Raw genomic sequence first — 57,671 nt, 5'->3', positions numbered from 1 at the left:
TACATGACATCAGACATTCAAACTGCTGCACGGGCGCTGTGGGATTACCATTGCCTCTCGGATGAACCTATCGCCGCCGATGTGATTATCGGGCTCGGCAGCTACGACACCCGCGTCGCAAAGCACGCTGCCGAACTTTATCTGCAAGGCCTTGCCAACTGGCTCATGTTCACAGGCCATAGCGGCAACTGGACCAAAGGGCTTTACAAGGCATCAGAGGCCGAAGCCTTCGCGGAAATCGCCATCGCTGAAGGTGTACCTGAGAGCGCGATCATTATTGAGCCGAAAGCCACCAATATCGGCGAGAACATACTTTTCGCACGCGAAATCATGGTTGCAGGAACAATCAGCCCGATCTTTGTGACCAAACCGCAAACCCAGCGCCGGGTGCGGGCAACCGTTGACAGGCAATGGCCGGAAGCACGCGCATTCGTCACCGCACCTGCGACATCTTTTAGAGATCAGCCAACAGCGGGGCATGATTTTGAGAAGCTGGTGCGCGAGATGGTTGGTGATCTGCGACGCATTCTCGAATATCCGGCACTTGGCTTTCAGGTTGCGCAAGCCGTTCCCCTTGAGGTTATGGAAGCCTATGACTACCTAATATCACGGGGCTATGATGACGCGGCCCCGCGCGTTGAAGCCGGAACAGCTTGAGTCGGCTCACAATATGTGCGACGGAAACCCCATGGTTTTTGATATAAAAATATGTGGCCTTAAAACGCCGGAAGCAGTCGCTGCTGCGCTTGATGGCGGTGCGACGCATATTGGCTTTATCTTTTTTCCCAAAAGCCCGCGGCACTTAACGCCTGCCGATGCCGGACGTCTGCGTGAAGCAGCGAAAGGCCGCGCCAAAGTGGTTGCCGTCACCGTTGATGCCGATGATGAAACGCTTGATGAAATCGTGCGTGAATTGCAGCCGGATATACTGCAACTCCATGGCCATGAAACGCCGGAACGCGTGGCTGATGTAAAAAAGCGCTATGGCCTGCCGGTGATAAAAGCCTTTGCCATTCGCGAGGCCGACGATCTTGCGGTAATCGCGCCGTATCAGGGCATCGCGGATCGCTTTCTTTTTGACGCCAAGCCGCCGAAAGGTTCTGACCTTCCGGGCGGCAATGGTGTATCCTTTGACTGGGCATTGCTCGACGCGCTTGACGACAGCGTCGATTACATGCTTTCCGGTGGACTAAATGCGGGCAACATTGCCGAGGCGCTGCACAAAACGCGTGCGCCGGGTATTGATGTATCGTCCGGTGTAGAGCGCGCGCCCGGTGAAAAGGACGTGCGTCTTATCAATGATTTTTTTCAGGCTGTGTCTGATGCCAGACAATAGCCTGCACATGACGGAGTGGCAGCATTGAACAAGCCGGTTGAACCCAATTCCTACAAGACAGGCCCGGATGAAGAAGGCATGTTCGGCATTTTTGGCGGACGCTTTGTCGCCGAAACACTGATGCCACTGATCCTCGAATTGCAGGAAGCCTATGAGACGGCAAAGACCGATCCTGAATTTCAGGCCGAGCTTTCCAATCTCTCGACCTATTATGCCGGTCGCCCTTCCAAGCTCTATTATGCTGAAGGACTGACCAAGCATTTGGGCGGCGCGAAGATTTACTTCAAGCGCGAAGATCTGAACCATACCGGCAGCCACAAGATCAACAATTGCCTTGGCCAGATTCTGCTTGCAAAGCGCATGGGCAAAACCCGCATCATCGCTGAAACCGGCGCTGGTCAGCACGGTGTTGCATCGGCGACCGTTGCAGCGCGTTTTGGCCTGCCTTGCGTTGTTTATATGGGTGCCACTGACGTTGAGCGTCAGAAGCCAAATGTGTTCCGCATGAAGCTTCTGGGTGCTGAAGTAATCCCTGTTACCGCTGGCAATGGCACGCTCAAAGACGCGATGAACGAAGCATTGCGCGATTGGGTCACCAATGTTGATGACACCTATTACCTGATCGGTACCGCTGCGGGTCCCGCTCCTTATCCGGAACTGGTGCGCGATTTCCAGTCGGTCATCGGCGTGGAAGCGCGCAAGCAGATTCTCGAACAGGAAGGCCGTTTGCCCGACGTGATCGTCGCTGCTGTCGGTGGTGGATCGAACGCAATCGGTCTCTTCCATCCGTTCTTAGATGATTCATCGGTTAAGATCGTTGGCGTTGAAGCGGGCGGGCGTGGCCTCGATGGCGTTGAGCATTGCGCATCGATGAGCGCAGGCAGCCCCGGCGTTCTGCATGGCAACCGCACCTATCTTTTGCAGAACGAAGACGGCCAGATTCTTGAAGGCCATTCGGTTTCCGCAGGCCTTGATTATCCGGGCGTTGGTCCTGAGCATTCATGGCTCAAGGATTCAGGTCGCGTTGAATATGTGCCAATCCTCGACGACGAAGCGCTGGAAGCTTTCCAGCTTTGCACCCGCGTTGAAGGCATTATTCCAGCACTTGAATCCGCTCACGCGATTGCGCAAGCTGTGAAAATGGCCCCAACCATGGGCAAGGATCAGGTGATGATCGTCAATCTCTCCGGTCGCGGCGATAAGGATGTTCACACGGTCGGGCAGCTGCTCGGCATGGATATGTGAGGACGACATGAGCAATACTGTTGTCGACGCCAATGCTTACAGACCGCGCGCCGCATGGTTCGACGGACTGACGGAGTGTGGGTCGGCAACAATCAAGCTCAGCATCATTGAAGCCGATCCCTCCAATCCACTGGCTGAATCAGCTCTCGGCATTACACGCAGGCAGATCGCATCTGCTGCAGACAAGCTAGAGCATACGCCGCATCTGGGTGCTGGCTTTGCCATTCTGCATCAGGGCGAAGAAAGCCTGTGGCTGCTTCTGCACTGGTGGCTGGAAGGCGGCATCGCAACGCAGATTCTCTGGCAGTCTGAGCTTGGCGACGAGATCGAATTTGAACCAGCGCAGCCTTTATTGATGGCCTGCGTCTGGGAGCTTGGAATCATTGACTTTGAACGGCGCGCCTGGATGGAAACGGCCATGTCTGGCCAATCCACCGCCGAATATCTTACGCGCATTTTGCCACGGGGCACGGTATGACCACACGCATCGACACCAAATTTGCATCGCTCAAGTCCGAAGGACGTCCGGCGCTGGTTACCTATTTCATGGGCGGCGACCCCGATTATGAAACATCGCTCAACGTCATGAAGGCGCTGCCAAAAGCAGGCTCCGATGTGATCGAGCTTGGTATGCCTTTTTCTGATCCGATGGCCGATGGCCCTGCTATTCAGGCCGCTGGTCTGCGCGCGCTCAATGCCGGACAGACTCTGAAAAAGACCTTGCAACTGGCTGCTGACTTCCGCAAGGAAGACGACACCACGCCAATCGTCCTGATGGGCTATTACAATCCGATTTATATTTATGGCGTCGAGCGCTTCCTTGCCGATGCAAAAACATCCGGCATTGATGGCTTTATCATTGTCGATCTGCCATCTGAGATGGACAAGGAACTCTGCATTCCGGCAACGGCTGCGGGTCTCAATTTCATCCGCCTGACGACACCAACCACCGATGATAAGCGCCTGCCCAAAGTGCTGCATAATTCGTCGGGCTTTGTCTATTATGTCTCGATGAACGGCATTACCGGCTCGGCGATTGCCGATACAAGCCGCGTTGCCGATGCTGTGCGCCACATCAAGAAGAGCACCGATCTGCCAATTTGTGTGGGCTTTGGTGTGAAGACCCCGGAACAGGCCGCAGCCATTGCGGAAGCTGCTGACGGTGTGGTTGTGGGTACTGCAATCGTCAATGCAGTGGCGCTCGAGCTCGATGAAAATGGCAAGGTAAAGGGCGATCCGGCAGCCGCTGTGACGAAACTTGTCAGTGCATTGGCAGCAAGTGTTCGCGCAACACGCCTTGAAGCTGCCCAATAAATCGTCCATTTAGGCAGCAAGAGAGCATGTCGCGGAAAAGTGGAAAGCCAATTTCCGATAACGACATGCGTAAAATAACGAGTTTTTTGAAGAACAAGAAACGGAAGCAAACGTCATGAACTGGATCACCAACTACGTTCGTCCAAAGATCAATTCGATGCTCGGACGTCGCGAGATGCCGGAAAATCTTTGGATCAAGGATCCATCGACCGGCGAAATGGTGTTCCATAAAGACCTTGAAAGCAATCAGTTCGTGATTCCGGGTTCCGGCCATCACATGCGCATCAAGGGCAAGGACCGTCTGCGTTTCTTCTTCGACAATGGCGAATACACAACGCTGGAAAGCCCGAAAGTTCCGGTCGATCCGCTGAAATTCCGCGACGAAAAGAAATATATCGACCGTCTGAAAGACTATCGTGCGCGCACCGGCATGGAAGACGCGATCACCAATGGTCTTGGCACAATTGAAGGTCTGCCGATTGTCGCAACCGTTCAGGATTTCGGTTTCATGGGCGGCTCGCTCGGCATGGGTGCTGGCGAAGCCATCATTCAGGGCTTCATGAAAGCCATTGAATTGAAGCGTCCGCTGGTTCTGTTTGCAGCATCAGGCGGTGCACGTATGCAGGAAGGCATTCTGTCGCTCATGCAGCTTCCGCGCACCACTGTTGCGGTCGAAATGCTCAAAGAAGCAGGTCTGCCTTACATCGTCGTTCTCACTAACCCGACCACCGGCGGCGTCACGGCTTCCTATGCAATGCTCGGCGATATTCACATTGCAGAACCGGGGGCACTGATCGGCTTTGCTGGTCCTCGCGTGATCGAACAGACCATTCGCGAAAAGCTGCCAGAAGGCTTCCAGAGCGCTGAATATCTGATGGAACATGGCATGGTGGATATGGTTTGCTCGCGCCTTGAGCTGAAATCAACCATCGCGAGCTTGCTCAAAATCATGACCCGGCAGCCAGCCAACAGTGATGTGCCGGTAAAGGCACCTGCGCCAAAGAAGCCAGAAGCTGACAGCAAGGCGGCTTAATCGTGACAGGAAAAGCGGATGCCGTCATCGAACGGCTGATGCAATTGCATCCCAAAGGGTTTGATCTTTCACTGGACCGCATTCGCGGTCTGCTGGAAAAGCTTGGCAATCCGCACCTGAACCTGCCGCCCGTCATCCACATTGCCGGAACCAACGGCAAGGGATCGGCAACTGCCTTCTGCCGCGCGCTTCTGGAGGCGAGCGGCTTTGGCGTTCACGTCCATACCTCGCCGCATCTCGTCAACTGGCATGAGCGCTATCGGCTCGCTTCCAAAAATGGCAGTAAATTCGTTTCCGACGATGTTCTGGCCGAAGCCATTGAGCGCGTTGAAGCCGCCAATGACGGTCAGTACATCACGGTTTTCGAGATACTCACCGCCGTTGCCTTTGTGCTATTTGCCGAGCATCCCGCCGATGTGGTGATCATGGAAGTTGGCCTTGGCGGACGCTTTGATGCGACCAATGTGATTACTGATCCAGCCGTATCGCTGATCATGCCGATTTCTATCGATCATCAGGCATTTCTGGGCGACCGCGTTGAACTGATTGCCGCGGAAAAAGCTGGCATTATCAAAAAAGACTGCCCTGTCGTCATTGGCTTTCAGCTGTTTGACGCAGCGCGTGAAGTGCTGATCTCGACTGCTGACCGGCTCGATTGCCCACTTTCGATCTATGGTCAGGATTTCCTCGCATTCGAGGAACATGGCCGTATGGTTTTCCAGAACGAGGACGCGCTGATTGATCTGCCGCTGCCCCGTCTGCCTGGCCGTCACCAACTTGCCAATGCTGCTGCTGCCATTGAAGCCGTGCAAATGGCTGGTTTCACCATTACCGACAAGGCCGCTGAAAAAGCCATGATGGTTGTGGACTGGCCTGCGCGTATGCAGCGCCTGACCCATGGCGCACTTGTTGATCTGGCACCCACGGCATCAGAAATCTGGCTTGATGGCGGACATAATCCCGGCGCAGGCATGGTAATCGCGGAAGCCTTTGGCGATCTTGAAGAGCGCTCCACACGGCCTTTGTTCCTGATAACCGGCATGATCAACACCAAAGACCCTGTCGGTTATTTTGAGGCCTTTGCGGGCATGGCACGCCATGTCTTTACCGTGCCGATCCCGTCAAGCGATGCAGGCATCCCGAATAATGAGCTGGCAATCAGCGCACAGAAGGCCGGGCTTTCGGCAGAACCGGTACATTCGGTTGAAAACGCGCTCAAGATTCTACGCGATACATGGGCGCCTGATGAAGCCCCGCCGCGCATTCTGATTGGTGGCTCACTTTATCTGGCAGGTGAAGTGCTGCGCGACAATGGAACACCACCAAATTAACAAAAAACCCGGCTTATAGGCCGGGTTTTTCATATTTAGCAAACTTCGCTGATTAAGCAGCAGAAGCCTTGATCCAGTCAGCAAGGCGGCTCTTTGGAGCTGCACCAACCATGTTGGCTGCAAGTTCTCCGTCCTTGAACATCAGCAATGTTGGGATCGAGCGAACGCCAAACTGTGCTGCGAGTTCTGGATTTTCGTCGATATTGACCTTGGCGATCTTCACCTGACCAGCCATTTCAGCGGCGATTTCGTCAAGAGCAGGAGCGATCATCTTGCAAGGACCGCACCATTCAGCCCAGAAATCCACGACGACTGGCTCGCTCGACTGAAGAACGTCCGACTGAAAATTGCTGTTATCGACCTTTACGGTTGCCATAGGGCTATCCTCATATCTGTTTGAGAGCGAAAGACTCATCAAGAAATCGCTCCTTTGACCATATCATGTGGCGTGTTGACTGCCATCCGTCAAGTTCTGGTTAGTAACCTTTCCTTGAGAGTCACTTAGAGCCTGCAATGCTTCATTGAGTACATTCTCCGGCAATGGTAGCAAATACGGGCCTTCGGTGAAAAGCAAAGCGGCCTCGACGACCCGTCCCGGATAAAGGGGCGCAAGCAATTCGCGGTAGAGCGCCAGTTGTGCGCGATAGGCAAAAGGCACGGCTTCAATGGTCTTTGGTGGAGGGCGATTGGTTTTATAATCAACGATCAGCACGCGGTTTTCATCGACGCTGATGCGGTCGATCTGGCCCGATACGGCATGATCTTTTCCGCCGAGATTGATCGTGCCCATGACCGCCACTTCACCACGCGATCCGCTGGCGAAGACCGGCGCAAACTTTGGATCGGCCAGAATTGTTGCAACACTCGCCCAGGCTTTCGCGCGTTCAGCTTCCGGCCAGTCGGCAGCAATGCGTGCCAGATAGTCCTGTGCAAGATTCTCGCGCTCATTCGCGGCCACTTCTGGCAGATATTGCAGCAGCATATGGATCGCAGTACCGCGCCTTAACGCGAAAGCCGACGTCTCGCCACCCAATCCCAGAACCGGTGACAGCGTATCGAGCGGTGGCTCCTCATCCGCTTCGATCAGTGCCGATGCACCAGACGGCGCAAGCGGACGTGGCAGACCCGGCTCTGGCTTTATGGGCTTCAGATAGTCGAGCGGCAACGGCGGCAGCTCTGCCACCTTTTCCACTTCCGGCTCTGCAATCTCTGTAAGACTGCGCGGCGTGTTGCGATAGCGTCGGGCGGCAACACCCGATACCGGATGCACGAAAGTTTCGGCTTTTGTGGTCAAAGCATCTTCAACCAGCCTGTGCCATGTCTCGCCGCTTTCACGCGAACCGCGATAGCCACAGACAATCAGCTTATCTTCCGCACGCGTCATGCCTACATAAAGCAGGCGGCGATATTCTTCTTCGGCACGGGCCTTCAAGCCTTCAATCTGCGATGCCAGAAAGCCGGTCTGATAACCCGCATTGGGCTGCCAGAGATAGCCTTTCACCTGTGGCCCGTCACTGCTGAGATCAAACGGGATCAGCTTGGGCGCGCGTGTTCCGCTCCAGACGGCATTGCCCGGATCAACCAGAAACACCACAGCGCCCTCAAGCCCCTTGGCGGCATGAACCGTCATGATACGCACTTCGTTTCGGCCCTGATCCAGTTCGCGCTTGATCTGCGGCGAGGCTGCATCAAGCGTTTCCAGAAAAGCCTGCATACCCGGCAGACCAGCGCGTTCAGCCGAAAGCGCGTAGTTCTGGAATTCATCGATAATATCGCCCGCTTCCGGTCCAAGCCGCGCCAGAAGCTTACGCCTTGCACCATCGGCACTCAAGATTCGCGCATAGAACTCGAAGATCGGCATGGTGTCGGCCATATTGCGCCAACGGCTCAGCGTCTTATGCACGCCGATCAGCGTCGGTTCTTCAAGGGATGCATGATAAAGGCGCTCAAACAACGTTTCGCCACTCTTGCGCGGATGGGCCAGCGCAAACAGCCTGTCATCATCCCAGCCAAACAGCGGGCTTTTGAGAAGCGAAGCCAATGACAAATCATCTGACGGCTGCAACACGAAACGTCCCAATGCCATCAGATCCTGAATAGCGATATGGCTTGTCAGCTTGAGACGATCAGCACCAGCCACCGGCACGGAGAGGTTTTTAAGTGCACGCGAAAGTGCTGGCATGAACTGATCACGCTTACGCACCAGCACCATAATGTCTTTTGGCGCGAGTTTGCGGTTCTGCCCCGGAATGGTCTCGCCGCGATCAAGCCAGTAGCGAATGGTTGCTGCAATCTGCTCGGCAAGCTTTATGGCGGGTGCCTGCAAATGATCGACCGGAACGCGCCAGTCGTCGGGCTCCTCCACCACGTCCGGCGTCAGCATATCCCAAATTTCCACCTCGCCCGGCTCGTTGTCGCGGATGGCGGAGTGAACGGTGGCCCCTGACAAGCCGCGATTGGCTTCGGGGCGTGCAAAAACCTCGTCCACGGCCTGCAAAACGTCGGGTGCCGAACGGAACGAAAAGTTGAGGCTGACGCGCTCGAATTTAAGCTCGGCATCTTGCGCTCTGATGCTGACCGCCCTGCCCTGTGCTGCAAAATCTTCCGGGATAGCGCCCTGAAACGAGTAGATCGACTGTTTTTCATCGCCGACGGCAAACAGCGTGCGCTGCACATTACGCTGACCGAGGCCGGAGAAAAACTCCTCCGACAGCATACGGATAACCTGCCACTGATCGGGACTGGTATCCTGTGCTTCATCGACGAGAATATGATCAATGCCGCGATCAAGCTTATACTGTACCCATTGCCCCGCCCCATCACGCGCCAGAAGTGCAACCGTGCGGGTAATCAGGTCTTCAAAGTCGAGCAGACCGCGCTTGCGCTTCAAGTCATGATAGCGCTGCAGAAGATTATCAATGAGTGTGAGTGCCGCGAGATTGAGCCGGATCAGCCGCAATTCCTTGATCTTGTCGAGACCAAGTTCCACCCGGGAAGCGGCAGCATTAAAATCTTCTTCGAAATCCGGCAGCAGCTTTTTGACCGCGCTCGATCTGACATAGGAACCAGATTTGGCTTCGCCGGTGGCTTTCAGGAAGGAAGCGCGCAGAACGGCTTCCTTGTCGAAGCTGCTTTTGACCTTGTCATATTGCTTGAGCTGCAACGCAAAATCATGCGCGCGTGCCGCACCCTTTTGGATCGACAAAATGAGATCGAGTGCATCGTCGGAAAATTCCGGCACCGGCCACATATCATCCAGCAAATCGGATTCGCGCGTGTCTGGCCGGAAACGGAAATGCCTGTGCAAAGTCTCGCTGCGCTCATCCGCATTACCAAGCGCCGAAATATATTGCTGCAAGCCATTGCGGCGACCAACAGCCTCATCAAGCAGTGCCTGCAAACCCATCTCGCCTGCTGCCTGCATGACATCGGCAAAGGCGTTTGCCAGTTCCGGATCACCGCCGCCATGTGCGGTCTCAAGCAGTGTGCGTCGCGCTTCGCCGACAAGAGCCACCTGCATGAGATCATCCATCATCTCAAAATGGCCTGCAATATTCGCCTCAAGAGGGAACTGATGCAGGATCGCTTCGCAAAATGCGTGGATGGTCTGGATTTTCAACCCGCCCGGTGTTTCAAGCGCGCGCGCAAAAAGCCTGCGTGCAACGGCAAGTCGTGTCGCTCCCGGGCGCCTGCCTTCAAGCTTGATAAGCCTGTCAGCCAGATCCTCATCTGGCAACATTGCCCATTCGGACAATCGCGCAAAGACGCGGTTCTGCATGACGGCTGCTGCCGCCTTGGTATAGGTGAGACAGAGGATTTTTGACGGGTCAGTGCCTTCGAGCAGCAGCCGGATAACGCGCTCGGTCAAAACGTGAGTCTTACCCGAACCGGCATTCGCCGACACCCAGACAGAGGCCAGTGGATTGGCGGCACTGGCCTGTGCCTCGATTGTTTCCTTTGGAATAATCCGTTGCTTTTTCATTCGCCGCCCTCCCCGCCAGCATCACCACCAGCGGACCATTCCAGCACGCGTGCAAGATGATCATAATCGCCAGTCAAATCTGTCTCACGAAAAGGAAGCGCGCGGGAAAGATAACCCTTAGCCGGATTCTGATATTCAGCAAGCAGCTGCGCCAATCTTTGCCAAGCCTCTTCGCCAAGGGCGGGTGCGGTCTTTTCTGATGGTGGCCGACCGATCTTCAAAATCGATTCCGGCTTCACCTCTCCGCCTGCCCGCAAGCGCACATAGGTCAGATCAGACGCGCGAACAGAACCCAGTTCGCGAAACGCACCGCGCACAAGAAGAGCGGCTTCCAGCGCCAGCTGGGGTGACAAGAGGACATGCGCCTGTCGTGGAGATGGCGTGGAGCCGGTCTTATAGTCGATCACTTCCGCAGTTCCGTCGCGCATCAGATCAATACGATCGGCACGGCCCGACAAAGTGATGCCAAGACTTTCAACCTCGCGCTTATCCGACGAAATTTCGGCAAAGCGGGTTTGAACATTGTAAGCGCGTTCCCGCTCCCATTCGAGGAATTGCGGAATAAGAGCGGTAAAACGCGGCCACCAGACTGCTTCGATCTCAATGGGCAGATCCATTTCGCCAAAGAAATGCCGGCCAAATTCTTCAAGTTGCGCGCTCGCATCCGGCGCCAGCGGATCGATGCCCTCTTCGGTAAAATGTCCAAGAATGTCGTGAAAAAGCGTCCCACGTTCTGCGGCTGCCGGATCGCGGATCAGCGGCTCCAGCGGGCGCAGCTTCAGAATTTTTTTGGCAAAGATCGCATAAGGATCGCGACGAAGGGTTTCGATTTCCGTGACTGAAAAATGCTTGGGTCGCGCGCTTACAGGCGGTGCCGGTTCCGGGCGTTTAACGAACGGCACATCGGGTGCCTGATCGATTTCACGCGCCCAATGGATGAAACGTTGCCCACGCAAGCGCATATCCTTGGTCACATCTGAACCCAGCACCGTTTCAAGCCGCTGCAACCAGCGCGACGGAATCGTCGGCGCATTATCAGAACGCTGCGAACGCGAAAGCACGACATGATCCATGCCAAGCGCCATCTGAAAATCATGTGCTGCAAGGCCAGTACGGCGCTCAGGTGGATCAAGCGCGATCATCGCCTTCATAGGGCGCGACATGAACGGGTCGTTGCGCGTCTTGGCGGGCCATGTTCCTTCGTTGAGACCACCAATCACCAACGTATCCATGGTCTGCAAACGCGCTTCCAGCGCACCCCAGATGAAAACGCGCGGATGGCCGCCCGGATGCGGCTTGACGGTTTCGCCCGACATCAGAGCTTCAAGAATTGCGGGCCATTCAATAGCCTCAAAATCCAGTCCCGCTTCACTCGCCACAAGCTGACGCAGAAATGAAGCCAGCTTCTCGCCATGCTCGCCGGAATAATAGCGCGTGACGCTTTCGCTCTCATCGCGTGCCAGATTTTCGAGCGCTTCCACAGTTGCCCGTGTAATCTCGCCAATATCCGTTCGCCGGTTAATGGTGGCAAAAGGTGCCAGCGGCGCAACCGCTTCCGACAGGCTCACGCAAAGCGAGCGCGCCGCTTCGATCATGTCAGGCGTAACAGTCGCGTGCCATGCCGGTTGCCATGACTGGCTGGCGCTTTCTTCCATGCGGCGATCGAAAAAGCCGGGAAGATCGATGATCGATGCCCTGCCCGTACCGCCACGGAACGCCACCAGTTCAAGCGTTTCCGCAGCCAGTCGCCGCTCGATACGCTTGCCGCCAAGCCGTAGCATCGGGTGCTTAACCAGCGCTAATAGAGCCACCGGATCGCCGGGGTTGAACACGGTTTCGACCATGAGGCGCATCAGCGTCGCGGTTTCGATATCGCGCAAATGGCGGCCGCCGGAATCATCGGCGTCGATGCCAAAGCGGGCGAGTTCGCCCACCACGCGGCGCGCAAGATTACGGTCTGCGGTCACAAGTGCTGCGGTCTTTTTCTCATCAGCGATTGCATCGCGAAGCGCCAGAGCCACTGCCAGCGCTTCCTCGCGCTCATTGGCGGTTTCAATCAGATCGATCTTGTTGGCGTGTTGAAGCAATATTTCAGGGCGCATATCAGGCTCATCATTGAGCAGGCTCCATGCGTCAGTCGTCTCTGCCGGGCGCAATGCTTGGCTAACGACGCGTTCAAGCACGCGCTTCTTAACCGGCATATTTTCGATATGCTCGACTTCATCGCGGGAAACGCCGATGGCCCTAAGCAACTTGTGGAGACCATATTGCGGATGGCCGAAGGTGGACGGATTATCATCCGAAGCCCCCAGCAGGTTCCACGCGCCTTCATCAAGATCACGATCCAGTCCGGGCAGAACCACAGCACCTTGCGGCAGTCGGGCGATGACTGAAACAAGCTCGGCAGTCGCGGGGATTGAGCCTGTGGAACCAGCCGCAATCACAGGACCTTGCGGCGGATGATCGCGCAGTCGCCGCACCTCACCCCAGATCAATTCGTTGCGGTGCGCTGCGGGATTGGAGAGCTTGCGTTCTTCCAGAATTTCCGGCCAGAGTTTCGTGACAATATCGAGAAAGCCGAGCGTGACCTGCCACCAGTCGGCAAGATCATCGGGCGCAATGCTGGCAAGCTCACTCCATTTGGCATTGTCGGTTTCGACCTGATCCATCAGGCCAGCCAGATCACGCGCAAGCCAAATCGCGTCAGAGGTCGTTGCGGGAACTGAAACATCATCGACGCCAAACAGCGCCCGCACATGCGCAGGCAGCGATTCACGCCATGGACGAATGAGCCGCGCCAGCAGCAACAGCCGTTCAGCCTTGCCAATTGGCGGATTAAGATCGAATACGCCGCTTGTGGCTGCGTTGAAAAAAGCTGCGTCCTCGTCCACATCGCCCAGCGGGCGAATGGTCGGAAGGATTGCAGATTTAGCCGGATTCATATCGACCAGAATGGAACGAAGCGCACGCGCTGCACGACGCGTCGGCACATAGATGGTCGCGTTCGCTAATGCCAGTGGATCAGATGCGTTACCCGGAAAGCCTTCAATCAGGCGGCCTTCCAGAAGCGCCTTGGCAAAGGCCGGTAGAAAAGCTGTGCCGGATGGAATGGAAAAAAGCTTCGGCCTCGTAATGGTCATTCCGCCATGCTCTCCTTACGCAATTGCGGAAAGCACAGCCTCCGCCTCGCCAATTGCTTCCGGTGTTCCGACCGTAAGCCAATGCCCGGTCATGGGCATACCATAAAGACGTCCGGCTGCAATGGCTTCATCAAAATAGCGATTGAGCGATGAAACACCCGGCTCGGCTTTGGCAAAAATACGCGGATGAATGACTGCTGCACCGGCATAGATGACCGGGTCGCCCGCGACATCACGCAGACGGCGCAAGCGGCCCTCTTCATCCGCGACGAAATCGCCCTTGCCTTCAAAACCCGTTGCCTGATCGAGCCGGGCCGTCATGAGAAGAATATCCATGCGGGCATCGTCCCAGACATGCGCCAGCGCCGAAATATTCGGCTGCGCTTCATCACCAACCCAGAATGTATCGGCATTGAGTACGTAGAACGGCTTGTTCTGAAGCTGGGGCAGCACGTTGACGATACCGCCAGCGGAATCAAGCAGAAGAGCGCGCTCGTCGGAGATCGTGATTTTCGGCGCTGTACGATTACCGAGATAATCGATCAGTTGGTCGGCTAAATAATGAACATTGACGATTGTATTCTCAACGCCTGCACCCGCCAGCGCATCCAAACCCCAATCGATCAGCGGCTTGCCGGAAACCTTAACCAGTGGCTTGGGCATGGTTTCGGTGATCGGGCGCATACGCTTGCCAAGACCTGCTGCAAGCATGATCGCTGTATCAGGACGTGTCATTGTTTCTCCAGCAATGCGAGATCATCAAACCAGCGGGCGACCGGCGCCATGACCGGATGCTTTAATACGCGGCTGAGATAGTCGTGAATACGCGGCAGATGCGCGAGATAATGCGGCTTTCCATCACGTTCATCAAGCCGCACGAAAAGACCCAGCAGCTTGGCGTTGCGCTGCGCACCCATGGCGGCATAGGCCATGCGGAAAGCCGCTTCATCAAACACATGGCCAAGCTTGCGGCGTTCATCGCAATAGGCATCCACCACTGCCTTTTCGAGCTCCGGCGTAATCGTCACGCGAGCATCGAGTGCCAGCGACGCGACATCATAGGCAGCAGGGCCGATCATCGCGTCCTGAAAGTCGATTGTGCCAATCTTATTTGCGCCTTGCGCATCCTCAAACCAGAACAGGTTTGGCGAATGGTAATCGCGCAGCAGCAGGCTTTTCTCGCAATCGGCAATAGCGTCGAGAACTTTGTCCCATGCCGCTTCATAAGCTTGCGCTTCTGCATCACTCAGCTTGCGGCCCATCATGCGTGGCGCATACCATTGCCCGACAAGGCTCACTTCCATGACCATCGCATCACGATCAAAAGATGCAACGATGTGATCTGGATAGCCTGCAACCGGCGCATGATCCGGCCACTGAACCCCATGAAGATGCGCAAGAAACCGTCCAGCCGCTTCATAGCGTTCAGCCACAGGCTCACCCGATGAAGCCCTGATGCCCTCGAGCCCAAGATTTTCGAGGATCAGCAGTCCTGCATCAATATCAACAGCGCGCATTTGCGGCACGCGCAGGCCATTTTTCGCAAGCAGATCATCAATGGCCACGAAAGCCTGAATATTCTCTGCAATATGCGCAAGCTGACGATAGGACTTGCCATTGCGCAAGGGCGGATCGTAGGGCATCGCGGGCGCATTCATCAGCACTTCTATGCCATGCGCGCTGTCGATAATCTCATATTTACGCGGTGAAGCATCGCCCTGCAAATAGCGGCGCGTGGCTCCTGCCCGGTCGTTGTTGTCTAAGAAACTGCGGATTTTCAGCGTGCGTTGAAGACGAGCAATCGCAGCGTCTGTCCCGCTAATTGCGATGCGCCGTCCCGCCCCTTCGTGGGTCAAGGTGACGGCAAAGCTTGGCTCTGGCAGAAAACCTTCCGCCTGCTCCGGCCATTCGGACAGCACAACACCATCTTCGAGAAACTCGACCAGCCCCAGTTCATCCAGCTCTTCGCCATGCGAAATCCGGTAAAGATCAGCGTGAGCGACGGGCAAGCGCAGCGCCTCATAGCTTTGCACCAGCGTGAATGTCGGGCTTGGCACCTCAAGCCCCTCATCATCGGCAATCGCGCGAATGACAGCGCGTGCAAGTGAAGATTTACCTGCGCCGAGATCGCCCGATAAAGTGACGAGATCGCCTTTGACCAGTGCCAAAGCGAAATCCTCGCCAAAGCGTTTGGTCGCGGCCTCATCGGGCAGGAACAATTCAAGATGGGTTATCGGGCTACTGATTGGGGTGCTCATAAAGCCCCATTTACCTTATTCGGCGGCAACACGGAAGCTGCGCGCTTCAGATGGGAAGCGACAAATTACTGTCGTACCAATATCAGCTCCAGTTTCAATTTCCACACGCCCGCCATGCAATTCGACAAAGCTCTTCACGATGGAAAGGCCAAGCCCCACGCCGCGTCTGCGCCCGCCGTTCTGATAGGCCTGGAAACGCTTGAACACCGTATCAAGCACATCGCCCGGCATCCCCGGACCGTCATCATGCACAGCAAACAGGATATCCGTGCCATCGCGCACAACTTGCAGCGAAACAGTCGAGCCTTCCGGCGCGTAATTGGAAGCGTTGGATAGAAGATTGAACAGCACCTGACGCACGCGATTGGCATCGGCTCTGAACAACTCCACATCGTCAGCGATTTCGATATTGAGCGCAATATCATGCTCTTGCAGGCGCTCACTCACGCGCTTTGCCGCGGCCGAAATCTCGTCCATCACAGCAACATCGTCAATATCGAGCTGCATGATACCAGCATCGACTGTTGCAAGATCGAGAATATCGTTGACGATAGTCAGAAGCACGGCAGATGACGTGCCAATATGATCGAGATATTCGAGCTGACGTTCATTCAGCGAACCGAAGGCAGGCGTTTGCAGCAATTCGGTAAAGCCGATGATATTGGTCAACGGCGAGCGCAACTCGTAGGAAACGTGCTGCACAAAGTCGTTCTTGATCTGATCGGCAAGCGACAGCGCTTCATTCTTTTCCTTAAGCGCCCGTTCAACGCGCACCGTATCGCTGACATCGATGAAGGTCAGCATCGTTTGGCCCTTTGGCAGCGGCACCACGGCATAGGAAAGGATGATGCCATCATCCAGTTCCACCTGTCCCATACGGCCGTTGCGCTCATCAAGGAAGCCAGTGACAGAGGAAACAAAGTCATCCCAAAGACCGTTTCCGCCGCGCTGACCGCAAAGCTTGGAAATGGTTGAGATATGCGTGCCTTCAACGGTAATGGCTGCAGGCAGCGACCAGAGGTCAGCAAAAGACGGATTGGACAAACGCAAACGACCGTCAGAACCGAACACAGCGACCGCTTCACCGAGGTGGTCGAGCGTTTCTCCCTGTACCTTAATCAGCGTGTTGTAACGGCCTTCAAGCTCGAATTTCTCGGTCATGTTCTCGAAGAACCACGTCACGCCGCCCTGCGGATGCGGATTGGCAACGACGCGCAGGATACGGGTATCCGGCAGATGCCACATATGCTCTTCCGGCTCGACAGCGCGATAGGCGGCGAGAAGCGAATCCTTCCATTTGCGCCATTCCGGCTGCTCTGGAAGCTTGCCTTCCGAGCGCAGACGATCAAACAGCAGTGTGTTGCTTGGATGCGTTTCAAGCCAAGCTGTGTCGAGCGACCAGAGCGAAACAAAAGCCTGATTGAAGAATTGCAGCTTCATGTCGGGATCGAAAATCGCCACAGCGGTTGAAAGCTGATCGAGCGTCTCGGCATGGCTTTTCAGGGTGCGGCTCAGTTCTTCGCGTATCTGTTCAACTTCGCTCAGATCAAAGCCAAGCCCAGCAGAACCCGCCTCTGCACTCACATCTGTCACATCGAACACGCGGCGGTCGCCACGTATGACGGCGGGAAGTTTTTCATAGAGATCAGGCTCGGCAAACCGATCACGTTCCAAGCGCTGGCGCGCCTGCGCACCGAAGAGTTCACGACGCTCAGATGTGGCCTGTGTGCCGTCCACTGCATCCACAGCACGCGCATAGGCGGCATTGACCCATTCCATACGACCATCTGCGCCGCGTAGCCAGACCGGCTGCTCAAGACGATCAAGCAGGTGGCGAAGAAGTGCGAGCTTTTCAGACAATTCGCGGTTCTGTGCCTGAAGCGCTGCGCGCTCTGCCTGCACGCCCTGAAGCCCCAAGAAACGCACAATCGCAAAACTTCCCGATGTGCGGCCATAGACGTCAAGCAGGGTTCCATTGCTGGTTTCGACCGTCAGATCGAATGCATGGGCCTGTTCGCGCAAGGAGGAAACCGCACGCTCAAGCTCGGTCACGGATTGCGGGCGCAACCAGCGGCCAAAAGCGAGGAAGTGTGAACGATCCTGCGGCGCGCCACTATCAAATGGCAGTTGGCCGACAACATCAGCGCGCGCGCCATTTGCGTCCCAGACAATGGCGCGCTGGTCTTTGAGATTAAGCAGTGCTTCACTGCGCTGTGCTGCCAGATTCATATCTGATAGGCGCGACCGCAGCTCATTGTTTTCCTGTGCGGTTTTCGAGCGATCGCGGATAAGCCAGCCAGCCGAGAGAAGGGCTGCACCCAAAGCGCCCAGAAAAATCGAAAACTGGATGACTTCAAAAGCACCCACGCTGCCACCAAACGGCAGAGCAATACGCGTTGCGTTTTCAGCGCCTTGTGCAAAAGCTGGAACAGCCGCAACCAATGCGGCAAAAGAGACTGAAGCCTTGAGAACAACCCATTTCAAAGGACGAAAGCCAAGCGAAAGCGTTGCTTTCAGGTGCCTGCCTGCGCTGATTGCAGATTGTGTCTGCAAACTCCCCGTTGAGCCAACTTCTGGCATATGTTCCGTGTCTCCGCCGCCCGACTGCCGATCCTTAAAAAGGTGCAGCCGTATTTCAAAAAACGCCATTCTGCCTCTCTCACATCGCCAAATGCAAAGAGCCAGACATGTTTCGCGGTTGAATACGCCATCCGTCTTTCACCCCAATTGGCAAAAAACGCTGAACGCAAACACCCGTCAAAACACATTGATTCGTCTTCACAATACCCTTCCGGGGATTCCGCGTGAAGCATGTTACGCGCAAAAATAAAGGCCGGGCAGTGTTAAACTGTCCGGCCTACAAGATGTAGCAGTATGGTTAACAGATAATTAATACCTGTAGTGTTCTGACTTGAACGGACCCTGTGGTGTTACGCCAATATAAGCGGCCTGTTCGTCCGAAAGCACGGTCAATTTCGCGCCGAGCTTGTCGAGATGCAGACGGGCAACCTTTTCATCAAGGTGTTTTGGCAGAACATAGACTTCGTTCTTATACGCATCAGTACGCGTGAAGAGCTCGATCTGACCCAGAACCTGATTGGTAAACGAAGCCGACATCACGAAACTTGGATGACCCGTTGCATTGCCGAGATTGAGCAGGCGACCTTCCGACAGAAGGATGATGCGCTTGCCATCCGGGAATTCAACCAGATCAACCTGTGGCTTCACATTGGTCCATTTCAGGTTACGCAGTCCAGCAACCTGAATTTCATTGTCGAAGTGACCGATATTGCCAACAATCGCCATATCTTTCAGCTTGCGCATATGATCAAGCGTGATGACGTCTTTGTTGCCGGTTGTCGAAATCACGATATCAGCAGTCGAAGCCGCATCATCCAGGGTTACGACTTCAAAGCCATCCATTGCAGCCTGAAGCGCGCAGATCGGATCAACTTCCGTAACCTTCACGCGGGCACCAGCACCAGCGAGCGATGCAGCCGAGCCTTTACCGACGTCACCGTAGCCGCAAACGACAGCAACCTTGCCAGCCATCATCACGTCTGTGCCGCGACGGATGCCGTCGACCAGCGATTCCTTACAACCATACTTGTTGTCGAATTTCGACTTGGTGACGCTGTCATTGACGTTGATTGCCGGGAAGGGCAGGAGGCCCTTCTTCTGCAACTGGTACAGACGGTTGACGCCTGTGGTGGTTTCTTCGGTCACACCCTTGATCGCATCGCGCTGACGCGTGAAGAAGCCAGGTGTTTCGGCCATGCGCTTCTTGATCTGTGCAAACAGAACTTCTTCTTCTTCGCTTTCAGGCTTGGAAAGAACGTCTTCACCAGCCTCAGCGCGCGCACCGATCAGGATATACATGGTGGCATCGCCACCATCATCGAGGATCATGTTGGATGGCTCACCATCCGACCACTGGAAAATCTGATCGGTGTAAGTCCAGTATTCCTCAAGGGTTTCGCCCTTAATGGCGAAAACTGGCGTGCCAGTTGCAGCGATTGCAGCTGCTGCGTGATCCTGCGTCGAGAAAATATTGCAGGACGCCCAACGCACATCTGCACCAAGAACCTTCAAGGTTTCGATCAGCACGGCAGTCTGGATTGTCATATGCAAGGAACCGGAAATGCGTGCGCCCTTGAGCGGCTGCGATTTGCCGAACTCTTCGCGCGCGGCCATCAGGCCCGGCATTTCGGTTTCAGCAATATCGAGTTCTTTGCGGCCCCAATCGGCGAGGCTAAGATCCTTGACGACGAAATCCTGACTTGCGGTCATCATCTGCTCCAATCAAATTGATTTTGAAGCCCCGAAATAAAAAATATCGGAGGAGGGGCTTCGACTGGCCATTTGATTAGCAGATCACTCGCGTCAGCACAACATCACATAAAGAGTTCTTTATGTGTGCATATCAACTTAGCGATATTTTTTAATATCAGGCTTCTTCGCCAAACTTATCAGCAATAAGCGCCTGAAGCCCATCAAGCACCGCATCGGCTTGTTCACCCGATGCGCGCACTTCGATGCAGCAGCCCGGTGAGGCCGCCAACATCATCAAGCCCATGATCGACGTTCCGCCCACCGTCATGCCGTCCTTGCTGACGCGGACATGGGCATCAAAGCTGTCCACAAGTTGGACAAACTTGGCCGATGCACGCGCATGCAGACCACGCTTATTGACGATCTCGAAGGAGCGCAGGAGAGAGCTGTCGGCATCATATTCGCCAGTAACAACCACTGTGGGATGCATGAATTACTTTCCTGTCAGGACCTGGCTTGCAACATTGATATATTTGCGTCCTGCATCCTGCGCTTCGCGCAACGCTGTCTTGATGTCGCCGCCAATGCGAACGCTGGAGAGCTTGATCAACATCGGCAGGTTCACGCCTGCGATCACCTCGATCTTGCCTTCTTCCATCACCGAAATTGCGAGATTGGACGGAGTTCCACCAAACATATCGGTCAGAACGATAACACCTCTGCCACTATCGGCGCGGTCCACCGCATCCACGATATCGCGGCGGCGCTGTTCCATGTCATCTTCGGCACCGATACAAACGGTCTCGAAATTGTCTTGCGGGCCAACCACATGCACGACAGCATGGAGAAACTCTTCGGCCAGCCTTCCGTGCGTAACAAGCACGAGTCCGATCATACTTTAAAAGCTCCTGTCGCGTGCCCGCCGCTTCACCCCTTCAAAGGCGCAGATGACACAAAAATCGCCGGAACTCAGCCGACGAGTTGTGCATCTTGGCATTGCAAATCTTGATAGCAAGTGAAAAATTTCACATTTGCCTTGAAAAAAGCAAAATGCCGCAGCGTTGGGCATTTCTTTCAGCGAAGCGCTTATGGCCAGGGTTTGTAAAAGAGACTTGCCTCGATAGCACGCGAAAGCGCGTTAGAATCGCCGTTTGACGAGAGTGCAGGCAACAGCAGACGCGGAATTTCGATACCTTCAAACTGCCAGTTCTCGCTGCTTGGATAGCGTTCAGCCTCTTCGCGGCTGACCAGAATGACAACAAGATCAAGTGGCGCCTGTTTCACATAAGCAACAGTGAAAAGACCCGCGCCACGAATTTCAACGCCGCCGGCGAGAGAATCGGGAACGCTGGCTATCAGCTTGCCACCTTCCACATGCAGCAAAGTGCGATCGTCAGAGACAAGTGAAGCCGCTTCACCACGCGCGATAGCTCGCTCAATCAGTGTCAGTGCGGTCTCTGTTTTGCCCGCGCCCGATTTTCCCATCAGCATAACACCACGACCGCGTATTTGCACCGTCGTTGCGTGAAGACCACTTTTCTGTTCTTCCGGCGTCATGTCAGGTCACGCGATGGCTGGCAGATCAACGGTGAAGCGTGCGCCCAGCATATGATCCGGATCATTGGCATCGATGATGTTTTCAGCACTCAACGTGCCATTATGCGCTTCAATAATCTGGCGGCTGATTGAAAGACCAAGGCCAGAATTTTGTCCGAACGCTTCGGAGGCCGGACGATCCGTATAAAAACGCTCGAAAATACGTTCGATATTCTCAATTGGAATGCCGGGGCCGTTATCTTCAACGAGAACGCGCAAGCGACTGCCTTCACCGCTCAGCGTCACCACGATGCGGCCAGTATCCTCTGGAACAAAAGACCGCGCATTTTCGATCAGATTGCTAATAACCTGACCGAGACGAAGATCATGTCCCGCAACGAAGAAGCCCTTCTTGCCGGACGGCAACTTGCCCGTATTGAAAACAATCTCGGTGCCAACCTTGTTGCGACGGACTTCGCGTGCTGCAAGAACCAGATTATTGAGCAGCGTCTTCATATCCACACGGTCAGAATGTTCGCGTGCCAATTCTGCATCAAGGCGCGATGCATCCGAAATATCAGTGATCAGACGATCAAGACGCCGCACATCATGCTGAATGACATCAAGCAAGCGATTGCGAGAATTCTCATTTTTCGCAAGCGGCAGCGTTTCAACAGCACTGCGCAACGAGGTGAGCGGGTTTTTCAACTCATGGCTCACATCGGCAGCGAAGCTCTCAATCGCCTCAATACGCGTATAAAGCGCGTCAGTCATCGCGCGGATAGACGTTGACAAATGTCCTACTTCATCCTGACGCTCGGAAAAATCCGGAATTTCTTCGCGGCTTTTTACGCCAAGGCGCACACGGTCCGCTGCGGCAGCGAGTTTTCGCAACGGGCTTGCAATGGTCGAAGCCAAAAACAGCGATAAGATCACCATCACCGCCGCAACAACGCCGAACACGCGGAAAACCGCCATACGTTCGCCCTGAACGATCTTGTCGATGTCGTCGCCTTCAGTTGAAAGCAGAAGCACACCCAAAATCGCACGCGATTGCTGAATTGGCACGGCAACCGAAACCACCAGTTCGCCCTGCTGATTGCGGCGCTGCGCTGTTTGCGGCGAGCCACTCAATGCGCGAACGATTTCCTGATAGGCTAGACCATTACCACCCGGCTGTTCCTGATATAGTGGAAGACCACCACCATAAAACAGACGTGAGAACCACATGGTAAAGCGTTCCCATGTGCTCGGTGCGTCTTCTTCAATTGCGGGCAGATCATAACGGAACACCGGACCGCCAGAAGCAAATGCCGGTGCATAAAGCGAACGGGAATCCAGCAGCAGATTGGCGTAATGATCGTAAATACGAGCGCGCGTACTGGTTGGCGAAATCAACTGACGCAGCAGGGGTGAAACTTTTTCCGGATTAATCGGAAATTCCCAATTGTCCGGAGAATCGGGCGAGGGGGTAATGCTTTGCCCTGCCTGAAGCTCCAACAGCTTTTCAGGATCAATCATCAGAGAATTGGTATCGACCGTCGCTGATGCCGAAATTGCAGCGGCAATGATTTTGCCCTGCGTGAGCAAGCTTTCAATCTTGGCATCGATCAGCCCCTCACGGAACTGGTTCATATAAAGAATGCCGGAAACAAGAACGCCAAGCGCCGCGATATTCAGAAACAGAATGCGGCGCGTCAGGCTGGAAAACAGGAACTGACCCAGAAACCGGCTGAAAGGCGCAAAAAGACGACGCAGAAACAGCGAGCGTTGCCGCCGTGCCCTGCGTTCTCTCATCGTCATTGCGCTATCTTTGCGTGTCTCGGCGACCATGTCGCTGCAATCTTGCCTTCTTAAACAATCGCCAGACTGAAAATGTCTGGCGATTTAATCTCTATATCACGCTTCGCGGAAACGATAACCGACGCCGTAAAGCGTTTCGATCATTTCGAAATCATCATCCGTCGACTTGAACTTCTTGCGAAGACGCTTGATGTGGCTGTCGATGGTGCGGTCGTCAACATAGACCTGTTCATCATAAGCCGCATCCATCAGCGCATCACGGCTTTTCACAACACCGGGACGTTGGGCAAGCGAATGCAGGATGAGGAATTCAGTAACGGTCAGCGTTACTGGCTCACCCTTCCATGTGCAGGTGTGGCGTTCCTGATCCATGACAAGCTGACCGCGCTCAAGCGACTTTGCCTGCTGTCCGGTTGGCTTCGCGGTGCCGTCACGCGCTGCGACGCGGCGCAGAACAGCCTTTACACGCTCGACCAGAAGACGCTGCGAGAACGGCTTGGTGATGAAATCGTCCGCGCCCATCTTGAGGCCAAAGAGTTCGTCGATCTCATCGTCCTTGGACGTCAGGAAGATGACCGGAAGATCGGACTTCTGGCGCAGACGGCGCAGCAGTTCCATCCCATCCATACGCGGCATCTTAATATCGAAGATCGCGAGGTTCGGTGGGCGGGTCATCAGGCCGTCCAAAGCAGAAGCCCCATCGGTATAGGTCTCGACGCGATAGCCTTCCGACTCCAGAGCAATGGAAACGGAGGTCAGAATATTGCGGTCATCGTCGACCAGCGCAATTGTCTGCGTTGCCGAAGCTTCCTTCATGCGAACCTTCTCCTTTGTTAACCGCCCCGTTACAGCAGCGGTGCAAATCACCAAACGCCGGTAAGCGCGTTGATCTTATTACAGTCCTGCCGCTTGTGCAGTACAAATTAGGTACAAAATGTGGCAACGGCTTAACTTCCCGGCAAGACCGCTGATAGGCTTTTTTCGCGATGGTTAGCGGAGTGGTTAACACAGTCGAGAACAGTTCCAGACTGTGGATAGCCAACATAACATCTAAATTAAACGATTTAAAAAAATTCAATATTTTTAAATCGATTAAATATTTGATTTAATTTAATTAATCTGTTTCTGACTGCCATCCCGTTTAAAAAAGACCGGGGCCAACCAAATTTTGAACCATATGGCGGAGAGACCATGAAAGAGATCGGCATCCATAATACTGCCGCTTCCATTTCCACTTCAGGATTGAAGGAACTGTCCGCAGTCTTTTATAATTTTGGACCGGCCCGGCTTTATGAAGAGACCATCCGTCGCGGTGAAGCAGAGCTTTCGGCACAAGGAGCCCTTGTTGCTAGAACGGGCCAACACACTGGTCGCTCACCAAAAGACAAGTTCGTGGTTCGCGATGCAAACACCGAAGATCAGGTCTGGTGGGACAACAACAAACCAATGACGCCGGAAGCTTTCGAGCTTCTCTATGCCGATTTCATTGACCATGCGAAGGGCAAAGAGCTTTTCGTACAGGATCTGATCGGCGGTGCTGACGAAGACAACAAGATCAATGCACGTGTTGTGACTGAATATGCATGGCATTCGCTGTTCATCCGCAACCTGCTGATCCGCCCGGAAGAAGCAGCGCTTGCTTCTTACCTGCCTGAAATGACCATTATCGATCTGCCTTCCTTCAAGGCCGATCCTGCACGCTATGGCGTGCGAACCGAAACGGTGATCGCGGTTGATCTCACCCGCAAGATCGTGTTGATCGGCGGCACGTCCTATGCTGGTGAAATGAAAAAATCGGTCTTCACCGCGCTCAATTACCTGCTGCCTGCCAAGAGCGTCATGCCGATGCATTGTTCGGCCAATGAAGGCCCGAATGGCGACACGGCTGTCTTCTTCGGTCTGTCCGGCACCGGCAAGACCACGCTTTCGGCTGACCCGACCCGCACGCTGATCGGCGATGATGAGCATGGCTGGGGCGAACATGGCGTCTTCAATTTCGAAGGCGGCTGCTATGCCAAGACCATCCGCCTTTCTGCGGAAGCAGAGCCGGAAATCTACGCGACCACGCAGCGCTTCGGCACTGTGCTGGAAAATGTCGTGCTGGATGCAAACCGCCAGCCGGATTTCGATGACGTCTCGCTCACCGAAAACACCCGCTGCGCTTATCCACTGGACTTCATCCCCAATGCATCTGCATCGGGCAAAGGCAACCAGCCAAAGAACATCATCATGCTCACCGCTGATGCCTTCGGCGTCATGCCTCCGATCGCCAAGCTTACGCCTGCGCAAGCCATGTATCACTTCCTGTCTGGCTACACCGCCAAGGTTGCTGGCACCGAAAAAGGCGTGACCGAGCCGGAAGCGACATTCTCTACCTGCTTTGGTGCGCCATTCATGCCGCGCCATCCATCGGAATACGGAAATTTGCTGCGTAAGCTGATCGCCGAACACAAGGTCGATTGCTGGCTGGTCAACACCGGTTGGACCGGCGGCGCCTATGGCACCGGCAAGCGTATGCCGATTAAGGCCACCCGCGCACTTCTCGCGGCAGCGCTTGATGGTTCGCTCAATGATGCGGAATTCCGTACTGATTCGAATTTCGGCTTTGCCGTTCCGGTTGCAGTGCCGGGTGTGGATACCGCCATTCTCGATCCGCGTTCGACATGGGCTGACAAGGCTGCTTACGACGCACAGGCGCAAAAGCTGGTTGATATGTTCGTGACCAATTTCGAGAAATTCGAAAGCCATGTCGACCATGATGTGCGCGATGCAGCGCCAGCAACGCAGATTGCAGCTGAGTAAGAGAAAATGAAATCCTGAGGAGGAGGGGAAGCCCGGTCGAAAGGCCGGGTTTTTCTTTTTTGCAATGGGTAGAGCGTGTCGCGCTTGATCGTATCCACCTCGCTCGCTCTATCCATTTGTTTTTGCGCATGTCTTTATCCCAAAACCGGTTCCCACTTTTGGGAGACATGCGTTCGAAAGCGGTGTATCACTCGTCCTCATGGAAGAAAGCCGCACCACCATCCGCATCACAAACCGCTTGACGATCCACGAGGATCATCTTGAGGAGAGCTTTATCCGCTCATCCGGTCCCGGTGGTCAGAACGTCAACAAGGTTTCGACCGCCGTGCAGCTGCGTTTTCATGCGAGCCAGTCCGGTCTGCCGGAGGATGTGCTTTCCCGTCTCTTCAAACTTGCCGGTCAGCGCGGCACCAAGGATGGCGATGTGCTGATCGAAGCCAATCGTTTTCGCACGCAGGAGCGCAACCGCGAAGATGCGCGCGAGCGGATGATTGCTTTGATACAAGAAGCGGCAGTTCCACCGCCGCCGCCACGCAGAAAGACCAAGCCGACAAAAGGCTCCGTTGAACGCCGCCTCAAGGCTAAATCCGGACGCGCTGACATTAAAAAAGGCCGCGGCAAGGTTTCTTACGATTAAGCGCATCCCGAAAAGTGGGAACCGGTTTTCGGACACAGATGCGCGTAAAAAAATAGACCATTCAGACTTTGGGAACAGACAACATGACGATCAATTATCACGAGCTTGAAACCAGCCATGGCCGCATTGCCGTGCGTGAAAGCGAGGGCCAAGGCGCGCCCCTCCTGATGATCCATGGCAATTCAAGTTCGGGCGCAATTTTCGCACCACAGCTCGAAGGTGCAATTGGCAAAAAATGGCGCGTGATAGCGCCTGATCTTCCGGGCCATGGTAAATCTTCCGATGCGATTGATCCCGATCGCAGCTATTCGATGGAAGGCTATGCGGATGCGATGACGGAAGTCATGCAGAAGCTCGGTATTGCCGATGCTGTCGTTTTCGGCTGGTCGCTCGGTGGACATATCGGTATCGAGATGATTGAGCGCTACCCAGAAATGCGTGGCCTGATGATTACCGGAACGCCGCCCGTGGCGCGTGAAGAAGTGGGGCAGGGGTTTAAGAGTGGACCCGACATGGCGCTTGCCGGACAGGAAGTATTCTCTGAACGCGATGTGGATTCTTACGCACGCAGTACCTGTGGCGAACCATTCGAGGCATCGCTTCTCGATATTGTTGCCCGTACCGACGGTCGCGCCCGCCGCATCATGTTTGAAAAATTTGGTTCTGGCACCGGCGGCAACCAGCGCGACATCGTCGCTCAAGCGAAGCTTCCCATTGCAGTCGTCAATGGACGCGACGAACCTTTCGTCGAACTCGACTTCGTCTCCAGGGTAAAATTCGGTAATCTTTGGGAAGGCAAAACCCACGTTATCGACAATGCGGGACATGCGCCATTCCGCGAAACGCCAGCGGAATTTGATGCCTATCTTGCGCGTTTCATCGAGAGTTGCACAAAATAACTTTTCCCATTCAAACGGCATCAATTGATGCCGTTTGACGGCTTCCCACATCAGCCCCGCGCCCTAACTTGATCTTCAAGATTGTGAAAGGGCAAAATCATGGGCATGACTGTTGCGGATCTTCTGGCTCAAACTTTAGCCGAAGCAGGTGTTAAGCGTATTTGGGGTGTTACGGGCGATAGCCTCAACGGACTGAATGACAGCCTCAGACGACTTGGCAAGATCGACTGGATGCATGTCCGCCATGAGGAAACCGCGGCATTCGCTGCGGGTGCCGAAGCCGCCATTACCGGCGAACTGGCCGTTTGTGCTGGCAGCTGTGGTCCCGGCAATCTGCACCTCATCAACGGTCTGTTTGATTGCCATCGCAACCGCGAACCTGTGCTGGCGATTGCAGCCCATATTCCTTCGTCCGAAATCGGTCTCGACTATTTTCAGGAAACCCATCCGCAGGAACTGTTCCGCGAATGCAGCCATTTTGTTGAATTAGTTTCCAACCCTGCGCAAATGCCCGAAGTGCTGAACCGCGCCATGCGTGCCGCCATCGGCAAGCGCGGCGTGGCTGTGATCGTCATTCCGGGTGACGTTGCGCTCAAGCAGGCACCTGAAGGGGCAAAGCAGACCTGGACGCCAATCTCGCTTCCACGCATGGTTCCGTCAGATCAGGATGTTGCAAAACTCGCAGATATTCTCAACGGTTCGGAGAAGATCACCATTCTGGCAGGCAGCGGCTGCGCTGGCGCCCATGATGCTGTCGTGTCTCTGGCCGAACAGCTGGAAGCGCCTGTCGTTCACGCGCTGCGCGGCAAGGAACATGTCGAATGGGACAATCCCTTTGATGTAGGCATGACCGGCCTGATCGGCTTTTCATCCGGCTATCACGCCATGCTCAACTGCGACACGCTGCTGATGCTTGGCACCAGTTTCCCTTATCGCAACTTCTATCCCGAAAAGGCCAAAATCATTCAGATCGACAATGATCCCTCGCAGCTTGGTCGCCGCGCGCCGCTTACATTGGGTGTGACGTGCGATGTGTCGGAAACAATCGCAGCCCTTCTGCCCAAACTCAAATCCGGTCGCAACACGAAGTTCCTCGATGCTGCAAAGACGCATTACACGAAAGCGCGCGAGGCACTGGATGATCTGGCAGCACCATCAAAACCTGGCCAGCCAATCCACCCGCAATATCTCACGCGTCTCATTGATGAGATTGCTGACGAGAATGCGATCTTTACCGCCGATGTTGGCACACCAACCGTCTGGGCTGCACGCTATCTCACCATGAATGGCAAGCGCCGTCTGCTCGGTTCTTTCAGCCACGGCTCCATGGCCAATGCCATGCTTCAGGCAATCGGCGCAAAAGCTGCGGCACCGGAACGACAGGTCGTTTCGCTTTCGGGCGATGGAGGCTTCACTATGATGATGGGCGATTTCCTGTCGCTCAAACAACTCAATCTGCCCGCCAAGATCATTGTTTATAACAATGGCTCACTTGGCTTCGTGGCCATGGAAATGAAAGCGGGCGGCTATCTGACCTCCGGGACCGATCTCGAAAACCCGAATTTTGCAGCCATGGCGGAAGCTATCGGCATAAAAGGTTTTCGCGTAGAGGAATCCGCTGATCTGCCGGAAGCCTTGAAACAAGCTTTTGCCCATGATGGTCCGGTTCTGGTCGATGTTGTGACAGCTAAGCAGGAACTGGTGATGCCGCCCAAGATCAAGGCCGAGCAGGCGAAGGGCTTTAGCCTTTATATGCTCAAAGCCATCATCAGCGGTCGTGGTGATGAAATCGTCGAACTGGCAAAGACCAATCTTGGTCGTTAGAGCTTATTAAGGTGCTAATTAAGTGCCCGTACTCATTGGATAATTCGGGATCAATTGGCACTTGACCAATTTGACGAGCGCTGTACCTTACTGGCTATTGACTGACCGGGAGCCTCGCTGGTTTCGATAACGGGTTTGATGCAACGACTGAGTAGCAACAACAGGGAGATTTGCCCATGGGAATTTTCGATTTCGTGAAGTCAGTTGGAACCAAGCTTGGTTTCGGCGAGAATGAACCCAAAGCCGATGATCTGAAGAAGGAACTCGACTCGCATAATCTCGGCACCGATGGCGTGCAGGTCAGCGTGCAGGGTGACAAGGCCGTTCTGACCGGCAATGTGAAAGATCAGTCGGCTTTTGAAAAAGCGATTATCGCCGTCGGCAACTCGCTTGGTGTATCGAAGGTTGAAGCTTCAGAGCTGAAAGTCGAGGGTGCCGGAACAACGGGCGCCGAACCTGTCTTCTACACGGTCAAGAAGGGCGACAATCTTTGGAAAATCGCCGAAGCCCAATATGGCAAAGGCAAAGGCGCAAAGAACGACATTATCTTTGAAGCCAACAAGCCAATGCTGACGCATCCGGACAAAATCTATCCGGGCCAGGTGCTGCGCATTCCGCCACTGGAAGGCTAAAGACACAAAGAAAAGGCCGGTTAAACCGGCCTTTTTCATATCTTTCTGAGTGCCACTTCTTCGATCAAATGATCGCTGCCTTTGCGCAGGATAATATCGGCGCGGGGGCGTGTGGGAAGAATATTCTCACGCAGGTTCTTCATGTTGATATTGTTCCAAAGGCCTTCGCCGATGGAACGCGCCGCATCTTCTGAAAGCTGCGAATAGCGATGGAAGAACGACTGCGGATTGACGAAGGCCGTCTCGCGCAGCCGCATGAAGCGATCAATATACCATTTGTGGATCAGCTCCGGCTCTGCATCGATATAGATCGAGAAGTCGAAGAAGTCGGAAACGAAAGGCACCATCTTACCGTCTTCCGGCAGATCGCGGACTTGCAAAACATTGATGCCTTCAAAGATCAGAATGTCAGGCTTGTCGACAATCTGATATTCGCCGGGCAGCACGTCATAGCTCAAATGCGAATAGAGCGGCGCTTGTACATGGCTCATGCCTGCCTTGATCGCTGACAGGAAACGCAAGACCGCGCCCACATCATAGCTTTCCGGAAAGCCCTTGCGTTCCATCATGTTCTGATCACGCAGAACCGCGTTGGGGTAGAGGAAGCCGTCCGTCGTCACCAGATCGACCTTCGGGCTGGAAGGCCATCGGGCGAGAAGTTCTTTCAGAATACGCGCAGTCGTGGATTTTCCGACGGCAACCGAGCCTGCAATGCCGATGATGAAAGGCGTCTTGAAACGCTCTTCCATATTGATGAACTGCTGACGCTGGCGGAACAAAAGCTGGCTCGCTTCCACATGCGCATAGAGCAGGCGGGACAGCGACAGATAAATGCGCCGCACCTCATCCAGATCAATCGGATCGCCCAGCGAGCGCAGCCGTTTGACTTCTTCATAGGTGAGGGTGAGGGGAGTGTCGGCGCGAAAGCCTGCCCATTCCTCGGCCGAAAAAAAACGGTAAGGCGAGTAACGCGACGGCGTTAGCTGGTCCACTTTTTCCCACATATTGTCGCTGCTCTCCCTCAACGCCAATTCTAAACTCACAGTTTTTGGATTAGTTTGCATTTATGCTTTCGGACGATTGGCCTTTTCCTCAAGGCCAGTCTGCGCCGTGCGGCGTTGTAACTCTGCAAGAACCTCATCAAGTGGCACGTCTGCAATTTTTAGAACCACCAGCAGGTGATAGAGCAGATCAGCGCTTTCCGTGACCACTTCAGCGCGGTCGCCACTGACTGCCGCAATCACCGCTTCGACGGCTTCTTCACCAAGCTTTTTGGCGGCCCGCGTCTGACCCTTGGCAAAGAGACTAGCCGTATAGGACGATCCATCCGTCGAAGTCGCACGTTCCGCAACGATGCGTTCAAGATCGGAAAGTGTGAACTCAGCCATCGAACTTCCTTCAACTCTTTTTGCGCATGTCGTTATCGGAAAACCGGTTCCCACTTTTCCGCGACAAGCTATATTCTCAACGGACCGGATCAAGCCGCATCGGAATGCCGGCCTCGGCCATATAGCGCTTGGCTTCGCCAATCGTATAGGTGCCGAAGTGGAAGATGGATGCTGCGAGAACTGCCGTTGCGTGACCTTCGCGAATGCCATCAACCATGTGATCGAGATTGCCAACGCCGCCCGATGCGATCACCGGAACGCGCACGCTGTCAGCAACAGCCCGCGTCAGGGCCACATCGTAACCAGCCTTGGTGCCGTCACGATCCATCGAGGTCAGCAGAATTTCACCGGCACCGAGGCTCACCACCTTCTGCGCAAATTCCACCGCATCAATGCCCGTCGTCTGGCGTCCGCCATGGGTAAAGATTTCCCAGCGGTCGCTCTCGCCTGCGCCCGAAACTTTCTTGGCGTCGATGGCCACAACGATGCACTGGTCGCCAAACTTGTCAGCGGCTTCTCCAACAAATTCCGGGTTCTTCACCGCAGCCGTGTTGATCGAAACCTTGTCGGCCCCAGCAAGCAACAGCTTGCGAATGTCAGAAACCTGACGCACACCACCGCCAACAGTCAGCGGCATGAAACATTGTTCTGCTGTACGGGCGATGACATCGAAAATTGTCTCGCGATTGTCCGAAGACGCCGTGATATCGAGGAAGCACAATTCGTCAGCGCCCGCGGCATCATAGGCGCGCGCTGCTTCCACCGGATCACCGGCATCAATCAGATCGACAAAGTTTACGCCTTTAACGACACGTCCGTCTTTAACGTCCAGGCAGGGAATGACGCGTGCTTTGAGTGTCATACCGAAGCCCTCAACAATGCCAGTGCTTCTGCCGGATCAATGCGGCCGTCATAAAGCGCGCGACCGGAAATCGCACCTTCAAGCTTGCGTGCATCAGGAGCGGCGAGGCGTTTGATATCATCCATCGAGGCGAGGCCGCCCGATGCGATCACCGGAATGGAAACGCTATCGGCAAGACCAAGTGTGGAATCCCAGTTGATACCAGCCAGAACACCGTCACGGTCAATGTCGGTATAGATGATGGCGGCAACACCCGCGCCTTCAAATTTTTTCGCGAGTTCCACCACGCCAAGCTCAGAAGCCTCGGCCCAGCCTTCAACGGCAACATAGCCGCCCTTGGCATCAATGCCGACCGCAACCTGTCCCGGAAATTCCTTACAGGCTTCAATCACCAGTGCTGGATCACGCACGGCAACGGTGCCGAGAATGACGCGGCGCAGACCTTTGGAAAGCCAGCTCTCGATATGGGCAAGCGTACGGATACCGCCGCCAAGCTGAACCGGATTTTTGGTCGCTTTCAAAATGGCTTCAACAGCTTTGCCGTTGACGCTTTCGCCAGCAAAAGCACCGTTGAGATCGACCACATGTAGCCATTCAAAGCCCTGATCCTCAAAAGCTTTGGCCTGCGCTGCGGGGTCTTCATTGTAAACGGTCGCCTGATCCATGTCGCCAAGCTTCAGGCGCACGCATTGACCGTCTTTCAAATCGATGGCGGGAAAAAGGATCATATCTTCAAGGCTTCCATTTCAGGAAATTGGCAATAAGCGAAAGGCCAAGCAGCTGGCTCTTTTCAGGATGGAACTGCGTGCCGATCATGTTGTCGCGACCAACAGTTGCGGTCACATCGCCACCATATTCAGTGACGGCCAGAACGTCCGCTTTGTTCTTCGCATCGAACATATAGGAATGCACGAAATAGGCATGCAAGCCGTTCTCGCCGGTAGCGATTCCATCGAAGACAGGATGCGAATGTTTCACGTGAATCCTGTTCCAGCCGATCTGCGGAATCTTGAGCGTCGGGTCGGACGGCGTCATTTCACGCACATCACCAGCAATCCAGCCAAGACCTTCGGTCACTTCTTTTTCAAGGCCGCGCTCTGACATCAACTGCATACCCACGCAGATGCCAAGGAAAGGATGGGCCTTTTTCAGAACCACATCTTCCAGTGCTTCCACCATGCCCGGCACAGCATGAAGACCGCGACGGCAATCGGCATAAGCGCCAACGCCCGGCAGAACGATGCGGTCAGCGCTTGCCACGCGATCGGCATCCGCAGTCAATTCGATTTCAGCTTTCACACCGCTCTCGTGGGCGGCACGCTCAAAGGCCTTGGTGGCCGAGCGAAGATTGCCGGAACCATAGTCGATAATAGCAACACGCATTTTCAGTTTTCTCCGCGATGACCGACAAATCCGATCGTCGAGCCAAATGAGGAATAAGTGGGACGAGGAGTTTTTTCAGCCCATTCGGGCGTTGGCAACTCTGCGGATGAGGCTGCTTCCTCAAAGCTGTAGAAATAGCGGATTTCCGCTTCTTCCAGATCGGAAGCATCGATGACCGCTTTTTCGACATAGCCCTGACGTTTGAGTTTCGCGATTTTCCAATTAGCGCCTTCCAGCGCCACAAACAGCGAAAACAACAAAGTGATCAGCGGCACTGCATTGGATATCCCCAATGCAGAACCTGCCACACCCAGCAGGATCGTTACGCCAAGAGCGGCAATCGCTTCAAACCACAGCCGCTGCGACAACAGCCAGACAACCGGCAGGATCAGCGCCAATGTGTAGAATCCGTCGCGCACGAAGACAGAGTTTTCAGCGCTGTTTGCGCCTTCTTTCTCCAGCACCACGAATTGCGCCATTAGCTTATCCCTTCAGCGACCCCTTGGTCGATGGAATTGCATCCTTCTGGCGCGGATCGGTTTCGAGCGCTGTGCGCAGAACCCGGGCCACGGCTTTGAAGATCGACTCTGCAATATGGTGATTGTTGGCACCATAATGATTATTGATATGCAGGGTGATGCCTGCATTCATTGCAAAAGCCTGGAAGAACTCACGCACCAGTTCGGTATCGAATGTGCCGATCTTGGCCGTCGTGAAATTTACGTTCCATACGAGAAAAGCCCGGCCAGAAACATCGACCGCAGCACCCGTCAGCGTGTCGTCCATAGCAAGATCCATCGATGCATAACGCACGATGCCGCGACGCTCGCCAAGCGCTTTTGCAACAGCCTGACCAAGCGCAATGCCGGTATCTTCCACTGTGTGATGATCGTCGATATGCAGATCGCCCTTGGCCATCACGCGCATGTCGATGAGCGAATGTCGGGAAAGCTGCTCCAGCATATGATCGAAGAAGCCGACACCGGTTGTAATGTCAAACTTGCCGTTGCCGTCCAGATCGACAGAAACAGCAATGCTTGTTTCTTTTGTTGAACGTTCGATACTTGCTTTGCGGGCGCTTTCAGCCGTCATTGCATTTCCTCAGTTGAAATCTTTTCGCGTTCTAGAACAGCTGGCTGCTTTTGCCAATGCTTTTAGAACACCTCCCAATAATCTGACTTTTATTCAGGCATTTTTTCTTCAAAAAACGGACCCCATTTTTTGGAATGCACTTATTTCCTCACGCGCAATTTACCCAAAAACCGGTTCCCACTTTTTGGAATGCGCGTGAACCTATTTGCATTTTGCCAGACGGTTCTTAAATATTCACAACGAAACCCGATTCAGTTAGCTCTTGAACGAGCAAAATGGGGCTTCGCCCATATCAGGGGCTTATGCGTTTGCCAGATGGAAACGTATCGGCCGCCAAAGGAGTGATCCATGATCGAACACAATCCCACGACAATTTACGGCACGACCATCGTTACCGTTCGCAAGGGTAACAAGGTCGTTATCGCCGGTGACGGGCAGGTCTCGCTCGGCAATACCGTCATGAAGGGCAATGCGCGCAAAGTGCGCCGCATCGGTAAGGGCAACAATGTCATTGCCGGATTTGCAGGTGCCACTGCCGACGCCTTCACGCTGCTTGAGCGCCTTGAAGCCAAGCTTGAACAATATCCCGACCAGCTGATGCGCGCCTCCGTCGAGCTCGCAAAAGACTGGCGCACCGACCGTTATCTGCGCAAGCTCGAAGCCATGATGTTAGTTGCCGACAGCAAAGTTACGCTGGCCCTAACCGGAACAGGCGACGTGCTTGAGCCAGAACATGGCGTTATGGCGATTGGTTCGGGCGGCAATTATGCTCTCGCCGCAGCGCGTGCTCTGGTCGATACAGATCTGGATGCCGAGGAAATCGCCCGCAAAGCGATGGGGATTGCCGCAGACATCTGTATCTACACCAATCACAGCATTCTGGTTGAAAGTCTCAACGCAGAATGACGCAAACCGTGCAAGCCTCTAAACCACAGCGTTGGGGCTTAGGTGCTCTGATCGTCCTTGCCATTCTCGTGATACAGGCCTTCTGGCTTTATCTCGATGGACGAATTCCTATGTGCGAATGCGGCACCATAAAATTATGGTCCGGTTCGCTGATGTCCGAAAACTCGCAGCATATATCCGACTGGTATACGCTTTCGCACATCATCCATGGCTTTCTGTTCTATTGGCTTCTGACAATCATCGCGCCAAAAGCGCCGCTGGGTCTGCGGCTTGCCATGGCAGTTGGCGTTGAAGCCGTCTGGGAACTGGTCGAAAACTCGAACTTCATTATCGAGCGCTATCGCGCAAATACGTCCTCCGTCGACTATTTTGGCGACAGCATCGTGAATTCAGTTTCCGATACCATCGCCGCCCTGATCGGCTTTCTGCTTGCTGCAAAACTACCGACAAAAATCACCGTCGCCATAGCGCTGTTCTTCGAAATTCTGGCGCTTATCATTATTCGCGACAATCTTACGCTCAACGTGATCATGCTGCTGCATCCGTTCGAGTTCATCAAGCAGTGGCAAACCGGGTTATAATCATGAGCAATTTTTCTCCCCGCGAAATCGTCTCCGAGCTTGACCGCTTCATCATCGGTCAGAACGACGCCAAGCGCGCCGTGGCTATCGCCTTGCGCAATCGCTGGCGCCGTCAGCAGCTGGATGGCCAGATGCGCGAAGAAGTTATGCCAAAAAACATTCTGATGATCGGACCGACCGGCGTTGGTAAGACGGAAATCTCCCGCCGTCTGGCGAAGCTTGCCGGTGCGCCGTTCATCAAGGTGGAAGCCACCAAGTTTACTGAAGTGGGCTATGTTGGCCGCGACGTCGAGCAGATCATCCGCGATCTGGTCGAAGCTGCAATCGGCCTCGTGCGCGAAAAGAAGCGCGAGGAAGTGAAGGCCAAAGCGCATATCAATGCCGAAGAGCGCGTGCTTGACGGTCTGGTTGGCAAGACCGCAAGTCCGGCCACTCGCGACAGTTTCCGCAAGAAGCTGCGTGAAGGCGAGCTCGACGATAAGGAAATCGAAATCGAAGTTGCCGACACCGGTGCTGGTCAGAATTTCGAAATTCCGGGCATGCCGGGTGCCAATATTGGCATGATCAATATCGGCGATATTTTCGGCAAGGCCATGGGCGGTCGCACCAAAACGCGCAAAACCACGGTCAAAGAATCCTACAAGATTCTGATCAATGACGAGTCCGACAAGCTGCTCGATCAGGATCAGCTCATTCAGGAAGCCCTGCGTTCGACTGAAAATGACGGTATCGTCTTCCTGGACGAAATCGACAAGATCGCTTCGCGCGAAGGCGGTATGGGAGCAGGCGTATCACGCGAAGGCGTACAGCGCGATCTGTTGCCACTCGTTGAAGGCACCACCGTTGCAACGAAATATGGCCCGGTGAAAACCGATCATATCCTGTTTATCGCATCGGGCGCTTTCCACGTTTCCAAGCCTTCTGACCTTCTGCCAGAACTTCAGGGCCGTCTGCCAATACGCGTAGAACTCAGCGCCCTGACGCGTGAAGATTTCCGCCGGATTCTCACTGAAACCGAAGTCAGTCTGATCAAGCAATATATTGCACTGATGGCGACGGAAGAGGTGAAGCTCGATATTACCGACGATGCGATTGAAGCTCTTGCGGATATTGCAGTTGATCTCAATTCGACAGTGGAAAATATCGGCGCACGTCGTTTGCAGACGGTAATGGAGCGGGTGCTGGACGATATTTCGTACAATGCACCCGACAAATCCGGTTCGGAATTCAAGGTTGACGGCGATTACGTCCGCAAGACTGTCGGCGATCTTGCCCGAAACACGGATCTTTCGCGTTTCATTCTGTAAATTAAAACGTGACCATAAAGTCACGCTTCAGTCCCATAATCCTGAAAAACAAAAATCCCCTCGACTTCATCGAGGGGGTTTTTTATTTTGCCGCAACTTTTACATGTCGTTTACCATATTTGGGGCCGTTTCCGCGCAATGACCAGTCGATTGAACCGTATTGCGGGCATCTGCCTCGCTGTCGCTTTTTCCTGCCAGAGCGCATTTGCAGCCGTTTCCGTGCCAGCCGGCAACCGCAATGCCGAACAGCCGCCCATTCCCGGTGCTTCTGCCAAGCGCACCAAGGAACTCAGCACCACTTATGAAAAGAAGTATCAGAAGATTTATAACCTTCTGAAAAAAGATGCATCGTTACGCTCAAAGATCAAATCGACGGCTTCCGCTTATGGCATTGATCCGATCCATATTGTCGGCGCTATCGTTGGCGAGCACACTTACAATGTCGACGTCTATGATCGTTTGCAGACCTACTATGTCAAGGCTATGTCCTATGTGAACCAGGGTGTGAGCTTCGGCTATAATGGCGAGAGCATTGGCCAGTTCGTAAAGCGTCCTGAATTCTCCGAATGCCTCAAGTTCAAGGACAGCTATTCGCTCTGGGCTTGCCGTGAGAATATCTGGAACAAGCAATTCCGTGGCAAATCCGTCGGCGGCAAAAACTATCCGAACAACCGGTTCAGCGCCGTTTTCTTCCAGCCGTTTTATGCTGGTCAGACCTTCGGTCTTGGTCAGATGAACCCGCTCACTGCATTGCAAATGTCGGATATAGTCAATCGCGTTTCCGGCCTACCAAAGCTTGATGCCGAAAATGGCAACACGGTCTATAAGACCATCATGGACCCCGATCTGACGCTGCCCTACATCGCGGCCACGCTAAAGCAGTCGATCACCGCCTATCGTCAGATTGCAGATTTCGACATTTCCAAGAACCCCGGTCTGACCGCAACGCTTTATAACACCGGTGGTGCAGATGCCCGCGCCCGTGCGCTGGCCAATGAAAATGCACAGCGCAAAGCATCTGGTCAGGCAGCTTTGATGCCGCAGGAAAACTATTATGGTTGGCTGGTCAATTCCAAGCTCGATGAGCTGAAGGCGCTGTTTTAGGGCACATCCCGAAAAGTGGGAACCGGTTTTCGGACCAAGATGTGCTTAAAAACAAGTGATTAGAGCGCCGATCTGATTAAATCAGATCGAAATGCGCTCTAGAATGCGGGTTTCAGACTAAAGGCTTCAAGCCACGGCGGCGTTTTCGCGCCGCTTCTATTTCATCGCTCAAATGCTTGATCGTCTCGCGATCAATGATGCGGATATTGCGCGCCAGCAAATTGGCAAGTTCCGTTGCCTGTGGAGACAGACCGGACGTATCGATCACCACACGCGGATGCGAGACCGAAGCGAGGTTTTGCAACTCTTCCGCTTCGTCCCAGATGATGTTGAAATACGTAATGATGCGTTGCAGCAGATCCCATGTCGGCTGGCCGCGCCGCCCGTGTTCCAGTGCCGAGAGATAGGCTGGCGATACGCGCAAAGCCGCTGCCATTTCTTTCTGGGTAACATTGCGTTCGTCACGCAACTCTCGCAAACGCTTGCCAAACGGTGTCATCGCAGAAGACCTCCGTTTTGCGTTTGCTTGCGCAGTCGCACATAAAGCGCACCATGCCCGCCATGATGATGCGCTGCATCTTCATAGGCACTGACCAGAAGCCGGAAGAGGGGCGTCGAGAACCAATGTGGAACTGCCTGTTTGAGCAAGCCTTCGCTGCCAAATGAGCGGCCTTTACCGGTAATCACCATCACATGCTTCAAGCCGCGTGCATGGGCGCCCAGAAGAAAACCGTAGAGCAGTTCATAAGCGTCGTTCTGCGTCAGGCCATGCAAATCAATCCGCGCTTCAATATCCACACGCCCTTTGGAAATCTTGCGGTGCGTTGGCCGATCAAAGGCATGGATCGGCAGTTCTTTAAGAGCGGTGATTTTCTTTTTAGGTTCGACGGGGTCGGCCACAGGCGTAGACACCTGCTTCGCTGGCTTCTTCTCAGCCTTCTCCGCCATCAATTCGCTGAAAACCGAAAGCTCTTCAAACTGAAGCTTTTTGCCAGCCAAAGGCTTTGCGGTTTTAGCCACCGTTTCCCACAGAATGCGGTCTTCAGGGCGTAGATAATCTTTGTCGGAGTTTTCGTTCTTTGGCACCATGGTTCAGATCACCAGAGCGCGAGGAACAAGCGCATAAAAATCGGCTTTGCTTTTAATGCCGCCAGCAATTTCACCAGCTGCATCACCCGAACCCGCAAAAAGATCGCCGCGCGCGGGGCCGACAATCGCCGTTCCGGTATCCTGTGCGATCATAAGCCGGGAGAAGGGCGCATTGTCGAACTCGGTCACGCTTGGAGCATTCACATAAAAAGGTGTTCCGAATGTATGCAAAAGCCGGTCCACAGCAATGGAACGTCCTACTGTGAGCGGAACTTTGGCAGCTGCAATCTGTCCGACATTCGGGTCATCCACCGGTGCTTCGCGGAAAAAAACGTAAGAACGGTTTTGCCAGATGAGATCATCGGCTTTTTCCGGATGATCTTTCAGCCATTGCCGAATTGTCTGCATGGAAATTTTATCAGCCGGAATCTCGCCTTCTGCCACCAAAATACGCCCAATGCCCGTAAAAGGATGGCCAGCTTTAGCGGCGTAAGTGATCCGCATAAAACTGCCATCGGTGAGCTTGAGCTTAGCTGCACCCTGCACATGCGCGAAAAACGCATCCACACGGTCCGCAACATAAGCAAGCTCAAGCCCGCGTCCGTTCAGGCTCCCTTGCTCAATAGCCCGTCGATCATCATATTCTTCGACACCGTGCGCTGTTTGTCGTGCGAAAGCGTAAGACACATCCATGCCCGCAGGACGGTTTTCATCGGTGACTTTTAAAAGATCGTCCGGCTTTTTCAGAAAAGGCACGGTGAAATGCGCGTCAGGCGTCCGCGATGCGGCAATTTCCGGCTCGTAAAAGGCTGTCACAAAGCCTTCCGCATCAATATGGCAGGGAACAAAATGCTCTTCAAAAAACGCACGTGCCTGCGCGATATTGGGATGTGTCAGCAACCGTGCCGCAGCAAAAGTCACCTGTAGTGCCTCAAAGCTGATGCCCAGACTGCCGCTGTTATAGCGATTATGTTCTGCGTAATCGGCTGAACGACGAAAGGCCGAAAAGGCTGAAGCCTGATCGTCCTGATACCAGCCCGGACAGTCTGAATAGCTGACCGGTCGTATGATGTTCGCCAGATTATGCACAAGCCGCATCCGTCAATATTAAAAGGGCCGCTAATTTAGCGGCCCTGATTCATAAACTCTCTTTAGTCTTCCGCTTCCGTCGCGACAAGCTTCCAGTTTGGATCACGCGAACGCGTGTCGCGGGCAAAAGTCCACAGATCGCGGATTTCAACAACGTTTTCCTGATCGCCTTCGACCGCGTTGCCATCCTTATCGAAGGTTGCAGAAATCATCTGACTGACGATATTCAGCGTCACATGCGCTTCCGAACCCTTCATTTCAGCATTGGCGATTTCGGCTTTATCGATACCAACGAATGTTGAGCGCACGCTTTCGCCACGCGCTTCGCGCTCATCAATTGCGGATACAAAGCCCTCATAGACTTCCTTCGAAAGAAGATTTTTGAGAACCTTGCGGTCGCCATCGGCAAAAGACATCACGATCATTTCGTAAGCGATCTTCACACCATCGACAAAGACTGGCGGGTCAAACGATGGATCAGCCGCCTGAATGGCGCGCAATCCGTCATTAATTGGAGTGCCCGCAGGGGCAATCTTGTCTATCCGACTGAAATCTTTTTCGCCGGTGCGCTGCGGCAGCGACACTACATTATCGGCGTCCGCGCCACTCGTCTGCGTGTCAGAACTACGGTTAGAGGTATAAGGATCGACTGGCGGTTTTTCGTTTCCTGTGCGGCGGCCAAGAACATTCCTCAGCTGAAGAAATATTACCACCGCTGCTATGAAGAAAAATATCGTGCCAAAATCAAAAAATTCCATACCGCCTGCCACCAGTTAACGGATAACGACCGCAAATTTTGCTCCCGCCACCAATTTCGTTACATATACATATAGATCGGCTTGATAGATCATTCAAATCCCGATCACGAATACCTATGTGATAATCTATGATAGACTGCTTCAATTCCGTTTCTTTTTTGCAAACACCCATCAACATAAGGTCTTAATTGCCGTGTCACCTTCTTTCGCCCCTCTTCTCATGCTGGCCATGCCGTTCATCGAAATTGCTGGTTTTGTGATCGTCGGCAGTGAAATCGGTGTTCTGGCAACGCTGGGTCTTGTCGTTTTGAGTGCCGTTCTTGGCTTTTTCCTGCTGCGCGTGCAGGGTTTTGGACTATTGCAGCGCATTCGTGCTGAAAGTGCTGCGGGACGTGTACCGGATCGCGAAATGATGCATGGCGCGATGATCGTCGTCGCGGCCATTATGCTGATTGTTCCGGGCTTCGTCACAAGCGCCATTGGCCTGCTGCTTTTCGTGCCCTTCATCCGTGATCTCGTCTGGAACAGATTTGTCCGCAATCGTCTGGTGGTTGCAACTGCATCCACGCGCTATTCGGAGGCCTATAGCCCGTATCAGCGTCAGGATAACAACGTGATCGATCTCGACCCGGAAGATTACACCGCAAAACCGGATGAAAACTCACCATGGAACCCGGACCACAAAGATCGTTAATCGAGCAAATACTAACGTAAAAAGCGTTCCTTGCTTGATGTTCCGACACATGCTAGCCAAGCAGCACTGCTTTTTGGCAACAAGATAAATCATTAAAGAGAAGGCATACCGATAATGAGCGATAAGGCCGCTGCGGGCGAAGTAAAGAACGGCAATGGCGCAACCGCCCAGCCGTCCCTCAACATTTTGGCCCAGTACATCAAGGATCTTTCCTTTGAAAGCCCAGGCGCGCCTCAGTCGCTGCGCCCACGCGACAAGGCTCCTTCGATCAACATCAATGTGAATGTAAACGCCAATCCGCTTTCCGAAACGGATTTCGACGTTGTTCTGACGCTTGAAGCCAAGGCTGTCGACGGCAAGGACGTTCTGTTCAACACAGAACTGACTTATGGCGGCGTATTCCGCATTCAGGGCATCCCGCAGGAACACATGCTTCCGCTGCTGTTCATCGAATGCCCACGTCTGCTGTTCCCGTTTGCGCGTCAGATCGTTGCTGACGCAACCCGCAATGGCGGCTACCCACCATTGATGATCGATCCAATCGATTTCGCGCAGATGTTCCAGGCCCGTATGGCCGAAGAAGAAGCCAAGAACGCTGTAAAGAGCTGATCTTAGGTTCCTATCAAAAGAAAACCCCGCTTTATGCGGGGTTTTTTTATGCTTGAATTAGTTCACGTATTTTTTCCAGATTGCTTTGTCGCCCATTTTTGCAACAAGCGCATCATGTGCAGCACGTTCTTTTTCGGAAATGCGTGAGGCGAGTGGAACCGGGCGTTGGCGCAGAACAATACCGCTATTGTTATCTGAGCCATTATTGCCGCCTGAATTACCAGACATGCTAAGGCCAAGGGCCGTCTGCTTACCGCCAATCAGCTCAATATAAACTTCCGCCAGAATTTCGGAATCGAGCAATGCGCCGTGCAATGTGCGATGCGAATTGTCGATGCCATAGCGCTTGCAAAGCGCATCGAGCGAGTTCGGACCCATCGGGTTTCTGCGGCGCGCCAGTGCCAGCGTATCGACGATACGATCAACCGCAATGCCCGGCTTGCCCAGACGATCCAGTTCCGCATTGATAAAGCCAAGATCGAACATGGCATTATGCGCGACGAGCTGCGCACCATCAATAAAAGCCATAAATTCGTCAACGATTTCCGCAAAGCTCGGCTCTTTGAGCAATTGCTCATCGGTAATGCCGTGAACGGCCAATGCATCCGGATGCACTTTGCGTCCCTGCGGATTGATGAATTTGTGAAAAGTTTTGCCGGTGGGAAAGCGGTTGATCATTTCCACGCCGCCGATTTCAATCACGCGATCCTCCAGCCGTTCAAGGCCGGTGGTTTCCGTATCGAAAACGATCTCACGCATGGAAAAACCTTTCAAATGATTTGTGTCTTATAACACGCCCGCGCTGGCAATCAGGATTGATCAACAGGCTTTCCACGCAATTCGGCGATAATGGCATTAATCTGCGCCCGCGTTTCCTCAAAGTCGCCCGAAGAATCGATGATAAAATCCGCACGCGCACGTTTTTCAGCATCCGGCATTTGTCGGGCTAGAATCGCCACAAACTTCTCATCCGTCATGCCGGGGCGCGCCAGAACGCGCTCCCGCTGAATGTCGGCTGGGGCGGAAACAACCGCAACCTTGTCTACGCGGCTTTCACCGCCAGTTTCAAAAAGCAGCGGAATATCAATCAGAGCAATATCAGCGCCATCGGCACGCGCTTGGTCAAGAAAGCTGGCTTCCTCTTCATGCACGAGCGGATGAATGATCGATTCAAGCCTTTTGAGCGCTTCCGGCTTTCCGAGAACTGCTGCGGATAATTTTGCCCGATCAACAGTGCCGTCCACAACCGTTCCGGGGAAGGCCGCTTCAATCAGCGGTGCAGCACGGCCCGCATATAAGCGATGCACAGCATCGTCGGCGCTATAGACCGGCACGCCAGCGTCTGCAAACATGTTGGATGCAGTGGTTTTTCCCATGCCGATGGAGCCGGTCAGTCCGAGGATGATCATAAAGCGCCAGCCTTTTTCATATCATCCAGAATATGATTTCTCAGAGCATCTGTCACTTCTGGTCTTTTCCTAAACCAGCGTTCAAAACCCGGAACGGCCTGATGCAGCAACATGCCAAGCCCATCGACGGTTTTGAGGCCTGAGGTTTCGGCGCTGGCCAGAAAAGGAGTTTTCAGCGGAATATAGACAATATCGGTGGCAACGGCTGATTTTTGCGCGTTACTCAGATCAAGTGGAAACTCTTCAACCTCACCATGTCCGCTCATGCCAAGAGATGTCGTGTTGACGATGAGACCGGCATCTTTGACCAAAGCCTGTGCCGCATCCCATCCATGGGCCGAAACGCCCGCGCCAAAATGACTTGCCAGTTCTAGCGCCCGGCTCACCGTGCGATTGACGATTGCAATGCGTGAGAAGCCGCGTGTCTGCAAAGCGTGCACAATCGCACGTCCTGCACCACCAGCACCCAGAACAAGCGCCGTATCCGCATCATCCCAGCCCGGAGCCAGCGCATCAAGATTAGCGGCAAAGCCATAAGCGTCGGTATTGCCGCCGCAGAGTTTTCCATTCTCAAGCCAGAGCGTATTGACCGCGCCGATAGCTTCCGCGGCCTTATCGCGGCTCGCCACCGTTGCAAAAGCTACTTCCTTATGCGGGATCGTAACATTGCCACCAGCAAAGCCATTTTTTTGAAGCGAAGTAGCAAATTCGGCGAAATTTTCCGGTGCTACTTCAATGGCTTCATAAGAGCCTTCAATGCCATGCTCTTTCAGCCAGAAGCCGTGAATAAGCGGTGAACGCGAATGCTTTATCGGAAAGCCGGTGACAAATGCCTTATTAGCCATCGATCAGATTTTCCTTCCTCAGTTCATCAAGCAGCGGCAACAGCGGCAGTCCAACGATGGTGAAATAATCGCCGTCGATTTTCGAGAACAACTGAATGCCCGGACCTTCGACCTGATAAGCGCCAACACTGGAAAGGGCAATATCGCCAACCTGCCCGAGATAGCGTCCGATAAAGCCCGGATCGAGATCACGCATTGTCATGCGCGCGACGCTCACATGACGCCACAGCGTCTCGCCATTTTTAACCAGAACCACGCCGCTGTTAAGCTGGTGGGTTTTACCGGAAAATTGCAAAAGCTGGCGGCGTGCCGCCTCCATATCAGCAGGCTTGTGGAAAATTTCGTCCCCCATGGAAAGAGTTTGATCGCAGCCAATCACCACCGCATCGGGATGGTTTTCGCTGACCGACAAGGCTTTTGCTTCAGCTAGAACCTGCGCCACATCTTCTGGTGTTGCACCCGTTTTATAAAGCGGTGCTTCCACCGAGCGCTCGTCGATATCCGCGCTTTCAGCCGAAAAAGTGATGCCCGCATTTTTTAGCAGAGCCGAACGAAACGGGCTTTTCGAGGCGAGAATAAGCTTTATGGTCATGTCAGGTCTTCCTTCTTGCCATCACGCAGCAGAGATTGAATTGCCGCTGCTGTTTCCTCAATCGACCGGCGCGACACATCAATGATCGGCCAGCCATGCCGGTTGCAGAGATTGCGGGCATAAGCCAGTTCTTCCGAAATTGAAACGCGGTCTGTGTAAAGTCCGATATCAAGCGAAGGAACACTGCCGAGCGGGCGGTTCTGCCTTATCTGAGAAATGCGCTCTGCCGTTGCCACGAGGCCAACAATCAATGGACGCTTTGCGGTAAAAAGCTGATCGGGGAGGGGGATGCCAAGAACAATCGGCACATTGGTCGCCTTGATGCCGCGATTGGCCAGATAAATGCTGGTTGGCGTTTTTGAGGTTCGCGAAATGCCCACCAGAATGAGGTCTGCCTCTTCAATATCAAGCGGCAATTGCCCGTCATCATGCTCCATTGTGAAATTAAGCGCATCGATGCGGCGAAAATAATCGGCATTCAATACATGTTGTGCGCTGGCGCGGCGATGCGCAGGCGCGCCCAGATAGGACTGAAATGTATTGAGCACTGGTTCCAGAACCGAAACGCTCGGTACGCCCATTTCAGCGCAGGCTTCATCAATGATCGCGGCCAGCTTCTGATCGACAATTGTATAGAGAACAATGCCGGGCTCGGCGTCGATGTTTTCCAGAACTTTGCGCAATTGTTTCTCGGTTCGGATGAGCGGATAGATATGCTCAATCGCACGCGCATTGGCATATTGAGCGGCTGCAGCACGCCCTGCGGCAAGGAGAGTCTCTCCTGTCGCATCAGAAATCAGATGAAGATGAAAGTAAGAAAGCGGTCTGGTCACAGTTTTCTCCCCTCCCTGTTGACGACTGTGCGTAAATTAGAGGCTTAATCCACAAGCCATGGCAGGCAGTGGGAAACTTGGCAAGTCATCCACAGCGAGTGCACATGTGGGAAGCTTTAGAAAGCGCTTGTGTACAAGACTCGTAACATTTGGAAAACGCCTGCGATATACCCAGCTTGTCCACAAAGAGCGTCAAAGTGCGGCAATTGGTAACTCCTTAGATTCAATGAATGATTTGAGTTTCCATTGCATTTAACGAGACTATCGGTGAATGATCCCACAGGCAAAGCTGTTGCTAAGCAGAGCTGTGGGAAAAAGGTGAGCAAAACGTAATCCCCGATTCCAACAGACTCTAAGAATAAGAAGACTCAAGATTCCTCCTTTCTTTATGAAGGAAGCACGGGAAAACTTTCACACGAGATAACGAAAATCAGACAAGGTGGAATGCAATGAAGCGCAAAGTCTTGAAAGTCATAGACGGTGAGGCAGTGTTTCCACCACCAATCTGGATGATGCGTCAGGCTGGACGTTATCTTCCTGAATATCGCGAAGTGCGTAAACAGGCAGGAAGCTTTCTCGACCTTTGCTACTCACCTGATCTGGCCGTTGAAGTGACACTTCAACCAATCCGCCGTTATGGCTTTGATGCAGCCATTTTGTTTTCAGATATTCTTGTCATCCCTCACGCCCTTGGACGAGACCTTCGCTTTGAAGAAGGAAGAGGGCCTTTGATGACACCGATTGATGCGGATGAGATTTTCTGGCTTGAAACAGAAGGTGTCGCTAAACGGCTGGAGCCCGTCTATGAGACGGTTCGGCTGCTGCGGGCACAATTGCCTGACGAAACGACGCTATTGGGCTTCTGTGGCGCTCCCTGGACCGTTGCGACCTATATGATCGCCGGACATGGCACTCCGGATCAGGCTCCCGCCCGTCTGTTTGCCTATCGCTTCCCGGAAGCTTTTGAGAAGCTTTTGAATAATCTGGCTGATGTTTCAGCCGAATACCTCATCGAACAGCTTGATGCAGGCGCTGATGCGGTACAGATTTTCGATTCATGGTCGGGCGTGCTTGATGAAGATTGTTTTGAGCGCTTCTGCATTCGCCCGGTTGCCCGTATCGTGCAAAAGGTGAGGGCTGTTTATCCTGAAGCTCGCATTATCGGTTTCCCGAAAGGCGCGGGAATGCTTTACGCGGGCTATCGCGAAAAGACCGGCGTTGATGTTCTGGGTCTCGATTGGTCAGTACCAGTTTCCTTTGCACAGGAACTGCAGAAAGAAGGCGCTATTCAGGGGAATCTCGATCCGCTGCGCGTTGTCGCTGGTGGTTCAGCTTTGGATGAAGGCGTTGACGCGATCCTCAAAAATCTGGGTCAAGGTCCGCTGATCTTCAATCTCGGTCATGGAATTACCCCACAGGCACCAATTGAAAACGTGCAGCGGATGATTGACCGGGTCCGCGGAGGCTATTGATGAGCACTTCCGATAAGACAAACAGCGGCAAGGCCGCGCTGATCCGTACCATTGTGGCTCTTGCCGTGGTGGTGCTTGGACTATGGGGATTGTTTCACGTGAATCCAGCTGATGCTTATCTTTGGGTCAAGTCGATCCACGTCATTGCGGTGATCGCCTGGATGGCCGGAATGCTCTATCTGCCGCGGCTCTTCGTTTATCATTGTGCGGCGACACCCGGTTCAGAAACCTCTGAGACGTTCAAAATTATGGAACGCAGGTTGCTGCGCTTTATCATAAATCCCGCAATGATTGTAACATGGATTGCCGGTCTTTGGCTTGCATGGGAAATCTTTGAGTTCAAAGGCGGATGGTTGCACGCAAAGATTTTGCTGGTGGTGCTGATGTCCGGTGTTCATGGTTACTTGTCGAAGGCTACACGTCTTTTCGCGCAGGATAAGAACACGAAATCAGCCAAACATTGGCGAATCGTTAACGAAGTTCCAACCGTTTTGATGATCCTGATTGTTATTTTGGTGATCGTGAAGCCATTCTAATTGCAAATGATTTTTTAAAGAAGCCCGGAAATTCTGTTGTTTTTCCGGGCTTCAACTTTTTTCCTATTGAAGAAACTATCGTTAATCCTTATCTGAGACTTGCTCTTCATACCGCAAAAAGGTATGAGTGAGTCCTCTTCCCACCATGACAGCAGGCCTTCGATGCCGGTCACGATCCAAGTGACCCACCTTTCCGAACAACTGCATTTTTCTCCTTATATTTCAAAAGAGTTCCTCACCCATGCAGGAAATGAAACTACAAGAACTTAAAAATAAAACTCCGGTCGAGCTGCTGGCATTTGCCGATACGCTTGAGGTCGAAAATGCAAGCGCCATGCGCAAGCAGGAACTGATGTTCGCGATCCTCAAAAGTCTTGCTGCTCAGGACGTCGAAATTATCGGCGAGGGCGTTGTTGAAGTGCTGCAGGACGGATTTGGCTTCCTGCGCTCAGCCGACGCCAATTATCTGCCCGGCCCGGATGATATTTATATTTCGCCTTCCCAGCTTCGTCGCTTCTCACTGAAGACCGGCGATACGGTTGAAGGCCCGATCCGTGGTCCAAAAGAAGGCGAACGTTATTTCGCACTTCTTAAGGTCAACACGATCAATTTTGACGACCCTGAAAAAATCAAACACAAGGTCCACTTTGACAATCTGACGCCGCTCTATCCAAATGAGCGCTTCAAGATGGAACTCGAAGTTCCGACCACTAAAGATCTGTCATCCCGCGTTATCGATCTCGTTGCTCCGCTCGGTAAGGGCCAGCGCGGTTTGATCGTTGCTCCGCCACGTACCGGTAAAACGGTTCTCTTGCAGAACATCGCGCATTCGATCACAGCAAATCATCCTGAATGCTATCTGATCGTTCTGCTGATCGATGAACGTCCGGAAGAAGTGACCGACATGCAGCGCTCGGTGAAGGGTGAAGTTGTTTCTTCTACCTTCGATGAGCCAGCAACACGCCACGTTCAGGTTGCGGAAATGGTCATCGAGAAGGCCAAGCGTCTTGTCGAACATGGCCGTGACGTCGTGATCCTTCTCGACTCGATCACTCGCCTTGGCCGCGCTTATAACACCGTTGTTCCGTCGTCAGGTAAGGTTCTTACCGGTGGTGTGGACGCGAACGCCTTGCAGCGTCCAAAGCGTTTCTTTGGTGCAGCCCGTAACATCGAAGAAGGTGGCTCGCTTACCATCATCGCAACGGCACTGATCGACACCGGTTCGCGGATGGATGAAGTGATCTTTGAAGAATTCAAGGGCACAGGTAACTCGGAAATCGTTCTCGACCGTAAGGTTGCTGACAAGCGTATCTTCCCGGCTATGGATATTCTCAAGTCCGGCACGCGTAAGGAAGACCTGCTTGTTCCACGCGCCGATCTTCAGAAGATCTTCGTTCTGCGCCGTATTCTCGCGCCAATGGGCACGACCGATGCGATCGAATTTTTGATCGACAAGCTCAAGCAGACCAAGAGCAATGGCGATTTCTTCGATTCAATGAACACGTAAGTTCTGATCGACTATCATTATAAAAACGCCGCGTTGAGAAATCAGCGCGGCGTTTTCGTTTCTTTGCTTCATAAAAGCTCAGGAATGGCCTCTAAGCAGGATTTCGAGCGCTGCAGCGGTCTCAACAGGTGCCAAGCAAACTTGCCCCTTACAGAACCATGCTGATGGTTTATCCGCATGTGCTGTGCCGCCTGTCGGAAGCTCAATCAATTTCCCCGCTTCAAAGGCAACAAACTTATCCAACCTTCGTGGATCAGGATTGCGCTGAGCTATGGCTAAGAGTTCGCCATCTGCTCCTGTGTCAGCTATTACAAGCGAACGTGGCTCAGCAGCAAAGCGGCTCGCATTTAGAATGCCGATCTGTCCATATTGCTGAACGAGCGCGCGACCCATTGCCTGTTCAACCAGACGCTCATTCTGATGATAAAGATGCATATCACCGGTGGCCAAAAATAGCCGCGTGAATGCTTCGATGATCTGGCTGGTAGCAGATGGAATGGCTTCGTCATAATCTCCATAGCTGTGAAGAATAACATCTTCCGCCTCTATCGCTGAAAGCCGGTAATTGCCCGACGCATCTCGATTGTTTTGATTGAGCGCATCTCTGAGTGCGAGCGCATCGCGGATAAATACTCTGTCGCCTGTCGCTTCAAAAAGCGAGAGTGCTGCATTGATCATCGCTGCATAATCGGATGATAGGGCAGGGTAAACCAATTCATCATCCATCCGGCAATGCGCCATGCGTCCGGCTTCAAACGATGAGCCAATCGAACGATAGGCAGCAATGGCATAATCAATCCATTCGAGGTTCTGAAAACACCGACCCGCTTCTGCCAGTGCCCGTATAGCTAACGCATTCCAGTCCGTCAGTGCTTTTTCATCGCGGCCCGGACGAATGCGCCTGCTGCGATAATCAAAAAGCTCTTGTCTTGATGCCTCAATTTCTCTGGGAAGCTCGGCCTTCTTATTCACCGCGTGAAGTCTGTTGAGAATATTTTGGCCTTCAAAATTGCCTTCAGCTTTTACGCCATGCCAGTTTTTGAATGCCGCTGCCTGATCACCCAATACTGCATCTATCTCAGCCTCGGTGAAGATATAGAATTTCCCTTCTTCACCCTCACTGTCGGCGTCGAGACTGGACGCAAAACTTCCGTCGGGAAGTCGCATTTCGCGGATCAACCAGCTTACTGTCTCTTCGATTCGGATACGGAACAATTTATCTTGCGTTTCAGCATAGGCATAAGTCGCGTGTCTGATCAGTTGTGCATTGTCGTAGAGCATCTTTTCAAAATGCGGCACCAACCAGTCGGCATCGACACTATAGCGACAAAGCCCGCCACCGAGATGATCATAAATGCCACCTTGCAGCATTGTTCTCAGCGTTAGCAGAAACGTATTGCGATGATCGCTTCGTCCTCCATAGAGCCACGACAGCCACAAAGCATCCATGAAGGGAACATTGGGGAATTTTGGCGCGTTATCAATACCGCCGCGTATAGGATCAAACATTGAATTGATCCGATCTGCTATAGTATCGAAATGCGCAATGTCATTCAGGCTCGCCTCGCTTTGCGCAGCGAGACGTGTTTCGAGATGACTGAACACAGCCTCCGCATTATGGTTAATTTTTTCTTTATTTCCTTGCCAAAGATTATTGACCGCTTTTAGCACGTCGATAAATCCGGGAAGATTGTGTCGCGCTTTAGGTGGAAAGTAAGTTCCGCCCCAAAATGGCTTTCCATCGGGACGCAGAAACATTGTAAGCGGCCAGCCACCTTGCTGTCCCATAGCGCCAAGAGCTGCCATATAAATCTGATCAATATCTGGCCTTTCTTCGCGATCAACCTTCACATTGACGAAAAGATCATTCATGACTTCAGCCACGGCTGGATCTTCGAAGGACTCGTGTGCCATGACATGACACCAGTGGCAGGCGGCATATCCTATCGAAAGTAGAATAGGGCGGTTGAGTTCCTGCGCTGCATCAAGCGCCTCTTTGCCCCAAACCTGCCAGTGAACCGGATTATCGGCGTGCTGACGCAGATAGGCGCTTGGAGCGGTCCTGAGCCTGTTGCTGCTGATATCGGTCATAGGGCTTTTCTTTCCTGACATGAATGAATATGCGTGTGACTATCAATATAGAACGGGAAATTAAATGAGCGAGCGGCAACATCTTACCGATACGATTTTCGCATTATCGAGCGGACGCCTTCCTTCCGGCGTAGCTGTAGTGCGTATATCCGGCCCGCAAGTTCGATTCGTAATCGAAACGATCGTTGGTGCGATGATGAAGCCAAGATATGCCGCGTATAAAACTATTCGCGCGCGTAATGGCGATGCTATTGATAAGGGGCTTGCACTATTCTTCCCTGGACCCAACAGCTTTACCGGTGAAGATTGTGCAGAATTCCATCTCCACGGTGGTATTGCCGTCGTTGAAAAGCTGCTCGAAGAACTGGGTACCTTTCCGAATTGTCGTATCGCGGAAGCGGGTGAATTTACTCGTCGTGCTTTTACCAACGGCAAAATGGACCTGACGATTGCCGAAGGCCTGGCTGATCTGATAGCAGCGGAAACTGAAGGGCAGCGCCGTCTTGCATTACAGGTCGCATCTGGAGCGCAGCGTCAGCTTTATACAGATTGGAGACAGAGGCTCGTCCGCGCGCGTGCGCTCATTGAAGCGGAACTCGATTTTGCTGATGAGAGTGATGTGCCGGGTTCCGTTTCGGTGCAGGTATGGGAGCATCTCAAAACTCTGCGTAGCGAAATCATCAACCATATTGAAGGCGGCAAACGTGCTGCCATGTTGCGCGATGGTTTGCATGTAGTCATTGCTGGCGCTCCAAATGCTGGCAAGTCGAGCCTACTCAATTTTCTGGCGGGCCGCGAGATTGCGATTATTTCGGAAGAGGCGGGCACGACGCGCGATCTGCTGGAAGTTAAATTGAACCTTGGCGGCATTCCGGTTTATGTGACAGACACTGCTGGGCTGCGCGAGACGACAAGTCAGGTTGAGCGGATTGGTATTGAGCGTGCGCGCGAACGCGCAGCTGAAGCCGATCTGGTTTTACTGCTTGAGGATATGCAAAATCCAATTCCGGTCTCGCTTGAGAATGGCGATGCTGACATCTGGACAGTCGGGACTAAGGCGGACCTGGTTACAAGCGATAGCGGAAACTGGCAGTATCGCATTTCAACTCGAACCACAGACGGACTTGATCGTCTATTGGAAGCATTACAGCAATTTGCCGAAGCGCGCATTGGCCTTATCAATGATGCTGTACCGACGCGGCAGAGACACATCAATCTTTTACAATCAACAATCTCCGAAATTGATATTGCAGCGGAGCGCGAAGATTTACCATTGGAACTCCGCGCTGAGAATATGCGCAGGGCATCGCAATATCTCGGACGCATTACCGGCGACGTTGATGTTGAAGAGATTCTCGACGTTATTTTCTCTCAGTTTTGCATTGGAAAATGAGTGATTCACGTGAAACAGTGATGGCTTTGGAAGTAGCCGAGCGAAATGTTTCACGTGAAACATCTGTGGAATCTGCCCAGACTTATTGACTCCCATATCGATCCGTGAGTCGATTTCTGTATCAAGTTTATCAAAGAGTTGATCGAAGCTCGGTCGGGTTACCCCTTCCGTTGAAGACCCAAACGTGTCAAAGAGACTTCTTTCTAAACTGGATTCGGATGCATCAGGATGAACATCAAAAGTTCGGCCGAAGCGACAGCTTTCGACGTGATTGTAATTGGTGGGGGACATGCCGGCTGTGAGGCTGCGGCTGCCTCAGCACGTGCTGGCGCGCGTACCGCCTTGGTCACGCACCGCTTCGATACAATTGGCGTCATGTCTTGTAATCCAGCGATTGGTGGTTTGGGCAAGGGTCACCTCGTGCGCGAGATTGATGCGCTGGACGGATTGATGGGCCGCGTTGCCGATAAGGCAGGTATCCAGTTCAGACTGCTCAATCGTCGCAAAGGACCCGCTGTGCGTGGTCCGCGCGCACAAGCCGACCGTAAACTCTATCGTCTTGCAATGCAGGAACTGATCTCAGAGCAGGAAAATCTGACGGTCGTTGAAGGCGGTGCATCGAACATCCGCGTGAGCGATGGTGCTATCACTGGGGTAGTTCTAACAGATGGTCGTGAGATTAGTTGTGCGGCTGTCGTTCTGACAACCGGCACATTCCTGAATGGCCTCATTCATATTGGTGAGAAAAAAATCCCGGCTGGACGCATGGGTGAAAATCCGGCGCTTGGTCTGTCGGATACGTTGCGCGGTTTAGGTTTTGCAGTAGGGCGCCTTAAGACCGGCACACCGCCACGTCTTGATGGGCGCACTATTGATTGGCAGAGCCTGGATATGCAGTCAGCAGACGAGAATCCGGTTCCCTTCTCGCTGATGACAGATAAGATTACCACGCCACAGATTGATTGCGGTATTACGCGAACGACGCCGGAAACCCATGCGATCATCCGGGCCAATCTTCATCGTTCGGCGATGTATTCCGGTTCCATTGAAGGGATCGGCCCGCGCTATTGCCCGTCGGTCGAAGACAAGATCGTTAAGTTTAGTGATCGCGACGGTCACCAAATATTTCTTGAACCAGAAGGGCTGGACGATCATACCGTCTATCCGAATGGTATCTCGACATCTTTGCCGGAAGAGGTGCAGCTCGAATACCTCAAGACCATTCCCGGTTTGGAAAAAGCGACCATGCTTCAGCCTGGCTATGCTATTGAATATGACTTTATTGATCCGCGGGAGTTGAAGCGCAGTCTTGAAACCCGTCGCGTGACTGGCCTCTTCCTTGCAGGGCAGATCAATGGCACGACCGGTTATGAAGAAGCCGGTGCGCAGGGATTGCTCGCGGGATTGAACGCTGCCAAGCGGGCAGGCGGCAGTGAGCCGGTTATTATTCAGCGTACGGAAGCCTATATTGGTGTTATGGTCGATGATCTGACATCACGAGGGGTTAGCGAGCCTTATCGTATGTTCACATCCCGCGCTGAGTTCCGCCTCTCGCTGAGAGCAGATAATGCCGATCAGCGTCTGACACCGCTTGCAGATGAGCTCGGTATTCTTGGTTCGGAGCGTCGCGAAAAGTTTGCCGCCCGGCAGGATGCATTGTCAGCTGCACGCGATATGACAAAAGAACTGACGATCACGCCCAATCAGGCTAGCCGTTATGACCTTCATCTCAATCAGGATGGAGTGCGTCGCTCGGCCTATGATCTTCTGTCTTACCCAGATATTGATCTGCCAAAGCTTCAGGCTATCTGGCCCGAGTTGAATAGCATTGATTCCATCACGCGCGAGGCGCTTGAGATCGAAGCTCAATACGCGGTCTATATGGACCGCCAGCAAAGTGATATTGCGGTGATGGAGCGAGAAGAACGTCTCTTCATTCCTGCAACGCTGGATTTTGATGCGATCTCCGGCCTTTCCAATGAGCTTAAATTCAAGCTTAAGCAGCGCAAACCAGAGACTATTGCTGAAGCGCAGCGCGTAGAGGGTATTACGCCGGCAGCACTTGCTTTGTTGATTACGCATATCAAGAAGCATGGTGCGCGCGAACGTGCGGCGCTCGAACTGAACGCCGAGAAAGGCGTAGCATGACTGTGGATAGCCGATATTCGAGCTTGAAAAAGATTGTTCCCGTTGTTTCACGTGAAACAACTGAACGCCTAATTGCCTTTGAAGAACTATTTCGTAAGTGGTCAAACGCGATCAATCTGGCATCTCCATCCACACTTGCCGACCTTTGGAAACGGCATATTCTGGATAGTGCGCAGATATTTCCGTTGGCTCCAGACGCAAAGCGTTGGCTTGATCTGGGATCCGGCGGTGGATTTCCAGGCGTTGTGACGGCCTGCTTCCTCAAAGAAAAGCCGGGCGCTTCGATTGATCTGATCGAGAGCGCTGGCAAAAAGGCGGCCTTTTTGCGCACTGCTGCGGGGCATGTTGGGGTGCCAGCGCGTGTTCATTCCGAGCGTATTGAGGCGATGTGGGATAAAATTGAGACGCCAGACGTTGTTACGGCTCGTGCGCTCGCATCGCTCAACGTACTTTTCGAGCTTGCAGAACCTTGGCTGACGAATGGTTCCAAGGCCCTTTTTCAAAAAGGCCGGGATTACCAGAGGGAAATCGATGAAAGCCGTGTCGGCTGGAGTTTTGATCTGGTACAACATGAAAGTGCTATCGATACCAGTTCGGTGATACTCGAGATTAGCAATCTGCGACGCATCACCGGCTAAACCAGCATCGATATGACAGAAAGTGGCAGGGCGACGGTAATGAACAAAAGATCCCGGATCATAACCATTGCAAATCAGAAGGGCGGCGTTGGCAAAACCACGACCGCTATTAATCTTGCGACAGCGCTGGCCGCCATCGGGGAGACGGTGCTGATTGTTGACCTCGACCCGCAGGGTAATGCCAGCACGGGTCTCGGTATTGATCGTCTAAACCGCCCTTTGTCATCCTATGATGTCCTGACTCAGGCTGCTTCTGCGAATGATGCTGCGATGCAGAGTGATGTTCCGAACCTTTATATTGTGCCATCTACGCTCGATCTTCTCGGTATCGAGATGGAAATTGCGCAGGCACCGGACCGTACGCGTCGCTTGCGCGATGCATTGCGCTTTGATTCTACTGTTGCTGAAAAGTTTTCCTATATCCTCGTTGATTGCCCGCCGTCGCTGAACCTCTTGACGCTGAACGCAATGGCCGCAGCCGATTCTGTGATGGTGCCTTTGCAATGCGAATTCTTCGCGCTTGAAGGTCTAAGTCAGCTCTTGCAGACTGTCGATCAGGTTCGCGCTAGCCTTAATTCTGAGCTGACAATTCAGGGAATTGTCCTGACAATGTTCGATAGCCGTAACAATCTTGCGACGCAGGTTGTGGATGATGTGCGCGCATTCATGGGTGAAAAGGTCTATCGCACCGTTATTCCGCGCAATGTGCGCATATCGGAAGCGCCTTCGCACGGAAAGCCGGCCATTCTCTATGATCTGAAATGCGCAGGCAGTCAGGCTTATTTGCAACTGGCATCCGAAGTTATTCAGCGTGAGCGGCAGCTTAAAGCCGCATAATGAGCCAGCATCGCGCTGCGGTGCTTTTATCGATTCGACTACGTAACAATTTCAGGAACTGCCGACGATGAACGACGATCCTTCAAAAAAGCGCCTTGGCCGCGGCTTGGCCGCACTGATTGGTGAAATCGACCGCCCGGCGGAAGAGCGCAAAGTGCCCATTTCCAGTGAACGTAACGTTCCGATCGAGTTCGTAACGCGCAATCCACGCAACCCGCGCCGTATGTTCTCGGAAGTCGAGCTGGAAGATCTGGCGCAATCGATCAAGGAACATGGCGTTGTTCAGCCTATTGTGGTTCGTCCAGCACCGAATGAACCTGACCGTTTTGAGCTGATTGCTGGTGAACGCCGCTGGCGCGCATCGCAGCGCGCGGGCGTTGATACGATCCCGGTTATCATCCGCGATGTGGATGATCGCGTTGCGCTTGAGATTGCAATTGTCGAAAACGTGCAGCGTGCCGATC

Annotated in this window: 56 protein-coding genes (2 of these 56 cut by a window edge); 27 read left to right on the top strand and 29 right to left on the bottom strand. The window is 53.5% G+C overall.

Features of this window, described 5'->3' with window-relative positions; translation table 11 throughout:
• From WH356_RS05200 to WH356_RS05165, 8 genes are all read left to right on the top strand, one after another.
• Nucleotides 1–7: the 3' portion of a M48 family metallopeptidase gene (locus tag WH356_RS05200; RefSeq protein WP_339509130.1), read on the top strand. Its footprint begins 740 nt before the window's first position; 7 of the gene's 747 nt are visible here — the last part of the coding sequence; its start codon lies off the left edge, out of view; the stop codon is at nt 5–7.
• On the top strand, nt 4–657 hold the full coding sequence (locus WH356_RS05195) for a YdcF family protein (protein ID WP_339509129.1): 654 nt from the start codon (nt 4–6) through the stop codon (nt 655–657). Before WH356_RS05200 ends, WH356_RS05195 begins: the two co-directional genes overlap by 4 nt.
• A gap of 31 nt (nt 658–688) precedes the next feature.
• Entirely contained in the window at nt 689–1,336 is a 648-nt protein-coding gene (locus WH356_RS05190; protein WP_339509128.1) for a phosphoribosylanthranilate isomerase, read from the top strand.
• Nucleotides 1,337–1,360: 24 nt separating this feature from the next.
• Nucleotides 1,361–2,581, top strand: a complete 1,221-nt coding sequence (gene trpB / locus WH356_RS05185) for a tryptophan synthase subunit beta (RefSeq protein ID WP_339509127.1) — start codon at nt 1,361–1,363, stop codon at nt 2,579–2,581.
• 7 nt (nt 2,582–2,588) lie between these two features.
• Nucleotides 2,589–3,059, top strand: coding sequence for a hypothetical protein (locus tag WH356_RS05180; RefSeq protein WP_339509126.1), 471 nt, complete (start codon nt 2,589–2,591; stop codon nt 3,057–3,059).
• Nucleotides 3,056–3,895, top strand: a complete 840-nt coding sequence (gene trpA, locus WH356_RS05175; protein WP_339509125.1) for a tryptophan synthase subunit alpha — start codon at nt 3,056–3,058, stop codon at nt 3,893–3,895. Before WH356_RS05180 ends, trpA begins: the two co-directional genes overlap by 4 nt.
• 115 nt (nt 3,896–4,010) lie before the next feature.
• Complete coding sequence (gene accD, locus WH356_RS05170; RefSeq protein ID WP_339509124.1) at nt 4,011–4,928, top strand: acetyl-CoA carboxylase, carboxyltransferase subunit beta; 918 nt, start codon at nt 4,011–4,013, stop codon at nt 4,926–4,928.
• A gap of 38 nt (nt 4,929–4,966) precedes the next feature.
• Nucleotides 4,967–6,259, top strand: a complete 1,293-nt coding sequence (locus WH356_RS05165) for a bifunctional folylpolyglutamate synthase/dihydrofolate synthase (RefSeq protein ID WP_421565398.1) — start codon at nt 4,967–4,969, stop codon at nt 6,257–6,259.
• Nucleotides 6,260–6,311: 52 nt separating this feature from the next.
• On the opposite strand, the gene trxA is transcribed toward WH356_RS05165, so the two are convergent.
• From trxA to WH356_RS05105, 12 genes are all read right to left on the bottom strand, one after another.
• A complete protein-coding gene (gene trxA / locus WH356_RS05160) occupies nt 6,312–6,635 on the bottom strand; it encodes a thioredoxin (protein WP_007872546.1) in 324 nt (107 codons plus the stop codon).
• A gap of 63 nt (nt 6,636–6,698) precedes the next feature.
• Complete coding sequence (addA, locus tag WH356_RS05155) at nt 6,699–10,241, bottom strand: double-strand break repair helicase AddA (RefSeq protein ID WP_339509122.1); 3,543 nt, start codon at nt 10,239–10,241, stop codon at nt 6,699–6,701.
• Nucleotides 10,238–13,381 carry a double-strand break repair protein AddB gene (addB, locus tag WH356_RS05150; protein ID WP_339509121.1) on the bottom strand — a complete coding sequence of 1,048 codons (3,144 nt, stop codon included), beginning with the start codon at nt 13,379–13,381 and terminating at the stop codon, nt 10,238–10,240. Before addB ends, addA begins: the two co-directional genes overlap by 4 nt.
• 15 nt (nt 13,382–13,396) lie before the next feature.
• Nucleotides 13,397–14,116: a nucleotidyltransferase family protein gene (locus WH356_RS05145; RefSeq protein WP_339509120.1), complete on the bottom strand. Its 720-nt coding sequence runs from the start codon at nt 14,114–14,116 to the stop codon at nt 13,397–13,399.
• Entirely contained in the window at nt 14,113–15,639 is a 1,527-nt protein-coding gene (gene tsaE, locus WH356_RS05140; RefSeq protein WP_445253621.1) for a tRNA (adenosine(37)-N6)-threonylcarbamoyltransferase complex ATPase subunit type 1 TsaE, read from the bottom strand. Before tsaE ends, WH356_RS05145 begins: the two co-directional genes overlap by 4 nt.
• Before the next feature lie 15 nt (nt 15,640–15,654).
• Nucleotides 15,655–18,219 (bottom strand): sensor histidine kinase, encoded by a 2,565-nt coding sequence (locus WH356_RS05135; RefSeq protein WP_339509506.1) that lies wholly within the window; start codon nt 18,217–18,219, stop codon nt 15,655–15,657.
• 309 nt (nt 18,220–18,528) lie between these two features.
• Nucleotides 18,529–19,929 carry an adenosylhomocysteinase gene (ahcY, locus tag WH356_RS05130; protein WP_339509119.1) on the bottom strand — a complete coding sequence of 467 codons (1,401 nt, stop codon included), beginning with the start codon at nt 19,927–19,929 and terminating at the stop codon, nt 18,529–18,531.
• A gap of 157 nt (nt 19,930–20,086) precedes the next feature.
• Nucleotides 20,087–20,401, bottom strand: coding sequence for an HPr family phosphocarrier protein (locus WH356_RS05125; protein WP_339509118.1), 315 nt, complete (start codon nt 20,399–20,401; stop codon nt 20,087–20,089).
• A 3-nt stretch (nt 20,402–20,404) separates the two neighbouring features.
• Nucleotides 20,405–20,806 (bottom strand): PTS sugar transporter subunit IIA, encoded by a 402-nt coding sequence (locus WH356_RS05120; RefSeq protein ID WP_250039414.1) that lies wholly within the window; start codon nt 20,804–20,806, stop codon nt 20,405–20,407.
• 191 nt (nt 20,807–20,997) lie between these two features.
• On the bottom strand, nt 20,998–21,468 hold the full coding sequence (locus WH356_RS05115; protein WP_339509117.1) for an HPr kinase/phosphorylase: 471 nt from the start codon (nt 21,466–21,468) through the stop codon (nt 20,998–21,000).
• 6 nt (nt 21,469–21,474) lie between these two features.
• A complete protein-coding gene (locus tag WH356_RS05110; RefSeq protein ID WP_339509116.1) occupies nt 21,475–23,280 on the bottom strand; it encodes a stimulus-sensing domain-containing protein in 1,806 nt (601 codons plus the stop codon).
• Between the two features lie 66 nt (nt 23,281–23,346).
• Nucleotides 23,347–24,066 carry a response regulator transcription factor gene (locus WH356_RS05105; protein ID WP_250039417.1) on the bottom strand — a complete coding sequence of 240 codons (720 nt, stop codon included), beginning with the start codon at nt 24,064–24,066 and terminating at the stop codon, nt 23,347–23,349.
• Between the two features lie 375 nt (nt 24,067–24,441).
• On the opposite strand from WH356_RS05105, the gene WH356_RS05100 reads away from it, so the two are divergent.
• From WH356_RS05100 to lysM, 5 genes are all read left to right on the top strand, one after another.
• Nucleotides 24,442–26,052, top strand: a complete 1,611-nt coding sequence (locus WH356_RS05100; protein ID WP_339509115.1) for a phosphoenolpyruvate carboxykinase — start codon at nt 24,442–24,444, stop codon at nt 26,050–26,052.
• A gap of 199 nt (nt 26,053–26,251) precedes the next feature.
• Complete coding sequence (arfB, locus tag WH356_RS05095; protein ID WP_339509114.1) at nt 26,252–26,689, top strand: alternative ribosome rescue aminoacyl-tRNA hydrolase ArfB; 438 nt, start codon at nt 26,252–26,254, stop codon at nt 26,687–26,689.
• Nucleotides 26,690–26,772: 83 nt separating this feature from the next.
• Complete coding sequence (locus WH356_RS05090; protein WP_339509113.1) at nt 26,773–27,588, top strand: alpha/beta fold hydrolase; 816 nt, start codon at nt 26,773–26,775, stop codon at nt 27,586–27,588.
• Between the two features lie 99 nt (nt 27,589–27,687).
• Nucleotides 27,688–29,412 (top strand): ubiquinone-dependent pyruvate dehydrogenase, encoded by a 1,725-nt coding sequence (gene poxB, locus WH356_RS05085; protein ID WP_339509112.1) that lies wholly within the window; start codon nt 27,688–27,690, stop codon nt 29,410–29,412.
• A gap of 176 nt (nt 29,413–29,588) precedes the next feature.
• On the top strand, nt 29,589–30,044 hold the full coding sequence (gene lysM, locus WH356_RS05080; protein ID WP_094578513.1) for a peptidoglycan-binding protein LysM: 456 nt from the start codon (nt 29,589–29,591) through the stop codon (nt 30,042–30,044).
• A gap of 35 nt (nt 30,045–30,079) precedes the next feature.
• Here lysM and coaA read toward each other — a convergent pair whose 3' ends face one another.
• The 7 genes from coaA to hisB all read right to left on the bottom strand — a co-directional run bounded on the left by coaA (nt 30,080) and on the right by hisB (nt 34,769).
• On the bottom strand, nt 30,080–31,048 hold the full coding sequence (coaA, locus tag WH356_RS05075; RefSeq protein WP_339509111.1) for a type I pantothenate kinase: 969 nt from the start codon (nt 31,046–31,048) through the stop codon (nt 30,080–30,082).
• Between the two features lie 60 nt (nt 31,049–31,108).
• Nucleotides 31,109–31,432, bottom strand: coding sequence for a phosphoribosyl-ATP diphosphatase (locus WH356_RS05070; protein WP_339509110.1), 324 nt, complete (start codon nt 31,430–31,432; stop codon nt 31,109–31,111).
• A gap of 76 nt (nt 31,433–31,508) precedes the next feature.
• On the bottom strand, nt 31,509–32,294 hold the full coding sequence (gene hisF / locus WH356_RS05065; RefSeq protein WP_339509109.1) for an imidazole glycerol phosphate synthase subunit HisF: 786 nt from the start codon (nt 32,292–32,294) through the stop codon (nt 31,509–31,511).
• Nucleotides 32,291–33,022 (bottom strand): 1-(5-phosphoribosyl)-5-[(5-phosphoribosylamino)methylideneamino]imidazole-4-carboxamide isomerase, encoded by a 732-nt coding sequence (gene hisA, locus WH356_RS05060; RefSeq protein ID WP_339509108.1) that lies wholly within the window; start codon nt 33,020–33,022, stop codon nt 32,291–32,293. Before hisA ends, hisF begins: the two co-directional genes overlap by 4 nt.
• Before the next feature lie 4 nt (nt 33,023–33,026).
• On the bottom strand, nt 33,027–33,677 hold the full coding sequence (gene hisH / locus WH356_RS05055) for an imidazole glycerol phosphate synthase subunit HisH (protein ID WP_339509107.1): 651 nt from the start codon (nt 33,675–33,677) through the stop codon (nt 33,027–33,029).
• Between the two features lie 2 nt (nt 33,678–33,679).
• Nucleotides 33,680–34,156 carry a DUF2628 domain-containing protein gene (locus WH356_RS05050; RefSeq protein ID WP_339509106.1) on the bottom strand — a complete coding sequence of 159 codons (477 nt, stop codon included), beginning with the start codon at nt 34,154–34,156 and terminating at the stop codon, nt 33,680–33,682.
• Between the two features lie 4 nt (nt 34,157–34,160).
• Nucleotides 34,161–34,769, bottom strand: coding sequence for an imidazoleglycerol-phosphate dehydratase HisB (gene hisB, locus WH356_RS05045; RefSeq protein WP_007872453.1), 609 nt, complete (start codon nt 34,767–34,769; stop codon nt 34,161–34,163).
• Between the two features lie 348 nt (nt 34,770–35,117).
• Between hisB and hslV the strand changes: the two genes are divergently transcribed.
• From hslV to WH356_RS05025, 4 genes are all read left to right on the top strand, one after another.
• The gene (gene hslV, locus WH356_RS05040; protein ID WP_339509105.1) at nt 35,118–35,675 is read left to right on the top strand and encodes an ATP-dependent protease subunit HslV; all 558 of its coding nucleotides are present in this window, start codon (nt 35,118–35,120) and stop codon (nt 35,673–35,675) included.
• Nucleotides 35,672–36,256, top strand: a complete 585-nt coding sequence (locus WH356_RS05035; RefSeq protein WP_339509104.1) for a DUF2585 domain-containing protein — start codon at nt 35,672–35,674, stop codon at nt 36,254–36,256. Before hslV ends, WH356_RS05035 begins: the two co-directional genes overlap by 4 nt.
• Before the next feature lie 2 nt (nt 36,257–36,258).
• Nucleotides 36,259–37,563, top strand: a complete 1,305-nt coding sequence (gene hslU / locus WH356_RS05030) for an ATP-dependent protease ATPase subunit HslU (protein WP_339509103.1) — start codon at nt 36,259–36,261, stop codon at nt 37,561–37,563.
• Between the two features lie 138 nt (nt 37,564–37,701).
• Entirely contained in the window at nt 37,702–38,667 is a 966-nt protein-coding gene (locus tag WH356_RS05025; protein ID WP_339509102.1) for a DUF1402 family protein, read from the top strand.
• A gap of 112 nt (nt 38,668–38,779) precedes the next feature.
• Here the strand turns inward: WH356_RS05025 and WH356_RS05020 are convergent, their stop codons facing one another.
• From WH356_RS05020 to WH356_RS05005, 4 genes are read right to left on the bottom strand one after another with little or no spacing between them, the layout of a single operon-like run.
• The gene (locus WH356_RS05020; RefSeq protein ID WP_339509101.1) at nt 38,780–39,166 is read right to left on the bottom strand and encodes a helix-turn-helix domain-containing protein; all 387 of its coding nucleotides are present in this window, start codon (nt 39,164–39,166) and stop codon (nt 38,780–38,782) included.
• Complete coding sequence (locus WH356_RS05015; RefSeq protein WP_339509100.1) at nt 39,163–39,756, bottom strand: Smr/MutS family protein; 594 nt, start codon at nt 39,754–39,756, stop codon at nt 39,163–39,165. Before WH356_RS05015 ends, WH356_RS05020 begins: the two co-directional genes overlap by 4 nt.
• A gap of 3 nt (nt 39,757–39,759) precedes the next feature.
• Nucleotides 39,760–40,854, bottom strand: coding sequence for a murein transglycosylase A (mltA, locus tag WH356_RS05010; RefSeq protein ID WP_339509099.1), 1,095 nt, complete (start codon nt 40,852–40,854; stop codon nt 39,760–39,762).
• A 53-nt stretch (nt 40,855–40,907) separates the two neighbouring features.
• Nucleotides 40,908–41,603 (bottom strand): Tim44/TimA family putative adaptor protein, encoded by a 696-nt coding sequence (locus WH356_RS05005; RefSeq protein ID WP_339509098.1) that lies wholly within the window; start codon nt 41,601–41,603, stop codon nt 40,908–40,910.
• A 193-nt stretch (nt 41,604–41,796) separates the two neighbouring features.
• Between WH356_RS05005 and WH356_RS05000 the strand changes: the two genes are divergently transcribed.
• Both WH356_RS05000 and secB read left to right on the top strand, forming a co-directional pair.
• Nucleotides 41,797–42,297: an FxsA family protein gene (locus WH356_RS05000; protein WP_339509097.1), complete on the top strand. Its 501-nt coding sequence runs from the start codon at nt 41,797–41,799 to the stop codon at nt 42,295–42,297.
• Between the two features lie 114 nt (nt 42,298–42,411).
• The gene (secB, locus tag WH356_RS04995) at nt 42,412–42,906 is read left to right on the top strand and encodes a protein-export chaperone SecB (RefSeq protein WP_339509096.1); all 495 of its coding nucleotides are present in this window, start codon (nt 42,412–42,414) and stop codon (nt 42,904–42,906) included.
• Nucleotides 42,907–42,963: 57 nt separating this feature from the next.
• On the opposite strand, the gene dnaQ is transcribed toward secB, so the two are convergent.
• The 5 genes from dnaQ to WH356_RS04970 are packed head-to-tail and all read right to left on the bottom strand — an operon-like array spanning nt 42,964 to nt 46,585.
• Nucleotides 42,964–43,665 carry a DNA polymerase III subunit epsilon gene (gene dnaQ, locus WH356_RS04990; protein WP_339509095.1) on the bottom strand — a complete coding sequence of 234 codons (702 nt, stop codon included), beginning with the start codon at nt 43,663–43,665 and terminating at the stop codon, nt 42,964–42,966.
• 50 nt (nt 43,666–43,715) lie between these two features.
• Nucleotides 43,716–44,315, bottom strand: a complete 600-nt coding sequence (gene coaE / locus WH356_RS04985; RefSeq protein WP_339509094.1) for a dephospho-CoA kinase — start codon at nt 44,313–44,315, stop codon at nt 43,716–43,718.
• The gene (locus WH356_RS04980; protein ID WP_339509093.1) at nt 44,312–45,160 is read right to left on the bottom strand and encodes a shikimate dehydrogenase; all 849 of its coding nucleotides are present in this window, start codon (nt 45,158–45,160) and stop codon (nt 44,312–44,314) included. Before WH356_RS04980 ends, coaE begins: the two co-directional genes overlap by 4 nt.
• Nucleotides 45,153–45,752 (bottom strand): Maf-like protein, encoded by a 600-nt coding sequence (locus WH356_RS04975; RefSeq protein ID WP_339509092.1) that lies wholly within the window; start codon nt 45,750–45,752, stop codon nt 45,153–45,155. Before WH356_RS04975 ends, WH356_RS04980 begins: the two co-directional genes overlap by 8 nt.
• A complete protein-coding gene (locus WH356_RS04970) occupies nt 45,749–46,585 on the bottom strand; it encodes a pyruvate, water dikinase regulatory protein (RefSeq protein WP_339509091.1) in 837 nt (278 codons plus the stop codon). The genes WH356_RS04975 and WH356_RS04970 overlap by 4 nt, the downstream gene beginning before the upstream one ends.
• A gap of 449 nt (nt 46,586–47,034) precedes the next feature.
• Here WH356_RS04970 and hemE point away from each other — a divergent pair, with 449 nt between their 5' ends.
• The 3 genes from hemE (at nt 47,035) to rho (ending at nt 50,100) form a co-directional block, all read left to right on the top strand.
• Nucleotides 47,035–48,057, top strand: coding sequence for a uroporphyrinogen decarboxylase (gene hemE / locus WH356_RS04965; protein ID WP_339509090.1), 1,023 nt, complete (start codon nt 47,035–47,037; stop codon nt 48,055–48,057).
• Nucleotides 48,057–48,593, top strand: a complete 537-nt coding sequence (hemJ, locus tag WH356_RS04960; RefSeq protein ID WP_339509089.1) for a protoporphyrinogen oxidase HemJ — start codon at nt 48,057–48,059, stop codon at nt 48,591–48,593. The genes hemE and hemJ overlap by 1 nt, the downstream gene beginning before the upstream one ends.
• 241 nt (nt 48,594–48,834) lie before the next feature.
• Nucleotides 48,835–50,100: a transcription termination factor Rho gene (gene rho, locus WH356_RS04955; RefSeq protein WP_094505845.1), complete on the top strand. Its 1,266-nt coding sequence runs from the start codon at nt 48,835–48,837 to the stop codon at nt 50,098–50,100.
• Between the two features lie 78 nt (nt 50,101–50,178).
• Here the strand turns inward: rho and WH356_RS04950 are convergent, their stop codons facing one another.
• Complete coding sequence (locus WH356_RS04950; protein ID WP_339509088.1) at nt 50,179–52,191, bottom strand: thioredoxin domain-containing protein; 2,013 nt, start codon at nt 52,189–52,191, stop codon at nt 50,179–50,181.
• 64 nt (nt 52,192–52,255) lie between these two features.
• On the opposite strand from WH356_RS04950, the gene mnmE reads away from it, so the two are divergent.
• The 5 genes from mnmE to WH356_RS04925 form a co-directional block, all read left to right on the top strand.
• Nucleotides 52,256–53,584 carry a tRNA uridine-5-carboxymethylaminomethyl(34) synthesis GTPase MnmE gene (gene mnmE / locus WH356_RS04945; RefSeq protein WP_339509087.1) on the top strand — a complete coding sequence of 443 codons (1,329 nt, stop codon included), beginning with the start codon at nt 52,256–52,258 and terminating at the stop codon, nt 53,582–53,584.
• A 228-nt stretch (nt 53,585–53,812) separates the two neighbouring features.
• Nucleotides 53,813–55,732: a tRNA uridine-5-carboxymethylaminomethyl(34) synthesis enzyme MnmG gene (gene mnmG, locus WH356_RS04940; RefSeq protein ID WP_339509086.1), complete on the top strand. Its 1,920-nt coding sequence runs from the start codon at nt 53,813–53,815 to the stop codon at nt 55,730–55,732.
• Nucleotides 55,729–56,370, top strand: coding sequence for a 16S rRNA (guanine(527)-N(7))-methyltransferase RsmG (gene rsmG / locus WH356_RS04935; protein ID WP_339509085.1), 642 nt, complete (start codon nt 55,729–55,731; stop codon nt 56,368–56,370). Before mnmG ends, rsmG begins: the two co-directional genes overlap by 4 nt.
• A 39-nt stretch (nt 56,371–56,409) precedes the next feature.
• Nucleotides 56,410–57,207 carry a ParA family protein gene (locus WH356_RS04930; protein ID WP_339509084.1) on the top strand — a complete coding sequence of 266 codons (798 nt, stop codon included), beginning with the start codon at nt 56,410–56,412 and terminating at the stop codon, nt 57,205–57,207.
• A 67-nt stretch (nt 57,208–57,274) separates the two neighbouring features.
• Nucleotides 57,275–57,671, top strand: the beginning of a protein-coding gene (locus WH356_RS04925) for a ParB/RepB/Spo0J family partition protein (protein WP_339509083.1). The gene runs 479 nt beyond the window's last position; only the first 397 of its 876 coding nucleotides appear in the window; its start codon is at nt 57,275–57,277; its stop codon lies off the right edge, out of view.

The sequence above is a fragment of the Ochrobactrum sp. MYb379 genome, assembly GCF_037479515.1.
Taxonomy (GTDB): domain Bacteria; phylum Pseudomonadota; class Alphaproteobacteria; order Rhizobiales; family Rhizobiaceae; genus Brucella.
The sequence above is the reverse complement of the archived record's forward strand: the minus strand, read 5'-3'. Positions and strand labels throughout refer to the sequence as shown.

Bases quoted from the DNA above. Each gene is read 5' to 3' on its own strand.
- WH356_RS05195 (WP_339509129.1), top strand. From the start codon at position 4: ATGACATCAGACATTCAAACTGCTGCACGGGCGCTGTGGGATTACCAT.
- WH356_RS05190 (WP_339509128.1), top strand. From the start codon at position 689: ATGGTTTTTGATATAAAAATATGTGGCCTTAAAACGCCGGAAGCAGTC.
- WH356_RS05180 (WP_339509126.1), top strand. From the start codon at position 2,589: ATGAGCAATACTGTTGTCGACGCCAATGCTTACAGACCGCGCGCCGCA.
- trpA (WP_339509125.1), top strand. From the start codon at position 3,056: ATGACCACACGCATCGACACCAAATTTGCATCGCTCAAGTCCGAAGGA.
- accD (WP_339509124.1), top strand. From the start codon at position 4,011: ATGAACTGGATCACCAACTACGTTCGTCCAAAGATCAATTCGATGCTC.
- WH356_RS05165 (WP_421565398.1), top strand. From the start codon at position 4,967: ATGCAATTGCATCCCAAAGGGTTTGATCTTTCACTGGACCGCATTCGC.
- trxA (WP_007872546.1), bottom strand. From the start codon at position 6,635: ATGGCAACCGTAAAGGTCGATAACAGCAATTTTCAGTCGGACGTTCTT.
- addA (WP_339509122.1), bottom strand. From the start codon at position 10,241: ATGAAAAAGCAACGGATTATTCCAAAGGAAACAATCGAGGCACAGGCC.
- addB (WP_339509121.1), bottom strand. From the start codon at position 13,381: ATGACCATTACGAGGCCGAAGCTTTTTTCCATTCCATCCGGCACAGCT.
- WH356_RS05145 (WP_339509120.1), bottom strand. From the start codon at position 14,116: ATGACACGTCCTGATACAGCGATCATGCTTGCAGCAGGTCTTGGCAAG.
- tsaE (WP_445253621.1), bottom strand. From the start codon at position 15,639: ATGAGCACCCCAATCAGTAGCCCGATAACCCATCTTGAATTGTTCCTG.
- WH356_RS05135 (WP_339509506.1), bottom strand. From the start codon at position 18,219: ATGCCAGAAGTTGGCTCAACGGGGAGTTTGCAGACACAATCTGCAATC.
- ahcY (WP_339509119.1), bottom strand. From the start codon at position 19,929: ATGACCGCAAGTCAGGATTTCGTCGTCAAGGATCTTAGCCTCGCCGAT.
- WH356_RS05125 (WP_339509118.1), bottom strand. From the start codon at position 20,401: ATGCATCCCACAGTGGTTGTTACTGGCGAATATGATGCCGACAGCTCT.
- WH356_RS05120 (WP_250039414.1), bottom strand. From the start codon at position 20,806: ATGATCGGACTCGTGCTTGTTACGCACGGAAGGCTGGCCGAAGAGTTT.
- WH356_RS05115 (WP_339509117.1), bottom strand. From the start codon at position 21,468: ATGACGCCGGAAGAACAGAAAAGTGGTCTTCACGCAACGACGGTGCAA.
- WH356_RS05110 (WP_339509116.1), bottom strand. From the start codon at position 23,280: ATGGTCGCCGAGACACGCAAAGATAGCGCAATGACGATGAGAGAACGC.
- WH356_RS05105 (WP_250039417.1), bottom strand. From the start codon at position 24,066: ATGAAGGAAGCTTCGGCAACGCAGACAATTGCGCTGGTCGACGATGAC.
- WH356_RS05100 (WP_339509115.1), top strand. From the start codon at position 24,442: ATGAAAGAGATCGGCATCCATAATACTGCCGCTTCCATTTCCACTTCA.
- arfB (WP_339509114.1), top strand. From the start codon at position 26,252: ATGGAAGAAAGCCGCACCACCATCCGCATCACAAACCGCTTGACGATC.
- WH356_RS05090 (WP_339509113.1), top strand. From the start codon at position 26,773: ATGACGATCAATTATCACGAGCTTGAAACCAGCCATGGCCGCATTGCC.
- poxB (WP_339509112.1), top strand. From the start codon at position 27,688: ATGGGCATGACTGTTGCGGATCTTCTGGCTCAAACTTTAGCCGAAGCA.
- lysM (WP_094578513.1), top strand. From the start codon at position 29,589: ATGGGAATTTTCGATTTCGTGAAGTCAGTTGGAACCAAGCTTGGTTTC.
- coaA (WP_339509111.1), bottom strand. From the start codon at position 31,048: ATGTGGGAAAAAGTGGACCAGCTAACGCCGTCGCGTTACTCGCCTTAC.
- WH356_RS05070 (WP_339509110.1), bottom strand. From the start codon at position 31,432: ATGGCTGAGTTCACACTTTCCGATCTTGAACGCATCGTTGCGGAACGT.
- hisF (WP_339509109.1), bottom strand. From the start codon at position 32,294: ATGACACTCAAAGCACGCGTCATTCCCTGCCTGGACGTTAAAGACGGA.
- hisA (WP_339509108.1), bottom strand. From the start codon at position 33,022: ATGATCCTTTTTCCCGCCATCGATTTGAAAGACGGTCAATGCGTGCGC.
- hisH (WP_339509107.1), bottom strand. From the start codon at position 33,677: ATGCGTGTTGCTATTATCGACTATGGTTCCGGCAATCTTCGCTCGGCC.
- WH356_RS05050 (WP_339509106.1), bottom strand. From the start codon at position 34,156: ATGGCGCAATTCGTGGTGCTGGAGAAAGAAGGCGCAAACAGCGCTGAA.
- hisB (WP_007872453.1), bottom strand. From the start codon at position 34,769: ATGACGGCTGAAAGCGCCCGCAAAGCAAGTATCGAACGTTCAACAAAA.
- hslV (WP_339509105.1), top strand. From the start codon at position 35,118: ATGATCGAACACAATCCCACGACAATTTACGGCACGACCATCGTTACC.
- WH356_RS05035 (WP_339509104.1), top strand. From the start codon at position 35,672: ATGACGCAAACCGTGCAAGCCTCTAAACCACAGCGTTGGGGCTTAGGT.
- hslU (WP_339509103.1), top strand. From the start codon at position 36,259: ATGAGCAATTTTTCTCCCCGCGAAATCGTCTCCGAGCTTGACCGCTTC.
- WH356_RS05025 (WP_339509102.1), top strand. From the start codon at position 37,702: ATGACCAGTCGATTGAACCGTATTGCGGGCATCTGCCTCGCTGTCGCT.
- WH356_RS05020 (WP_339509101.1), bottom strand. From the start codon at position 39,166: ATGACACCGTTTGGCAAGCGTTTGCGAGAGTTGCGTGACGAACGCAAT.
- WH356_RS05015 (WP_339509100.1), bottom strand. From the start codon at position 39,756: ATGGTGCCAAAGAACGAAAACTCCGACAAAGATTATCTACGCCCTGAA.
- mltA (WP_339509099.1), bottom strand. From the start codon at position 40,854: ATGCGGCTTGTGCATAATCTGGCGAACATCATACGACCGGTCAGCTAT.
- WH356_RS05005 (WP_339509098.1), bottom strand. From the start codon at position 41,603: ATGGAATTTTTTGATTTTGGCACGATATTTTTCTTCATAGCAGCGGTG.
- secB (WP_339509096.1), top strand. From the start codon at position 42,412: ATGAGCGATAAGGCCGCTGCGGGCGAAGTAAAGAACGGCAATGGCGCA.
- dnaQ (WP_339509095.1), bottom strand. From the start codon at position 43,665: ATGCGTGAGATCGTTTTCGATACGGAAACCACCGGCCTTGAACGGCTG.
- coaE (WP_339509094.1), bottom strand. From the start codon at position 44,315: ATGATCATCCTCGGACTGACCGGCTCCATCGGCATGGGAAAAACCACT.
- WH356_RS04980 (WP_339509093.1), bottom strand. From the start codon at position 45,160: ATGGCTAATAAGGCATTTGTCACCGGCTTTCCGATAAAGCATTCGCGT.
- WH356_RS04975 (WP_339509092.1), bottom strand. From the start codon at position 45,752: ATGACCATAAAGCTTATTCTCGCCTCGAAAAGCCCGTTTCGTTCGGCT.
- hemE (WP_339509090.1), top strand. From the start codon at position 47,035: ATGAAGCGCAAAGTCTTGAAAGTCATAGACGGTGAGGCAGTGTTTCCA.
- hemJ (WP_339509089.1), top strand. From the start codon at position 48,057: ATGAGCACTTCCGATAAGACAAACAGCGGCAAGGCCGCGCTGATCCGT.
- rho (WP_094505845.1), top strand. From the start codon at position 48,835: ATGCAGGAAATGAAACTACAAGAACTTAAAAATAAAACTCCGGTCGAG.
- WH356_RS04950 (WP_339509088.1), bottom strand. From the start codon at position 52,191: ATGACCGATATCAGCAGCAACAGGCTCAGGACCGCTCCAAGCGCCTAT.
- mnmE (WP_339509087.1), top strand. From the start codon at position 52,256: ATGAGCGAGCGGCAACATCTTACCGATACGATTTTCGCATTATCGAGC.
- mnmG (WP_339509086.1), top strand. From the start codon at position 53,813: ATGAACATCAAAAGTTCGGCCGAAGCGACAGCTTTCGACGTGATTGTA.
- rsmG (WP_339509085.1), top strand. From the start codon at position 55,729: ATGACTGTGGATAGCCGATATTCGAGCTTGAAAAAGATTGTTCCCGTT.
- WH356_RS04930 (WP_339509084.1), top strand. From the start codon at position 56,410: ATGAACAAAAGATCCCGGATCATAACCATTGCAAATCAGAAGGGCGGC.